The sequence below is a fragment of the Bradyrhizobium sp. Leo114 genome, assembly GCF_055229415.2.
This window is the reverse complement of record NZ_JBUYEN020000013.1, coordinates 115062-171692: the sequence shown is the minus strand read 5'-3', so window position 1 is coordinate 171692 and position 56631 is coordinate 115062. Positions and strand designations below refer to the sequence as shown.

At 63.5% G+C, this 56631-nt stretch carries 51 protein-coding genes, 1 other RNA gene and 1 pseudogene (1 of these 53 cut by a window edge); 17 read left to right on the top strand and 36 right to left on the bottom strand.

The genetic code is table 11. The annotated features are described in order from the left end of the window. The 3 genes in view from ACZIRK_RS18190 to rsmH are tightly spaced (at most 3 nt apart) and all read right to left on the bottom strand, a layout consistent with a single transcriptional unit that may run on beyond the window. Positions 1-570, bottom strand: the start of a protein-coding gene (locus ACZIRK_RS18190; RefSeq protein ID WP_130227673.1) for a peptidoglycan D,D-transpeptidase FtsI family protein. Its footprint begins 1176 nt before the window's first position; the window shows 570 of its 1746 coding nt (coding positions 1-570); the start codon lies at positions 568-570; the stop codon falls past the left edge of the window. Continuing rightward, positions 567-968: a cell division protein FtsL gene (gene ftsL, locus ACZIRK_RS18185; protein WP_130227674.1), complete on the bottom strand. Its 402-nt coding sequence runs from the start codon at positions 966-968 to the stop codon at positions 567-569. Before ftsL ends, ACZIRK_RS18190 begins: the two co-directional genes overlap by 4 nt. A gap of 3 nt (positions 969-971) precedes the next feature. Continuing rightward, on the bottom strand, positions 972-2147 hold the full coding sequence (rsmH, locus tag ACZIRK_RS18180) for a 16S rRNA (cytosine(1402)-N(4))-methyltransferase RsmH (RefSeq protein ID WP_463327861.1): 1176 nt from the start codon (positions 2145-2147) through the stop codon (positions 972-974). Between the two features lie 281 nt (positions 2148-2428). Here rsmH and ACZIRK_RS18175 point away from each other — a divergent pair, with 281 nt between their 5' ends. Further along, a complete protein-coding gene (locus ACZIRK_RS18175) occupies positions 2429-3286 on the top strand; it encodes an N-acetylmuramoyl-L-alanine amidase (RefSeq protein ID WP_463327860.1) in 858 nt (285 codons plus the stop codon). Between the two features lie 101 nt (positions 3287-3387). Here ACZIRK_RS18175 and ACZIRK_RS18170 read toward each other — a convergent pair whose 3' ends face one another. Together ACZIRK_RS18170 and ACZIRK_RS18165 are read right to left on the bottom strand one after the other, a co-directional pair. Further along, on the bottom strand, positions 3388-4623 hold the full coding sequence (locus ACZIRK_RS18170; RefSeq protein WP_463327859.1) for an RNA polymerase sigma factor: 1236 nt from the start codon (positions 4621-4623) through the stop codon (positions 3388-3390). Positions 4624-4662: 39 nt separating this feature from the next. Further along, entirely contained in the window at positions 4663-5016 is a 354-nt protein-coding gene (locus ACZIRK_RS18165) for a YciI family protein (RefSeq protein ID WP_463327858.1), read from the bottom strand. A 151-nt stretch (positions 5017-5167) separates the two neighbouring features. Between ACZIRK_RS18165 and rnpB the strand changes: the two genes are divergently transcribed. The 3 genes from rnpB to ACZIRK_RS18150 all read left to right on the top strand — a co-directional run bounded on the left by rnpB (position 5168) and on the right by ACZIRK_RS18150 (position 7548). Beyond that, an RNA gene (rnpB, locus tag ACZIRK_RS18160) (RNase P RNA component class A) lies at positions 5168-5593 on the top strand. A 202-nt stretch (positions 5594-5795) separates the two neighbouring features. Then, complete coding sequence (locus tag ACZIRK_RS18155) at positions 5796-6539, top strand: sulfite exporter TauE/SafE family protein (protein ID WP_463327878.1); 744 nt, start codon at positions 5796-5798, stop codon at positions 6537-6539. A gap of 73 nt (positions 6540-6612) precedes the next feature. Beyond that, entirely contained in the window at positions 6613-7548 is a 936-nt protein-coding gene (locus ACZIRK_RS18150; RefSeq protein ID WP_463327857.1) for a DMT family transporter, read from the top strand. A 72-nt stretch (positions 7549-7620) separates the two neighbouring features. Here ACZIRK_RS18150 and ACZIRK_RS18145 read toward each other — a convergent pair whose 3' ends face one another. The 3 genes from ACZIRK_RS18145 to ACZIRK_RS18135 form a co-directional block, all read right to left on the bottom strand. Continuing rightward, complete coding sequence (locus tag ACZIRK_RS18145; RefSeq protein WP_463327856.1) at positions 7621-9423, bottom strand: ABC transporter ATP-binding protein; 1803 nt, start codon at positions 9421-9423, stop codon at positions 7621-7623. A 305-nt stretch (positions 9424-9728) separates the two neighbouring features. After that, entirely contained in the window at positions 9729-11315 is a 1587-nt protein-coding gene (locus ACZIRK_RS18140; RefSeq protein ID WP_463327855.1) for a DHA2 family efflux MFS transporter permease subunit, read from the bottom strand. Positions 11316-11357: 42 nt separating this feature from the next. Further along, positions 11358-12656 (bottom strand): HlyD family secretion protein, encoded by a 1299-nt coding sequence (locus ACZIRK_RS18135; protein ID WP_130227679.1) that lies wholly within the window; start codon positions 12654-12656, stop codon positions 11358-11360. A gap of 185 nt (positions 12657-12841) precedes the next feature. Here ACZIRK_RS18135 and ACZIRK_RS18130 point away from each other — a divergent pair, with 185 nt between their 5' ends. Beyond that, entirely contained in the window at positions 12842-13483 is a 642-nt protein-coding gene (locus ACZIRK_RS18130) for a TetR/AcrR family transcriptional regulator (protein ID WP_028167516.1), read from the top strand. A 288-nt stretch (positions 13484-13771) separates the two neighbouring features. Here ACZIRK_RS18130 and ACZIRK_RS18125 read toward each other — a convergent pair whose 3' ends face one another. The 7 genes from ACZIRK_RS18125 to ACZIRK_RS18095 all read right to left on the bottom strand — a co-directional run bounded on the left by ACZIRK_RS18125 (position 13772) and on the right by ACZIRK_RS18095 (position 22888). Continuing rightward, entirely contained in the window at positions 13772-14827 is a 1056-nt protein-coding gene (locus tag ACZIRK_RS18125) for an ABC transporter substrate-binding protein (RefSeq protein ID WP_463327854.1), read from the bottom strand. Between the two features lie 4 nt (positions 14828-14831). Next, entirely contained in the window at positions 14832-15164 is a 333-nt protein-coding gene (locus tag ACZIRK_RS18120; RefSeq protein ID WP_463327853.1) for a hypothetical protein, read from the bottom strand. Next, complete coding sequence (locus ACZIRK_RS18115; RefSeq protein ID WP_463327852.1) at positions 15161-15919, bottom strand: ABC transporter ATP-binding protein; 759 nt, start codon at positions 15917-15919, stop codon at positions 15161-15163. Before ACZIRK_RS18115 ends, ACZIRK_RS18120 begins: the two co-directional genes overlap by 4 nt. Next, entirely contained in the window at positions 15916-16722 is an 807-nt protein-coding gene (locus ACZIRK_RS18110) for an ABC transporter permease (protein WP_463327851.1), read from the bottom strand. The genes ACZIRK_RS18115 and ACZIRK_RS18110 overlap by 4 nt, the downstream gene beginning before the upstream one ends. Then, a complete protein-coding gene (locus ACZIRK_RS18105) occupies positions 16719-17540 on the bottom strand; it encodes an ABC transporter permease (protein WP_463327850.1) in 822 nt (273 codons plus the stop codon). The genes ACZIRK_RS18110 and ACZIRK_RS18105 overlap by 4 nt, the downstream gene beginning before the upstream one ends. A gap of 248 nt (positions 17541-17788) precedes the next feature. Next, positions 17789-19012, bottom strand: a complete 1224-nt coding sequence (locus tag ACZIRK_RS18100) for an extensin-like domain-containing protein (protein ID WP_463327849.1) — start codon at positions 19010-19012, stop codon at positions 17789-17791. A 348-nt stretch (positions 19013-19360) separates the two neighbouring features. Then, a complete protein-coding gene (locus ACZIRK_RS18095; RefSeq protein WP_463327848.1) occupies positions 19361-22888 on the bottom strand; it encodes an autotransporter domain-containing protein in 3528 nt (1175 codons plus the stop codon). Between the two features lie 224 nt (positions 22889-23112). Here ACZIRK_RS18095 and ACZIRK_RS18090 point away from each other — a divergent pair, with 224 nt between their 5' ends. Further along, positions 23113-23943 carry a tetratricopeptide repeat protein gene (locus ACZIRK_RS18090; RefSeq protein WP_463327847.1) on the top strand — a complete coding sequence of 277 codons (831 nt, stop codon included), beginning with the start codon at positions 23113-23115 and terminating at the stop codon, positions 23941-23943. Between the two features lie 252 nt (positions 23944-24195). After that, positions 24196-25161 (top strand): amidohydrolase family protein, encoded by a 966-nt coding sequence (locus ACZIRK_RS18085; RefSeq protein ID WP_463327846.1) that lies wholly within the window; start codon positions 24196-24198, stop codon positions 25159-25161. Positions 25162-25367: 206 nt separating this feature from the next. On the opposite strand, the gene ACZIRK_RS18080 is transcribed toward ACZIRK_RS18085, so the two are convergent. The 3 genes from ACZIRK_RS18080 to ACZIRK_RS18070 all read right to left on the bottom strand — a co-directional run bounded on the left by ACZIRK_RS18080 (position 25368) and on the right by ACZIRK_RS18070 (position 28089). Continuing rightward, positions 25368-25784 (bottom strand): ester cyclase, encoded by a 417-nt coding sequence (locus ACZIRK_RS18080; protein ID WP_456642424.1) that lies wholly within the window; start codon positions 25782-25784, stop codon positions 25368-25370. An 81-nt stretch (positions 25785-25865) separates the two neighbouring features. Further along, entirely contained in the window at positions 25866-26447 is a 582-nt protein-coding gene (locus ACZIRK_RS18075; RefSeq protein WP_456642423.1) for a tetratricopeptide repeat protein, read from the bottom strand. A gap of 46 nt (positions 26448-26493) precedes the next feature. Then, positions 26494-28089: a hypothetical protein gene (locus ACZIRK_RS18070; RefSeq protein ID WP_130226439.1), complete on the bottom strand. Its 1596-nt coding sequence runs from the start codon at positions 28087-28089 to the stop codon at positions 26494-26496. Between the two features lie 521 nt (positions 28090-28610). On the opposite strand from ACZIRK_RS18070, the gene ACZIRK_RS18065 reads away from it, so the two are divergent. The 4 genes from ACZIRK_RS18065 to ACZIRK_RS18050 all read left to right on the top strand — a co-directional run bounded on the left by ACZIRK_RS18065 (position 28611) and on the right by ACZIRK_RS18050 (position 33251). Beyond that, positions 28611-29597, top strand: a complete 987-nt coding sequence (locus tag ACZIRK_RS18065; protein ID WP_130226440.1) for an MBL fold metallo-hydrolase — start codon at positions 28611-28613, stop codon at positions 29595-29597. A 700-nt stretch (positions 29598-30297) separates the two neighbouring features. Beyond that, complete coding sequence (locus tag ACZIRK_RS18060) at positions 30298-32256, top strand: TonB-dependent receptor (RefSeq protein ID WP_463327845.1); 1959 nt, start codon at positions 30298-30300, stop codon at positions 32254-32256. Positions 32257-32420: 164 nt separating this feature from the next. Further along, entirely contained in the window at positions 32421-32681 is a 261-nt protein-coding gene (locus ACZIRK_RS18055; protein WP_028168090.1) for a GlsB/YeaQ/YmgE family stress response membrane protein, read from the top strand. A 285-nt stretch (positions 32682-32966) separates the two neighbouring features. Then, positions 32967-33251, top strand: coding sequence for a hypothetical protein (locus ACZIRK_RS18050; protein WP_130226462.1), 285 nt, complete (start codon positions 32967-32969; stop codon positions 33249-33251). Positions 33252-33277: 26 nt separating this feature from the next. Here the strand turns inward: ACZIRK_RS18050 and ACZIRK_RS18045 are convergent, their stop codons facing one another. Together ACZIRK_RS18045 and ACZIRK_RS18040 are read right to left on the bottom strand one after the other, a co-directional pair. Continuing rightward, positions 33278-33940, bottom strand: a complete 663-nt coding sequence (locus tag ACZIRK_RS18045) for a hypothetical protein (protein WP_035692188.1) — start codon at positions 33938-33940, stop codon at positions 33278-33280. 53 nt (positions 33941-33993) lie between these two features. Then, positions 33994-34182 carry a hypothetical protein gene (locus ACZIRK_RS18040; RefSeq protein ID WP_028168093.1) on the bottom strand — a complete coding sequence of 63 codons (189 nt, stop codon included), beginning with the start codon at positions 34180-34182 and terminating at the stop codon, positions 33994-33996. Between the two features lie 250 nt (positions 34183-34432). Here ACZIRK_RS18040 and ACZIRK_RS18035 point away from each other — a divergent pair, with 250 nt between their 5' ends. Further along, complete coding sequence (locus ACZIRK_RS18035) at positions 34433-34765, top strand: SMR family transporter (protein ID WP_463327844.1); 333 nt, start codon at positions 34433-34435, stop codon at positions 34763-34765. Between the two features lie 14 nt (positions 34766-34779). Here ACZIRK_RS18035 and ACZIRK_RS18030 read toward each other — a convergent pair whose 3' ends face one another. The 6 genes from ACZIRK_RS18030 to ACZIRK_RS18005 all read right to left on the bottom strand — a co-directional run bounded on the left by ACZIRK_RS18030 (position 34780) and on the right by ACZIRK_RS18005 (position 40816). Then, positions 34780-35475 (bottom strand): ABC transporter ATP-binding protein, encoded by a 696-nt coding sequence (locus tag ACZIRK_RS18030; protein ID WP_028168095.1) that lies wholly within the window; start codon positions 35473-35475, stop codon positions 34780-34782. Continuing rightward, positions 35475-36224, bottom strand: a complete 750-nt coding sequence (locus tag ACZIRK_RS18025; protein WP_028168096.1) for an ABC transporter ATP-binding protein — start codon at positions 36222-36224, stop codon at positions 35475-35477. Before ACZIRK_RS18025 ends, ACZIRK_RS18030 begins: the two co-directional genes overlap by 1 nt. Continuing rightward, positions 36221-37525, bottom strand: coding sequence for a branched-chain amino acid ABC transporter permease (locus ACZIRK_RS18020; protein ID WP_463327843.1), 1305 nt, complete (start codon positions 37523-37525; stop codon positions 36221-36223). Before ACZIRK_RS18020 ends, ACZIRK_RS18025 begins: the two co-directional genes overlap by 4 nt. Further along, positions 37522-38469, bottom strand: coding sequence for a branched-chain amino acid ABC transporter permease (locus ACZIRK_RS18015; protein ID WP_130226444.1), 948 nt, complete (start codon positions 38467-38469; stop codon positions 37522-37524). Before ACZIRK_RS18015 ends, ACZIRK_RS18020 begins: the two co-directional genes overlap by 4 nt. Before the next feature lie 131 nt (positions 38470-38600). Beyond that, positions 38601-39833, bottom strand: coding sequence for a branched-chain amino acid ABC transporter substrate-binding protein (locus ACZIRK_RS18010; RefSeq protein WP_463327842.1), 1233 nt, complete (start codon positions 39831-39833; stop codon positions 38601-38603). A gap of 269 nt (positions 39834-40102) precedes the next feature. Continuing rightward, the gene (locus ACZIRK_RS18005) at positions 40103-40816 is read right to left on the bottom strand and encodes a hypothetical protein (protein ID WP_463327841.1); all 714 of its coding nucleotides are present in this window, start codon (positions 40814-40816) and stop codon (positions 40103-40105) included. Between the two features lie 239 nt (positions 40817-41055). Between ACZIRK_RS18005 and ACZIRK_RS18000 the strand changes: the two are divergent. Beyond that, positions 41056-41190: pseudogene (locus tag ACZIRK_RS18000) on the top strand (DUF2147 domain-containing protein); the annotation flags it as partial. 180 nt (positions 41191-41370) lie between these two features. Beyond that, the gene (locus ACZIRK_RS17995; RefSeq protein WP_463327840.1) at positions 41371-42642 is read left to right on the top strand and encodes a FecR family protein; all 1272 of its coding nucleotides are present in this window, start codon (positions 41371-41373) and stop codon (positions 42640-42642) included. A 138-nt stretch (positions 42643-42780) separates the two neighbouring features. Here the strand turns inward: ACZIRK_RS17995 and ACZIRK_RS17990 are convergent, their stop codons facing one another. Both ACZIRK_RS17990 and asd read right to left on the bottom strand, forming a co-directional pair. Continuing rightward, positions 42781-43497, bottom strand: a complete 717-nt coding sequence (locus tag ACZIRK_RS17990) for an NUDIX hydrolase (protein ID WP_463327839.1) — start codon at positions 43495-43497, stop codon at positions 42781-42783. A 189-nt stretch (positions 43498-43686) separates the two neighbouring features. Beyond that, on the bottom strand, positions 43687-44556 hold the full coding sequence (gene asd, locus ACZIRK_RS17985; RefSeq protein ID WP_463327838.1) for an archaetidylserine decarboxylase: 870 nt from the start codon (positions 44554-44556) through the stop codon (positions 43687-43689). A 34-nt stretch (positions 44557-44590) separates the two neighbouring features. On the opposite strand from asd, the gene ACZIRK_RS17980 reads away from it, so the two are divergent. Further along, positions 44591-46255, top strand: coding sequence for an aminotransferase class III-fold pyridoxal phosphate-dependent enzyme (locus ACZIRK_RS17980; RefSeq protein ID WP_463327837.1), 1665 nt, complete (start codon positions 44591-44593; stop codon positions 46253-46255). 227 nt (positions 46256-46482) lie between these two features. Here ACZIRK_RS17980 and ACZIRK_RS17975 read toward each other — a convergent pair whose 3' ends face one another. From ACZIRK_RS17975 to ACZIRK_RS17965, 3 genes are all read right to left on the bottom strand, one after another. Continuing rightward, on the bottom strand, positions 46483-47112 hold the full coding sequence (locus ACZIRK_RS17975) for a membrane protein (RefSeq protein WP_028168105.1): 630 nt from the start codon (positions 47110-47112) through the stop codon (positions 46483-46485). 283 nt (positions 47113-47395) lie between these two features. Continuing rightward, a complete protein-coding gene (locus ACZIRK_RS17970; RefSeq protein ID WP_028168106.1) occupies positions 47396-48088 on the bottom strand; it encodes a class I SAM-dependent methyltransferase in 693 nt (230 codons plus the stop codon). A gap of 126 nt (positions 48089-48214) precedes the next feature. After that, positions 48215-49270: a glycosyltransferase family 4 protein gene (locus ACZIRK_RS17965; RefSeq protein WP_456642410.1), complete on the bottom strand. Its 1056-nt coding sequence runs from the start codon at positions 49268-49270 to the stop codon at positions 48215-48217. 135 nt (positions 49271-49405) lie between these two features. Here ACZIRK_RS17965 and ACZIRK_RS17960 point away from each other — a divergent pair, with 135 nt between their 5' ends. Beyond that, positions 49406-50839, top strand: coding sequence for a TAXI family TRAP transporter solute-binding subunit (locus tag ACZIRK_RS17960; protein ID WP_456642409.1), 1434 nt, complete (start codon positions 49406-49408; stop codon positions 50837-50839). 134 nt (positions 50840-50973) lie between these two features. On the opposite strand, the gene ACZIRK_RS17955 is transcribed toward ACZIRK_RS17960, so the two are convergent. The 5 genes from ACZIRK_RS17955 to ACZIRK_RS17935 form a co-directional block, all read right to left on the bottom strand. Next, complete coding sequence (locus tag ACZIRK_RS17955; RefSeq protein WP_028168965.1) at positions 50974-51681, bottom strand: ABC transporter ATP-binding protein; 708 nt, start codon at positions 51679-51681, stop codon at positions 50974-50976. After that, positions 51668-52411, bottom strand: a complete 744-nt coding sequence (locus tag ACZIRK_RS17950) for an ABC transporter ATP-binding protein (RefSeq protein WP_130226454.1) — start codon at positions 52409-52411, stop codon at positions 51668-51670. The genes ACZIRK_RS17955 and ACZIRK_RS17950 overlap by 14 nt, the downstream gene beginning before the upstream one ends. Then, on the bottom strand, positions 52408-53337 hold the full coding sequence (locus ACZIRK_RS17945) for a branched-chain amino acid ABC transporter permease (protein ID WP_028168963.1): 930 nt from the start codon (positions 53335-53337) through the stop codon (positions 52408-52410). The genes ACZIRK_RS17950 and ACZIRK_RS17945 overlap by 4 nt, the downstream gene beginning before the upstream one ends. After that, a complete protein-coding gene (locus tag ACZIRK_RS17940; protein WP_028168962.1) occupies positions 53337-54191 on the bottom strand; it encodes a branched-chain amino acid ABC transporter permease in 855 nt (284 codons plus the stop codon). Before ACZIRK_RS17940 ends, ACZIRK_RS17945 begins: the two co-directional genes overlap by 1 nt. Before the next feature lie 81 nt (positions 54192-54272). Continuing rightward, positions 54273-55487, bottom strand: a complete 1215-nt coding sequence (locus ACZIRK_RS17935; protein WP_130226455.1) for an ABC transporter substrate-binding protein — start codon at positions 55485-55487, stop codon at positions 54273-54275. Between the two features lie 279 nt (positions 55488-55766). Between ACZIRK_RS17935 and ACZIRK_RS17930 the strand changes: the two genes are divergently transcribed. Then, entirely contained in the window at positions 55767-56453 is a 687-nt protein-coding gene (locus ACZIRK_RS17930; RefSeq protein WP_463327836.1) for a L,D-transpeptidase, read from the top strand. The last annotated feature ends 178 nt before the right edge of the window (positions 56454-56631 follow it).

Genomic DNA, 56631 nt, shown 5'->3' with positions numbered 1-56631 from the left:
GTTGTCGATGTTCACGAGGCCGATCAAATGGGCAACGGTGGGGCCGGTCGGATAGATGCGCCTGTTCTCGCGCAGGAAGCCGATGCCGGGAACGCCGAGGCGATGGATATCCTGCTGCTGTTGCGGCGTGATCTCCCGCTTCAGCCAGACGAAACCTTTTCGCGACGACAGACGGTCGCGCACTTCGGCGGTGTCGAGATCAGGCAGCGTCGCGGTCAGAAGCTCGATCGCCTCGTCCTTGTCGATGATGCGGCGCGGCTCGCCAAACAGGCTCGGCGCTTTGACGTCGGTCGCGAGGATTGCGCCATTGCGGTCGATGATATCAGGGCGCGCGGTGGCGATCGCATCCTGCGAGGCGGTGCGGCGCGCGCCGTGGCTGTCGGCGCCCATCGCGAACATCACGAGGCGCCCGGCAATGATGGCGTAGACGGCGGCAAACGCGATGATCGCGAGACCGACCCGGGCGCGCGCCTTCGCGCTGCGGTCGACATTCCGCCCGTAGAGCAGGCCGCGGATCAGCCGCTGCCGCCACGGCTCGGCCGGCTTTGTGCTTGGCGCGCGGTCGGTCATTGCTGATCTCCCTGCTGCGCGGGGTCTGGTACCGACCCGGTCACGCTCTCCTGGTCGGCGGCGGCCTCGATGGTGTTGATCATCGCGCCGATCGGGTCAGGCGCGCCCGGCCGCGCGAAGTTCGGCGGACGTTCGGGCAAGTTCTTCAACGAGTCATATTGATTGGCGATGAGCGGCTTCAACGCGAGATGACGCTCGGCCAATCCCTGCAGCCGAAGCGGCGAGTCGAGCTTGGCCCATTCGGCGCGCAGGGTCGCGATCGCATCGCGCTGCTCGCGGATTTCCGCATTCAGCCGCAGCACGCGCTCGGTACGGGCCGTCGATTCCATTTTGATGCGGTAGACATAGGCCGCACAGGCCACGAGGAAACCGATCACGAGGAAATGGAGGATGCGCATGCGCTAGCCTCCCCTCATCACGCGTTCGAGCGTCGGCCATGACGGCGGCTCACCCTCGGCATGCACTGGCGCTTCGGTGCGCTCGGCGGCGCGCAGTTTGGCCGACCGCGCGCGAGGATTGGCCGCGATCTCGTCCTCGGACGGCGTCAGCGGGCGCTTGGTCAAAATCTTCAAGCTCGGCGCCATCTGCGCCACTTCGGGCAGATGCCGCGAACCGCTGGAAACCTTGCCACGCTCGCCGAAGAAATTCTTGACGATGCGGTCTTCCAGCGAATGGAACGAAACAACCACGAGCCGTCCGCCCGGCTTCAGCACACGCTCGGCGGCGGTGAGCCCACGCAGCAACTCATCGAGCTCTTCGTTGACGAAGATGCGCAGCGCCTGGAACGTCCGCGTCGCCGGATGGATCTCGTTCGGCTTGGAGCGGACGACCCTGGCGACGATGTCGGCCAGCGCTTGCGTCGTCTCGATCGGCGCTTCCTTGCGCGCGGCCACGATGGCGCGCGCCACGCCGCGCGAGTGCCGCTCCTCGCCGAAGAGATAGATTATGTCGGCAAGATCGCGCTCCGACGCGGTTGCGATCACGTCCGCCGCGGTCGGCCCCGCATGCCCCATCCGCATGTCGAGCGGGCCCGCCAGACGGAACGAGAAGCCGCGCGCAGCCTGGTCGAGCTGCATCGAGGAGACGCCGATGTCCATCACCACGCCGTCGACGGCCTCCACACCTTGGGCGGCACAGATGTCGGCGAGATTGGAGAAGCGGTCCTCGACCAGCGTCAGCCGGCCTTCGGAGCGATCAACCAGATCGAAGCCGCCCGCGATCGCCGACCGGTCGCGATCGAGGCCGATGACGCGGGTTCCAGCCACGTCGAGAATCAGGCGGCTGTAGCCACCGGCGCCGAAGGTGGCATCGATATAGATGCCGCCGGTGCGCGGATTCAGCATGTCGACCGCCTCGCGGCCGAGCACGGAAATGTGCGGCGCAGCAGGCGTCATGCGCCGGCTCCGAATGGTGTCCGGCGTAAGGGATCGAAACTGGACACGGACCAGCCCATGGCGCCTCGAATAGTTACGCGTCACGCCGCGGTTCCGTCCGAGCAGCCGCGGCACGGAGCACGCGCCGGTTCCCATATCAGGCCGCAAATCCTGATTCCCGACCGGAGTTTGCTGGGCTGCCATGGGATTTCGCGCGCAAGCGGGCCTCGGCCGCCCCTCAAAAACCGGTTCGGCTATTCACCACTTAGTAACGGCACTTAGCGTTAAGAAAGCGTTGCCGAATCCTTCACGGTTTATTTTGCTTTTTAGTCACACGTGGAACTCGCTGATGCGCACCATCCACAGGCGGACCTAAAATTCGCGGGATGGCGCCGATGTGATTGCACCCGCGGCAGGGTAAAGGAATAGTAAATTGAAGGCTGTCCGGAAATTGCAGGACTGCCGTTTTGAATTTGAGATTTGGGATGTCGTCTGGTTCGTTCGCGTCTGCTGATTCGAAGCGTCAACGCGCCCTTCCCGTTCCGAGGGCCATCGCCGACATGAAGACCTTTACTCCGGACTCCTCGATCGTCTCCGACGTCATCCCTTCGGTGAATTTCGGCGAACGCGCCAACGTCCGGCAGCCCGACATGATCTTGCTGCATTACACCGGCATGCCCGACGTCGAGGGCGCCATCGCCCAGCTCTGCACCGCCGGCACCGAGGTCTCCGCACATTACATCGTGCTGGAGGATGGACGCATCGTGCAATGCGTGCCGGAGAGCAAGCGCGCCTGGCATGCCGGCGTCTCCTGCTGGGCCGGCGAAGAGGACATCAATTCCTGCTCGATTGGCATCGAGATCATCAACCGCGGCCATGACTGGGGCTATCCGGATTATCCGCTGCGCCAGATCGCAGCGGTGATCGCGCTGTGCCGCGGCATCATGCTCCGCCGCAACGTGCCTTCGTATCGCGTGCTCGCTCATTCCGACGTGGCGCCGGCGCGCAAGAAGGACCCCGGCGAAAAGTTCCCGTGGCATTCGCTGGCCAATTCCGGCGTCGGACATTGGGTTCAGCCGGCGCCGATCGTACGCGGGGAGACGCTCCAGCTCGGCGCGATCAACGATAACGTCACCAACATGCAGCAGGCATTCGCCCGGTACGGCTACAACATCCCGACCAACGGCAAGTTCGACGGCCCCACCATGGAAGTCGTCACCGCCTTCCAGCGCCATTTCCGCCAGGAGCGCGTCGACGGCATCGTCGATCGCTCGACCATGACCACGTTGCATGCGCTGCTGGAGAGCCTGCCGCCGGAAGCGACGGTGGTTGCGGCCAAATAGGCAAGTCTCTCGTCATTGCGAGCGAAGCGAAGCAATCCATCTCGCCACTTGTTGAAGCATGGATTGCTTCGTCGCTACGCTCCTCGCAATGACGGAGGCCATCACCCCATCTCCGCGATGCGCCGCGCATAGAGCCGGCGCAGTGGCTCCAGTTGCGTCGCGGCGGTTGCCGCCCGATACGCTTGGCCCGCGGCGTCGGTGCGGCCGAGGCGGCGCAGCAGATCGGCGCGGACAGCCGGCAGCAATTCGTAACCCTTGAGGCTGCCGCGCGCTTCCAGCGCGTCGATCAAATCGAGCGCACGCGCCGGGCCGTCGACCATCGACACCGCCGCGGCATGGTTCAGCTCGATCACCGGTGAGGGGCTGATGCGGAGCAGCACTTCATAGAGGCCGGCGATCTGCGGCCAGTCGGTGTCATTATAACTCGGCGCGCGGGCATGCAGCGCCGCGATTGCGGCCTGCACCGTGTAGGATTGCGGCCGGCCGGGCATGCGCAGCGCTTCCTCCACCAATCGCAGGCCTTCGGCGATCTGGCTGATGTCCCACAGCGAGCGATCCTGCTCCTCCAACAGCACGATGTCGCCGCCTGCGGTTTCGCGGCCGGCGCGGCGCGCGTCGTGCAGCAGCATCAATGCTAGCAGTCCCTTGATCTCGCCGCGGCCGGGGATCAGTGCATCGATCAGCCGCGCTAGCCGGATCGCCTCGCGCGCCAGATCCGGGCGCATCAGGTCCTCGCCGGAGGTCGCCACATAGCCTTCGGTGAAGACGAGATAGATCACCGCCAACACGCCGCGCAGCCTCGGCTCCAGCGCCTCCCGCTCCGGCACCTCATAGGGAATGCCGGCGAGGCGAATCTTCTGCTTCGCGCGCAAGAGCCGCTGCGCCATTGCGTCCTCGCTGACGAGGAAGGCGCGCGCGACCTGGGCCGTCGAGAGGCCGCAAACCGTGCGCAGCGTCAGCGCGACCTGCACCTCGTCGGCAAATGACGGATGACAGCAGGTGAAGATCAACCGCAGCATGTCGTCGTCGAGCGTGGCATCGGCAAGCTCGGAAGGCGCGGACGCATTGAGCAGAAGTTCGTGCGTCAGCTCCTGCTGCTTGCCGCGGAAGACGGCATTGCGGCGGATGCGATCGATCGCCTTGTTGCGGCCGACATTGACCAGCCACGCCCGTGGATTCTCCGGCAACTCGCCCGCATGCCAGCGCTCAAGCGCCGCCGCGAATGCCTCCTGCAGCGCGTCCTCCGCAAGATCGAAATCGCCGACGAGGCGGATCAGCGTCGCCAGCGCCCGGCTCGCCTCGTCGCGGAAGATCTTTTCGATCTGGGTCGGAGTCATACGGTGACGCCATTACCCCGGAGTGGCGGCGCTAGGCCATCACTTATCATACACCCAGATCGGCCTCACCTCGATCGCGCCGAGCCTCGCACTCGGGATGCGCGCGGCGATCGCGAGCGCCGTGTCGAGGTCCTTGGCTTCGATCAGATAGTAGCCGCCGAGTTGCTCGCGCGTCTCCGCGAACGGGCCATCCGTCGTCAGCGCCTTGCCGTCGCGCACGCGCACCGTGGTCGCGGTCGTCGTCGGCCGCAGCCGGTCGCCGGCCTTGAAATTGCCGCTCTGGACGATGGACTGGGTGAACTTGCCGTATTCCTCCATCATCTTCTGACTCGTTGCCGCGTCGAGTTTCGCGTACTCGACCTCATTCTGGTAGATCATCAACAGATACTGCATCGCGAAGTCTCCTTTTCATCGGCTGGATCGCCGACATCCAGTCGAGCGGGGCGGACGCAAAACGACATCTTCAGGATAGTTTATTTTAGTGAGGTTCCGCAGGCCGCTTTCGCCTTGACCTTGCGGCCACAAACCCCCATGCCTACTGGCGTCAGTCGGCCGGACGGCCGCTCCCGCAAGCGCCGAAAGGCCGCGGGGGAGGAAAGTCCGGGCTCCATCGACATGCGGTGCCGGATAACGTCCGGCGGGGGCAACCCCAGGGAAAGTGCCACAGAGAACGAACCGCCCGCCTTCGCCCTTCGGGGCTCCGGCGCGGCAAGGGTGAAAAGGTGCGGTAAGAGCGCACCGCGTTTCCGGCAACGGAGACGGCATGGCAAACCCCACCGGGAGCAAAACCGAATAGGGACGGCACCGCAGGCTGTTCGCGCAAGCGATAACGCTGCAGGGCGATGTCAGGCCCGCCGTCCGGGTAGGTTGCTCGAGGCCGTCTGCAAAGGCGGTCCCAGAGGAATGGCCGTCACGTACCATTCGCGAGAATGGTGCCCTACAGAACCCGGCTTACAGGCCGGCTGATGTTCTAAAGCGTTTTCAAGCGAAGTGGGTTTCCGGTTCGCGTGAAGAAAACGCCTCTTGGTGGACCAAATGAGGGGTTCGGCGCAACACGCCGGACCCCTCGCCATTTTTGGGGCGCCGTGAAATGACGTCGCGAGTCACGGCCATGGTACCTACCGGGCACGTCGTGTAAACGTCGGGCCAATGACAATGAGAACAAGACGATGATGGGCGGATTCGCGCTGGCGGTGCTGTTTGTCGGCGCGTTGGCCGGGGGCTTCGTATCCGGCCTTGCCGGCTTCGGCACCGCGCTGATGGCGCTGGGGATCTGGCTCTACGTTGCGCTGCCTGCGCTTGCCGTGCCTTTGGTCCTGATCTGCTCGGTCGTCGGCCAGCTCACGACCCTGCCCTCGATCTGGCGCTCGATCGATTTCAGGCTGGTCTGGCCATTTGTGGTCGGCGGGCTGGCCGGCGTGCCGCTCGGCACGCTGCTGATTGCCCATGCCGATCCCAGCACCTTCAAGCTGACCATCGGCGTGTTTCTGCTGGTCTTTCCCACCGCGCTCTATTTTCAGCGCAGGCCAATGGCGATCAAGTTTGGCAGCAAGCCGTTCGACGGCGCCATCGGATTTGCCGGCGGCATCCTTGGCGGCCTCGCCGGCCTGTCCGGCCCACTTCCGATTCTTTGGGCCAGCGTGCGCGGCTGGACCAAGGAGCAACGGCGCGGGATTTTCCAGACCTTCAACTTCACGGTGCTGGCGACGGCGCTGGTGCTTCAGGCATTCGCCGGCTTCGTCACAAAGCAAGTTCTCACGCTGGCTGTCGTGACCTTTCCGGCGACGGTGGCCGGCGCCTGGCTCGGCGCGCGAATCTATCATGCGCTGAGCGACCGGAATTTCACAAACATCGTGCTCGGGCTTTTGTTTCTCTCCGGCATCGGGCTGGTGTGGAGCGGAATTGCTCCGAGGTAGCGCGCGCATGGCTGCCATATGCACCGAGTAGATTGCTGTACGCGGGGCAGTGAACCCGCTATCCACGCCTATCATGTCCTCGTCCTCCCCGCGCGAACGTTTCGGCCTGTTGCTGGGCTTCATCGGCATGGCGATCTTCGGCGGCACGCTGCCGGCGACGCGGCTTGCCGTCGCGGAAATTGATCCGATTGCCCTGACCGCGATCCGCACCGCAGTCGCCGGTCTATGCTCGCTCGCGCTCCTGCTCGTGTTGCGGCGGCCGCTGCCGCGGCGGGCGCTATGGCCGCAGCTTGCGCTGGTGATGCCGTGCGTCGCCATCCTGTTTCCACTCCTGATGGCCGAGGGCATGCAGCGGGTTGACGCCTCCCATGGCGGCGTCGTGCTCGGCGTGCTGCCGATCGCGACCGCGCTGGTGGCGGTCGCCATCACCCACGAGCGGCCGCGGCCCTTGTTCTGGGTCGCTGCTGTCGTCGGCGCCGCGCTCGTGATCGCCTTTGCGCTGCGTGACGGCGGCGGCACGCTGTCGACGGGCGACCTCTTCCTGTTCGCCTCCGTTGCGGTTTCCGCCGTTGGCTATGCCTTCTCCGGACGGCTCACCGCGGAGATGCCGGGCTGGGAAGTCATCAGTTGGGTGCTGGTGATTGCGTTGCCGTTCGCGCTGCCGGCGGCGGCGCTGACGATGCCGGCCGATCCGATGCACATCTCGCTTAAACCCTGGCTTGGTCTGCTCTACGTCGCGCTGTTCTCGCAATGGATCGGCTTCTTCGCCTGGAATGCCGGCATGGCGATGGGCGGGATCGCGCGGGTGTCGCAGGTGCAATTGTTGCAGCCCTTCGTCACCTTCGTGCTCGCCTCGCTGTTCAATGGCGAGACGATCACTTGGCAAGTCGTGCTGTTCGCCGCCGCCGTGGTGGCGACGGTCGCGATCAGCGCGCGCACGCGGGGGCGAAAGGCTGTCGTTCCGGGGCGGCGCAAAGCGCCGAACTATGGTGCGCACTTGCGCACCTGAGAACCTCGAGATCCTCAGATGCGCAATTGCGCATCGTAGTTCGCGCTCACGCGCGCCCCGGAATGACGGCGACTACTCCGCCGCGGAGACCTCGTCGAACTCCATCGCCTGCCGCTCGAACAGGCTGCGATAGATGCCGCCCGGCCGCGCGGTCAGCGTGGCATGGGTGCCCTGCTCGACGATCTCGCCGCGATCGAACACCAGGATGCGGTCGAGGCCGCGCACCGTCGACAGCCGGTGCGCGATCACGATCGAGGTGCGGCCCTTCATCAGCCGCTCCATCGCCTCCTGGATCAGCGCCTCCGATTCCGAATCCAGGCTCGAGGTCGCCTCGTCCAGGATCAGGATCGGCGCATCGGCGAGGAACGCACGCGCCAGCGCGACGCGCTGCCGCTCGCCACCGGACAGTTTGACGCCGCGCTCGCCGACCAGCGTGCCGTAGCCCTTCGGCAATCGCATGATGAAATCGTGCGCATTGGCAAGCCGCGCCGCGTGCTCGATCGCCGCCATGCTGGCGCCCGGCCGGCCATAGGCGATGTTCTCGGCCAACGAACGGTGGAACAGGATCGGCTCCTGCTGCACGATCGCGATCTGGCTGCGCAGCGATTGTTGCGTCGCGTGAGCGATATCCTGGCCGTCGATCAGGATCCGTCCGCCCGAGACGTCGTAGAGCCGCTGCACCAGTTTCACGAACGTGGTCTTGCCGGAGCCGGATCTGCCGACCAGCCCGACACGCTCGCCGGCGCGAATATCGATCGACAGCGCATCATAGAGCGGCGTGCGATGCCCGCCATAGAGGAAGGTGACGTTGTCGAACGTGATCCTTCCGCCCTGAACATCGATCGGCTTTGCGTCAGGCGCATCGACGATGCCGAGCGGCTCGCCATGGATGGTGACGAGTTCCTCCATGTCATTGACCGAACGCTGCAGATTGTTGATGTGCATGCCGACGTCGCGCAAGTATGCGTGGATGACGTAATAGCTCGTCAGCACATAGGTGACGTCGCCCGGCGAGGCGCGGCCGGCAAGCCACAGCAGGATGGCGCCGCCGATCACCGATGCGCGAAAGCACAAGAGCACCGCGAGCTGCGCCATGTTGGTCGCATTGTAGCGCAGCCAGGTGCGCAGCACCCGCCTGCGCCAGCGGGCGATGACGCCAGCGAGCCGCGTATCTTCGCGCGCTTCCGCGCCGAACGATTTCACCACCGCGTTGCAGGTGAGCGCGTCCGCCAGCGTGCCGCCGACCTTGGTGTCCCAGGCATTGGAGACGCGCGCGGCCGGTGCGATATAGTTCACCGAGAGCACGACGGTCATCACGACATAAATCACCGCGCCGACGCCGATCACGGCGCCGAGCACGGGCCAGTGCAATCCGAGCAGGATCATCGAGCCGACCAGCACCATCAGCGACGGCAACAACGCCATCAGAACGGTGTCGTTGAGCAGATCGATCGCCCACATGCCGCGGGTGACCTTGCGCACGGTCGAGCCGGCAAACGAATTGGCGTGCCAGTCGGTCGAGAACCGCTGCACCCGCGCGAACGCCTCGCGTGCCACGTCCGACATCGTCGTCAACGTGAACGGCACGATCGCCTGCAGTCCGACAAATCGCAGGATGATCGACAACAGGCCAAGCGCGACGATACCGCCGAACGCAACCATCGCCGCATGTCGCGCCGCCTGATCCGAAGTGCCGAGCGTCAGCGCGTCGACCAGATGGCCGGAGTAGACCGGCATGAAAAGGTCGGCGACGGTGGCACCAAGAAAGCCGACCATTACGGTGGTGGCGCGGATGGGCTGCCTCAGCCAGTGGCGGAATATGAACGGGATCACGACGCGGATCGCGGCGGGACGTTTGTCAGTTTGAATAGTCATGGCGCAATCCGGCCGCGCTCGCGCGCAGGCCGGCTCCATCTGAATTGACGCGCGACGGCGCAAAAGCGCGCGACAGTGGCGTCGTTGAAAGATCGATAAGTTGTTGGGAGGCTTGAAGGACCGGGACGTCAGTCCCGGTCAGAACTGGTGGTCAACGGCGCGACCGAATACCCAGTACGAACATCGAACGGGAGCGCGCGATCTGCGAATAAGCCGAAATCATGCAATCCTCCCCGGTTCGAGCGACAACGCGTTGCTTATAAATGCGTCACGCGCGATTTGCAAGATGACAAAGCCGTGAGCGGCTAATGTCCTCCGCCCGCAGGTGCGGCCGCCGACGGCTTGTTCAGCAGGAGGACGAGAAGACTGAGCCCGACATAGAACACGGTCAACATGAAGAAGGCGTCGCCATAACCCATGACCGCGGCCTGCCGGTGCACGATCTGCGACAATTGCTTCAGCGCCATCATCGCGGAATCGCCCATGCCCTGCATGCGCTGGGTGAGCATGTTGAGCGCCTCGACCGCCGTCGCATTGCCCCAATGCACCCGATCGTGCAGACGCGAGATGTGCAGATCGGTGCGGTCGTTCAGCACCTGGTTGATGACAGCCAATCCCACCGCGCCACCGAGGTTCCGCATCAGGTTGAACAGGCCGGAGGCGTTCTTGACCAGATGCGGCGCCAGCGTGCCCAGCGCGATGTTGTTGGTCGGCACCATCGCGCACATCATGCCGATGCCGCGCAGGATCTGCGGCACCAAGAGTTCGTAGAAGTCATGATCGCGCGTGATCCAGGTCATCTGCCAGGAGCCGAGCGCGAAGGTGACGAGGCCGAAGGCGATGATGTAGCGCAGGTCGACCTTCTGCATCAGCTTCCCGACGACCGGCGCCATCAGGAACATCGTGATGCCGGAGACGAACATGGTCTCGCCGATCATCAGCGCGCTGTAGCCGCGGACCTCCGCGAGATAGCGCGGATAGATGTAGGTCAGGCCGTAGAGGCCGATGCCGATGCAGAACTGCAGCACGCAGCCGATCGCGAAATTGCGGTTGCCGAACGTCCTGAGATCGACGATCGGCTCTTCCACCGCGAATACGCGCCAGAAGAAGGCAATCGCGGAGATAAGGCAGACCGCGGCGAAGAACGCGACCGAGGTGTCCTGCAGCCACTCATATTGCGGCCCCTCCTCCAGCACATATTCCAGCGAGCCGAGGAAGCCCGCCATGAACAAGAGGCCCCACCAGTCGAAGCGCTCGAGCAGCGCGAAATTCGGCTGGTCGAAATCGATCAGCGCGAGCACGCCAAGGGTGATGCCGATGCCGGGCACGATGTTGATAAAGAACAGCCAGTGCCACGACATCAGGTCCGTGATGTAGCCGCCCACCGTGGGGCCTACGGTCGGCGCCAGCGTCGCCACCAGTCCGATGATCGGCGCGACGATGTGGAACTTCGAGCGCGGAAAGATCGTGTAAGCCGAAGCGAACACCGTCGGGATCATGCCGGCGCCCAGGAATCCCTGCAGCGCGCGCCAGAGGATCATCTGCTCGATCGAGGTGGCAAAGCCGCACAGGAAGCTCGATACGGTGAAGCCGAAGGCGGAGATCGCGAACAGCAGCCGCGTGCCGAGCGCGCGCGACAGGAAGCCGGACAACGGAATGGCGATGACCTCGGCGATCAGATAGGCGGTCTGCACCCAGGAGACTTCGCTCGAGCTCGCCGAGAGGCCGGCCTGGATGTCCGACAGCGATGCAGAGACGATCTGGATGTCCAGGATCGACATGAACATCCCGAACACCATGATGATGAAGGCGACCACCCGCTTCGGCTCGATGCGCTCGCTGGCGGCCGCGGCATTCATCATGTTCGGCGAAGCGGTGGTGGCGTCGGCCATATCTGCTCACCTGCGCGCGGAGCGTTCTCCGGGCTCAAACTATCACTGCGGATGAATCATCATCGGTGCATCGAGATCGGCATCATTGTCGGCGTCGTGTGCACCCTCGCTTGTATCCACGGTGGTGTAGACCGACATGCCTGCGCGCAGCAGGTTCTGTCGCGCGACGCTCTTCGGCACGCGGATGCGGACCGGCAATCGCTGCACGATCTTGGTGAAATTGCCGGTGGCGTTGTCCGGCGGCAGCAGAGTGAACACCGAACCTGCGGCCGGTGAAATGCTGTCGACCACGCCCTTGAACTTGCGGTGGCCGTAGGCGTCGACCGAGATCGTCACCGGCTGGCCCGGGCGGACACGCTTGAGCTGCGTCTCCTTATAATTGGCGTCGATGAAGACATCGTCGAGCGGCACCACATTGCCGAGCCGCTGGCCGACCTGGATGAAGTCGCCGACATTGACGAGACGGTTGGAGAAGGTGCCGTCGACCGGCGCGCGCACCGTGGCGAAATCGAGATCGCGCTCGGCCTTGGCGAGCTGGGTCTGCAGTTCGGCGAGCGTGGCGCGGGCCTCGTTCTGCTGCGCCTTGGTCACCTCGACATTGTCACGCGCAGCGTCATAGGCGGCCTGCGCCGACTTCACCGCGGCAACGCCCTGGTCACGGTTTGCCTCCGAGACTTCGAAGGTGGCGCGCGAGGCAAAGCCCTTGGTGCTCAGCGCCTGCTGGCGGTCGAAATCGAGGCCGAAGCGCTTCAGGTTCGCTTCGGCGGAGGCGAGTTGTGCCTGCGCCTGCTCGACTGCGCTTTCCAACGCGGTGACCTGGCGGCCGATGCGCTCGATGGTCGCCTGCTGGGTGGCGATCCTGCTGCGCGCCGCGTCGACCGCGATCCGGTAGTCGCCGTCGTCGATCCGGAAGATCACTTCGCCGGCGCGAACGATCGCGTTGTCGGCAGGCAGGATCGCCGCCAGATGGCCGGAGACACGCGCGCCGAGCATGGAGTTGTTGGCGCGCACATAGGCGTCGTCGGTCGAGATGTAGAAGCGTCCGGCAACGAACCAGTAGACGCCGTAGCCGACGGCGGCGAGTGCCAGCAGGCCGAGCACACCCATCATGACGAATCTGCGCTTGGCGGGTTTTGGCGCGGCGGCGGCCTGTGCTGGTGGCGCTGCCGGCTGCTCCGGTGCTGGCGCGACCGGCGTTTCGGCAGGCCGGCGCTTGGCTTCTTCGGGAGCGGGGCCACGAAGCTGCTCTGCCGGCTGAGCTGATGTGTTGCGCACGGACTCGCCCTCGACCTCCGGCTCGGAGCGAACGACGCGTGCAGCCTGATCTCTCGCCGCGGCCATAGCCGGACTCCTCATTTACCCCGTCACGACGCAAGCGAGGCCCGGCGGCCGCTGCGGCATCGTGTCTTAACATCTATCATTGACCGAACGGTTCGGTCAAGTTACATTACTTTGGAGGAACCCTAAGGAGAAAATCGCTTCCGGACAGTAGCCCGGACGGAAATGTTCTCCGAGAGACTAAACCAATGGTTGCAGGCCGGACATCCCCGCTTCAGATCGTTGCCGAGGAGGACTCCTCCAAGCGGCGACAGATTCTCGACGGTGCCCGCAAGGTGTTTCTGGAATTGGGTTTCGACGGCGCCAGTATGGGCGAGATCGCCCGCGCCGCCGGGGTCTCCAAGGGCACGCTTTATGTCTACTTCGACGACAAGTGCCGGCTGTTCGAGGCGATCGTCGAGGAAGAGAAGATCGAGCAGAGCAAGGCGGCTTTTAATTTCGATCCGCAGCGCGACGTCGATACCACCCTGCCCGAATTCGGGCGGGCCTACATCGCCCTACTGTGCCGGCCGGGCGGCGGCTCGGCGATCCGCACGGTGATGGCGATCGCCGAGCGGATGCCGGAGGTCGGCAGCCGATTTTACGAACAGGTGATCGCGAGCAACGTCAAACGCTTCGCGACCTATCTCGAAGCTCGCGCCGCGCACGGCGAGCTTGCGATCGACAATTTCGAGCTCGCTGCCTGGCAATTCATGCAGATGTGCCAGGCGACGCTGTTCCAGGCTTTCATCTTCCAGGCCAAGCCCTCGCCATCGCCCGAGCAGATCGCCACCGTCGTCGACAGCGCAACGCGCGTGTTCCTGGCGGCGTATCGGCCGAAGCCGGCGTAGCGGCGACGCCGGTTTTGCCCCTCATGGTGAGGAGCGCGTAGCGCGTCTCGAACCATGAGGCCCCGCTAGTGGCCTCGCCCTTCGAGACGGCCGCTGCGCGGCCTCCTCAGGGTGAGGAGATAGACTGGGATCACAACTCTCTCCATCGTCCCTGTTCGCAATCACCGAGAGCCGTCGTTCCGGGGCGATGCAAAGCATCGAGCCCGGAATCCATTTCGTCGCTTGCGCCTGTGGCCTGATGGATTCCGGGCTCGCGCTACGCGCGCCCCGGAATGACATCGGAGGTGCTCACGGCTTGAAGACGTAGCCCGGACCGATCGCCGCGGCCTCCGGGATTGGCGGCAGGTCGGAGAACAGTTCGGGGTGATCCTTCATCACCTTCAGGATGTATTTCGGCTCGATATGCTTGTTGACGTCGAACGTCGCCTTGATGATGCCGAGCCGCGACAGACGGTCTTCGGCGCCAAAGAGCGCGCGGTAATTGTTCGCTGACAGACGGCGGTCAGCCTGCTGGATGTTGAACTGCATCGCGGCTTCGGCGATTTCCTGCTTGAGGCCAGGGATCCAGCGGGTTGCGACCTGTGCGGCCTGCTTCGGGTTCTTGCGCATCCACTGGTCGGCCTCGGAGACCGCAGCCAGGAATTTCTCGATGGTGTCGCCGTTGGCCTGCACCCATGGACGCAAGGCGACGTTGAAGCCGAGATAGGAGATGACGTCGCCGCCGCGGATGATCTCGACTGCACCCGGCACATCCTTGCCCGCCACGATCGGCCACGGATCCCAGCCGGAGAAGGCATCGATGCCTTTGGCGAGCAGCGCGACCGTCATGTCCGGCGGCGGCGTGTTCACCAAGGTGACCTCCTCCGGCTTCAGCCCGGCCTTCTCCAGGATGCCGAGGATATAGAGGTGGTTGATGGTGCCGAAGGATGCCGCGATCTTCTTGCCCTTCAGGCTGGCAAGGTCGCCCTTGACGATCCCTGAGCCTTCGCGCGCAACAATCGCCATGGTCGCATCGGAGCCTGCCTTGGTGGCGTTGCCACTGTAGTTGCCGAGCGCGACGAGATCCATGCCGCGCAGCACCGCACCGATCATGGGCACGCCGACCTGCACGATCTCGCTCTCGCCGGCCTGCAGCGCGTTGAGGGCATCGACGCCGGTGGCATAGGGCCGCGCGATGGTGACGTCGAGGCCGTATTTCTCGAAGAAGCCGCGCTCGAGCGCGATCGGCAATCCGATCTGGTCGATGCCGGTGACCATGCCGGCCTTCAGCTTGGTCAGCGTCTGCGCGCCCGACGGCGTGCAGAGCAGCGCGAACGCCATCGCGAGCAGCAATAGTCGTTTCATTCTCCTACCCTCCCGGTTTTATCGGCCCCACCGCCGTCACCCAGTACGGCCGGGCGACGGCGTTGAGGTCCGTTCGTTTGACGCCACGCAATTCAATGGAATGCTCATCAGTGCCCGAGACACGTCCATATTGCTGGAATGCGAGCACGTGGAAACGCTCGGGCGTGAATGGCAGCTCGATCTGCACATTGACCTTCTCGGACGTGCCGGCGAGCTCCGGCGAAATCTTGCCGGGCGCGGCCAGGGTCAGCCAAAGCTGAAACCCGGCCCAGGCGGCGATGACGCCGAGCACGATGCGGCCCTTGGTCGAGCGGAAGGCTCGCGCGACGAGGCTCATGCGGCGCGCACCATCTGCAGCACGCGCGCGGAGAGCTGTTTGAACTTGTCGTCCTTGACCAGATCATCCCACACCCGCGGCCGCGGCAAATCGATCTCGATCTGGTCGAGGACGCGCCCCTTCGAAAGCACGACGACGCGGTTGGCAAGGAACACCGCCTCCGGCACGTCATGGGTGATGAAGAGCACCGTCGGCTTGCGCTCCTGCCAGATTCGCGTCAGCTCTTCCTGCAGCGTCATGCGCGTCTGCGCGTCGACGCTGGCGAAGGGCTCGTCCATCAGCAGCACATCCGGATTGTTGGCGAGCGCGCGCACCACGCCGACGCGCTGCTGCATGCCGCCGGACAATTCATTGGGGTAGCGATGCGCCGCATGCGAGAGGCCGGCGAGCGCGAGATATTCGCGCGCGATGCGGTCACGCTCGGACTTCGGCACGCCGCGCATCTTCGGGCCGAAGCCGACATTGTCGAGCACGGTCTTCCAGGGAAACAGCGCAAACGACTGGAACACGACGCCGCGCTCCGGGCCCGGTCCCTTGACCGGCTTGCCGTCGAGCAGGATCTCGCCGCCGGTATAGGGAATGAAGCCGGCGATCATGTTGAGGATGGTGGTCTTGCCGCAACCGGACGGGCCAACGACGGAGACGAACTCTCCCTGCTCGACGTCGATCGAGACGTCGTGGACCGCGTTGACATGCGAGCCGGCATAGGGATCGAAATAGGTCTTTGCGAGGTTCTTGAGCGAAAGCGTCTTCATGATGTCACCAATCCCCAGCGCTGGCCGGTCGCGCGCTCGAGCGGCGCGAGGATCCAGGCGTCCACGATGTACCAGAGCAGTCCGAGAATGATCATGCCAAGCAGGATCTCGACGGTGGAGCCGGAACGGCGCGCATCGAACATCATGAAGCCGATACCGCTGGTGCCGACGATCATCTCGACCGCGATCAGCGCGCGCCAGCCATAGCCGAGGCCGTTGCGGAGGCCCGTGATGATGTTGGGCAGCGCGCCGGGCAGCGTCACCTCCCAGAGCACGCGCGCCGGCGAGGCGCCGAGACTGCGTGCGGCGCGCGCGAGATCGCGCGGCACCGATTCGACGCCGAGCACGGTGTTGAGCACGACCGGGAACAGCACGGTGTAGACAATGACGAAGGTCATCGTCGTGAGCCCGAAACCGAACCAGATCAGGAGGATCGGCAGCCAGGCGATGTCGCCGATCGCTTGGAAGAACAACAGGATCGGCCAGCAGATGCGATGCGCCCAGCGGCTGGTGCCGATCAATACGCCCAAGGGAATCCCGAGCGCCATGCCGACGGCGGCGCCGGTGAACAGGCGGATCACGCTGTCGCCGAGATAATCCGGCAGGATGCCTTTGTAGGTCAGCGTGACGAAGGAGTTCACGACATCGACCGGGCCGGGGAAGAACGCACGCGGAAAGATGCCGGCTCCGGCAACCGCGCTCCAGAGCGCCACCACCGGAATGAAGGGGATGATGGCCGCGAGCGCGGGCCAGCGCCGCGTCATCCGTGCGTAGCCGCTCCAGAATTGCAAGAGAACATTCATGCGCGCCTCACCATGCCCCAGCGCTCGATGGTCGCCCGCTCCAGCGGGACCAGCAGCAGACGGTCGATCAAGAGCCACAGCACGCCGATCACGATCATGCCGAACACGATGACCTCGGTGCGGTAGAAATCGCGAGCGACGAACAGCATGTAGCCGAGCCCGACATTGGTCGCGATCATCTCGGCCGCGATCAGGCCGCGCCAGGCAAAGCCGAGCCCGGTGCGGACGCCGGTGACGATGTTCGGCAGCGCGCCCGGTAGCAGCACTTCCGTCAGCAAGGCCCAGCGGCCGGCGCCGAGCGAGCTTGCGGCGTTGCGCAGCGTGTGCGGGATGGTCTTGACGCCGAGCAGCGTGTTGTAGGCGACGACGAAGAACACGGCGTTGAAGATCACGAAGACGATGGCGCCGAAGCCATAGCCGAACCAGAGCGTGGCGATCGGAATCCAGGCGATGCCGGCGAGCACGGAGAAGAAGCGGAACAGCGGCGTCAGGAACGCGGCAACCGTCGGGCTCACGCCCATCGCGATCCCGAGCGGTACGGCGGTGACGACGCCGATCAGCGTGCCGAGGCCGACGCGCAGCAGGCTCGCGCCGACATGGGCAAGCAGCGTGCCGTCGCGGATCGAATCCATCGCGGCCGTGCCGAGCGCGCCAACAGAGGGGAAGACCCGCGGATTGATATCGAACAGCGGAACGACGATGGCCCAGATCGCAACCAGCGCAAGTAGCGGGGCAACGAACATCGCAGCCCCCGCGAGCGAATTGACGCTGCGCGCAAGCCACGGCGATCGCCGCTTCAGACTGCGCGTCACCTCCATGCCGCCTCCCCTGATATGATGCAGCCTTTGCCGGCCTTTATTGTCGTTTATCGCGTCCGTGCCGCCTTAGACACGCGACGCCATGCCTCATGTTGCGCAAATTGTGATGTCGCGCAATCGCCTATCCTGCGTAGATCACCCAGGCGGGAGCCGGACGCCCGGTAAACAACCAAAGGATGTGCGCAGCATCGGATCTCGGCGATCCCTGCACTGCCTCAGCGCGCTACCCTCACACAAGCGAGCAAAGGCTATTCGTCGGTGAATTCATCTTCTTCGTTGACCTTGGCCTTGCGGCTGAACCAGGAGGACTTCTTGCCGCCGAGCGAGCCCGTGACATTGGGGTCGCGCGAGGCATAGGGGTTGCGCGAATTGGCGCGCGCGGCGATCTGCTCGCCGGAGACGGCGGCGGGCTCGCAGATGACGCGGCGGCTGGCGCGGCGCATCAGGTCAACGTGAATGTGATCGTAGTGGAAGCGGTTGGAGCCCGGCGCCAGCACGGTGTTGAACTGCTGGCAGGCCCCGCCCTGGACGTCGCGCAGGAATCCCTGCTCTTCCGGCAGGCCGCGCCAGCCATCCTTCACCGAGATGCGGCGGCCGTCGGCGAGCGTGAAGCCGGCGATGTCGAGCGCATTGCCGAAGGCGTGCTCGGAAATATGCGCACTCGGATTGCCGTTCATGCCGCGGCAGGAATAGGCGGAAATCTGCTTGATCTCGACCACGCGCGCGCCGAACCAGCGCGTCGCCGCGGGCTGCACGGAATCGGCAAGCCAGCGGTCGAGCGCGGAGACGATCGGACAGGCGAGCGTCGCGGTCGGCTTCAGCGTGACCGGGCCGACCGCAGTGACGGGATTGCCGCGCTCCGGCCCGAGCCGCGGCAACGGCGCGGCGGCGCCTTGCGACGGCGAATAAGGCCCGGGGGAATAAGGTGCGGAAGCGCGATCGCGCGGCGGATAGCCTTGCGGTGTGCCATAGGCCGGACCGCCCGGCGGCTCCGGGGAGCCCTCCGCCGGCAAATCGATGTCGTCCTGCTGCGGCGCGACGCCGGGAGCGCTCAGCGAGATCGGCCCGTTCGACGGCGCGCCGTAGCTCGGCTGGCTTGGCGTCGAGTTTGAATAATAAGGCGCCTGCTGCGGCCGCGGGGCCGGTTGCGGCGCGATCGGCCAGCGCGGCTGGCTCCGGCTCGAGCCAATATCGGCCGGCGGACGCAGATCGTCGGCAAAGCCAAAGCTCTGGCTGCCCTCACCGAGCGCAGCGACCTTAAGCGGGAATTGCGCACCGCACGCGCCGGGACCCGAGATCGGGTCGATGCGCACGAGGTCCGGCCCTTCCTTCACCGCTCCGGATTTCAGGCAAGCGACTTCGGCCTCGGCCCGCCAGGGTTCGCGCTCGGCCTGGAAGAAACCGCGACCGCAACCTACCAGCGAAACAAGGACGACGGAGCCGACGAGATACAAACGAACTCCACGCGTCATGCGCGGCAGATTCGGCGAATTTATTTAAGGACTCTTCAACGCGTTGTTTTTACACATCTTTAACCATACGGCCGCCGGCCCGAGACGCCTCAGGCAGGACGGACAGCATCGCTGGCTTTTTCGGCCGGGAACGGTTTGGTAAATTTCTGCGTTCTATGCGGGCAGGCGCAAACGCTGGGAGCGTTCTCGATGGCTATGAGTCTTCTCGTCAGCCGGCTGAGTGTCGTCGCCGCCTATGTTGCGCTCGCCTTTGTCGGCGCGATCGTGCTTGGCCTGCTGTAGGCTTTCCCTGGAAACCTGGATTGGACTTGCGCCCGGCGGCTCTCCCGCCGGGCGCCAGCTTGATTGCTACCAGCTATAACGCACGACGCCCTTGCCGGCGTATGAGCGCGTAACGTCGGAGAACTCGCCCTCGAAGGTCGCGGCTGCCGACCAGCCGTTCATCCAGTTCAATTCGGCAGACGCGGTGGTGAGCGCGGCATCATGCGCCAGCGCCGCGCCGCCTACGACAAAGGACGCGCCGGGCAGCGTCTGGAAGGTCGCTGCGACATTGCGATCGGTGTTGAAATCATGCGCCCAGGCAAGGCGGCCACGCAAGGTGAGGACCGCATCCGGTATCGCGAAGGACTTGTCGGTTCGCACGCCCAATTCGCTGCGCGGCGCCGTGACGGTCTTGGCGCTGTAGGCCAACGCGAACGCGCCCATGCCGGCCACGACCTGCTCCGCATAGGCCGGCAGATCGAACGTCGTGAACTGTGCGGCGGCATAGGGCGTGACCGCTCCGATCCACGGCGTCAGCAGCCGATAGCCGCCCTCGACGCGGCCCGAATAGGCATTGACATTGAACTCAGCGTGCAATCGATCGAGGCCGGCGCCGATCACGGTGCGATCGGTCGTGATGTCCTGCCAGCCATAGGCGAGCGCGCCCAGGACATAGGCCGCACCGACATCGTGGCGCGCGAAGACGCCAGCCTGAAACAGGTCGGAGCGACCGCTGCCGAGCGAATTGGCGACCGAGAAATTGGTGCCACCGCCGGCGAGCGTGAAGCCTACAAGCGTGTTCGGCGCGATCCGGTAGTCGGCGCCGACAGCCGCGCCGTAGATGCGGCTGGACGTGTTGTTCGATCCAAGCGCGGCGTTTCCGTCGGTCGTCTGCGAGCCGCCGAAGCCGGACGCCCAGACACTCCAGCGTTGCAGGGCCTGCACCGGCGGCGGCGCCTTCCGATACACGGCGGTATAGGCATCGCGTTCGGCGCGCGATCGCGGCTTCCGCGCCGGCGCATAGGCGTTGGCGCTCTCGGAATCATCATCGGCGAACTGCGCAGCGCCGGGCGATGGAGATACCTTGTCGCCACGTCCGGCGATGGTGGGATCTGTCATGATCCCCATGAACATGTTCATCGCGTTGAAGGTGGTCTGCTGCGAGCCGGTCGACGTCTCGCCCGAGGCCTGCGTCAACCCAGCCGGCGTCAGGCCGCCGAAAGCGACGGGGATGCTGCCGCCGGCGTTGAAGAAGCCGGTCAGCACGTTCGCCAGCCTGGCCTGATTGATGTTGAGGCCGGAGTTGGGCGCAAAGTCGAGCGCCAGGTCCAGATAGACGTTGTTGGCGTCATAGTTCAGGCCGCCGCTGACCGAAGGCAGGTTCGTTGTGACTGATGAAGCAAAGGTGCCGCTGACGCCGCCGCTCGCGTTCAGGATGGTGTAGTGCTTCTGCAGGGACGCACCGAGCAAGGACACGTTCACAGCCGCGCCGCCCGGCGTTGCGGTGCCGGTGACGTTGGTTCGACTGGCGCCTGTGCCGTCGACCTGCACCAGATAGGTCGAGGCCGCCGTGAAGCTGAGATTGCCCTGCACCGTGAGCGTGCCTGACGTCGTGGTCCCGGGGGCGAGGACGCCGCCGCTGACCGCGGTGTTTCCGACACTGCCGATGCCGCCGAGCGTACCACCATTATTGACCGTCACGTCGCTGGCCAGCGCGCCGTTCACGAGCAAGGTGGCGCCGGCGAACACGCCGGTGCCGTTCTGATAGGTCTGTGCGTCGGTGATGGTCCACCTGCCGCCCTGCACGTTCAACGCCTGGAAGTTGATGACGTTCGACAGCGTGCCCGAGCCCGGGCCGAACAGGTTGATGGTGTTGGTGCCAACGCCGCCGTCGATCCGGCCGACGATGCTGGAACCGCCATACAGATTGAGCGTGTCGTTGCCGCCTTCCATGCTGATGGCACGGCCGGAATTGCCGATGATCACGCCGTAGTTGGAGAGAACGTCATCGCCCTCGCCGGTCTGGATCGCCGCGCCGTCGCCGCGAATGAAGCGGGTCGAGCCGGTGCCGGTATAGGTCACGCCATTGAGCGTGCCGACCGAACCGGGATCGGGATTGCCGTTCTGCAGCAGCGTCGTTCCGTTCGGGTCCGGGATCGTGCTATTGCCGATGATGGTGCCGTAGTTGACGATGGTGTCCTTGTCGGCGGCGGTACCGGTCTTGTTCTCGGAACGGATTGCATAGCTGTTGTTGCCGACAATTATGCCGCCGGCATAGTTGATCAGATCAAGTGCGGCCGATCCGCTGCGCGAACCACCGGGATTGGAATCATTGTTGACGACGATACCCGCAGCGGCCCCCGAAATGGTGCCATAGTTGCGAATCGTGCCGCCGCCGATCGCAAGGCCTTCGCTGTTGTTGAAGCGGAGGCCATCATCCGCGCCTTTCGCGCCCGTGCCCTGGATGGTGCCGTAGTTCGTCAACGTGAGCGCGAAGTCGACATCGATGCCGTCGCCGTCGCCGCGCGCCGACGTGGTATCGATCGCGCCCGTGATGGTACCGTAGTTGGTGACGACAGCATTGCCGCCGGACCCGACGCCCGAGCCGTCGCGGCCGATGATGGTGGCTCCGGCCTCGTTGTAGACTGTGATGTTACTGCCGACGTCGCCAGCGGTGCCACTCTTGGCGCCCGAGATCAGGCCGCCCGCGTAGTTGTAGACGGTGCCGCTATGCCCGAGCTGCAGGTCGATGCCGTCGGCGCCGGGACGGTCCGTCGGCTCTGGCGCCGAATTGGCGACGATCTGGCCGTAATTATAGACCGTGAAGTTCTGGCCCGGCCGCATCGCGTCGGCATTATCGGAAGTGATAAGGCCGCTGGCACGGTTGGTGATGGTGACCGTCGCAGCGCTCGAGGTCAGGTTGTCGAAGTCGAGCGCCTGGCCGGTCGCCGACTTGATGATGCCGGCGTTGTCGATCGAGAACGATGCCCTCGTGCTCGAATTGGTGCTGCCGGAGCCGTTGATCTGGATTGCATCGTCAACCGACTGGATGGTAGCACCGGCATTGTTGACGATCGCGAGCGAGGCGACGTTGTCGAGGTTGGTATTCGCGCGAATCGCGCGGGCGGAGCCGTCGATCAATCCGGAATTGGTGATGGTGGTGGTGCCCGCACCGATCCGCATCACGTCATTGCCGAGCGCTTTGAGCGTGCCGCCGGCTTCGTTCGTGATCGAGAACACCGCCGTATTCGAGGTGACCGAGTTGAAGTCGAACACGCGACCGTTGTTCGTCGACTGGATGGTCCCGAAATTGTCGACCTTGACCGTTCCGCTGGTCAGACCGCTCTGGATCCGGAACGCATCGTTGGACGATGTGAACAGCGCATCCTTGTTGTTGATCAGCGTGAAGTTGCCACTGATCGCGCTGTTGGAGGTATCGATGCCGCGGGACGTCGCGGAAATCGTGCCGTCGTTGGTGATGACCACGCCGGGCGAAGCAAGCCCGGTGGTCCATGTGATCGCCGTCCCGATGACCGAGAGCGTGCTTCCATCCGCGACAAAACCGGTATCGTTATTCGAGACCGTCTTCGCAGTCGCCGGATCGTCCGGTGGCACACTGAAGCTTGCAGCTAAGGCAGAACCAAACGCGATAGACGACGCAGCAACAACCAATGCGAGCTTGCTCGCATGGCTCAACAATTCAACTTTCACCACCAGTCCCCTGAAACCTGCAGTGCGCGGCAATCTGGAGTCCGCATGTAACAGTTTGATAACAACGCATTTGCGTGTAAGACATGCGTGGGCACTTGTGATATAATTACAACGAGCGAAGATCTGACTTGTCTTCAAAGCCTGAACGACCCGGCGTCGCCGACCAGACGTTGCAGCGCGCCGCGTTGGCGCTGCAGATGCAGCGGCCCGACGAGGCCGAGAGATTGGCGGCAGCGGTGTTCAAGGCGAACCGCGGCAACGTGGCGGCCGCGGCGCTGCTTGGCCGCGCGCTGATGCTGCAGAACCGCTTCGATGAGGCGATCACTCCGCTGCAGAAGGCCTCGCGTCGCGGCGACGACCCCGCAGCCGAGACCCTGCTTGCGGCGGCGTTTGCGGCCACCGGCCGGCGCGACGACGCGCTTGCTCTCCTGCGCAAAGCGATCACGCGACGGCCTGCCTTCCCGCCGGCTTTCCTTGAATATGCCGGCCAGCTCGCATCGGGCGGAAAGATCGACGAGGCGATCGCCGCGCTCGAACAGGGTCTTGCGCTCGCGCCTGGAATCGTCGAGCTGCAACTTCGTTTGGCAACCCTTTACATCGGCCGCAACAAGCGTGCCGAGGCGCGCGCGTTGCTGCAGCAGTCGGCAGCTGCCGCGCCTGCGCGCCCCGACGTGCTGGCTGAACTCGCGCGCGTGATGGTGCTGGACGGTGACTACGCCGCGGCCGTCGATGTCTTCCACCGCGCGCTCGCGCTGCGCCCGGATGATGCGCCAACGCGCGCCAATCTAGGCATCTGCCTGATGGAGATGGGTGAGCGCGCCGCCGGCGAGACAAGCCTGCGCGAAGCCGCACGCGGCAGGCCGGACATGACCGGTCGGGCGATCATGTCGCTCGCCGCTTCCTCGCACGGCCGCTTCTTCCTGCGCCCCAGCGCCGCGGCGAAATTCTTGACCGGCTAGCGCCTGTACGGACAAATCCGGTTCTGCGCGTCAGAACTCACCAATCGCACCATCGCTTGCTTGCGGCGTATGACCGATGAAACGATTGGTCCGAGCAAATGAAATACTTCAGCAACAGCATTTGTGCAAAAAGCAATACAATCGGGAGCTCGGCGACAACTGCGGATATGCCGAGACGCTTTACGATGTGACGGCAGCGTTGGGGCGATATCTCGTCCAGATAGCCGCAATCAGCGATGAGGCAGTTTTTCGGTGAGCAGCTTACGAAACATCATCGACGTTCATTCGCATCCCATTCTGCCCATTGGCAAAAAATTACCCGTCGGCTCGCCAGAAAAGATGCCTCAGTGGTCGGTCGAATACGCGCTATCTTTTATGCAGGAACACGGCATAGCCGCTTGCATTCTCTCAGTCCCGGATGCGGCCAACTACGCAACGGGCAAAGATGGGCGTGATATCTCGAGACGAATAAACGAAACCTTGGCAGACATTGTCTCGCGACATCCAAGCAGATTCGGAGCGCTCGCCACCATACCCGGCTTGGATGCTGAAGCAGCGTTGGCCGAGATTGAGTATGCGCTAGATGCACTGAAAATGGACGGTGTCGCGACGTCAACGAGCATCAATGACGTGTATCTCGGCGACCGGCTATTTGATCCTTGGTTCGCAGAGTTGGATCGGCGGGGCGCAACCCTGTTTGCGCACCCCACGTTCACGAAGGCGTCACAGCCGGTGCTGAATGGCTTGAACCCTAGCGTGCTTGAATTTGTGTTTGATACCACGCGCATGGTCACGAACTTGGTCGTTACCGGCACCAAGAAACGCTTCTCAGACGTCAAAATCATTGCGACACACGGCGGCGGCACAATTCCATTTCTCGCATCAAGGATTCAGGTACTTGAACACACGTTTGGAGTAGGACCCGGACTGCTTGAACTTTCCCCACAGGATGTGAACGACGGTCTTGCCTCATTCTACTATGACTTAACGGGCGCTACGTCCGAGGCTCAATTATCAGCGATTCTAAAGCTCGTTCCGGTCTCTCAATTGTTAATTGGCCTTGATTTTCCTCTGATGCCGCGGTCCAGCTTTGCGCCGGCGCTCGATGACATAGCCGGATATCCACAGTTCGACGCAGATGATTTGCAGAGTCTTTGTTTCGGCAATGCCGGACGATTGTATCCAGCCTTAAGGGCGCGGGTGGAGCGACAACGTTAGCGCGAAGCGAGCCTGCGAAGCATGCGCGGCAGGCCGGAGATGACAGACCGCGCGATCATGTCGCTCGCCGCCCCCTCGCGCGGCCGCTTGTTCCTGCGCCCCAGCGCCGCGGCGAAGTTTTTGACCGGCTAATCCGGGAAGCCTGCTGAGCCGAACCAGACCTGTTGCGTGCTCAGTGCAGCGGCGCGATCACACGAACGGGGCGCTCAAACCCAGCCCAGTTCCTTCAGCGCCAAGCCTGAATGCCATATCTTCGTCATATGGCTGATCTTGTCGCCAGTAAATTGCATCACGTAGACGTAGTCCGAATTCGTCTTTTTGCCGGTCGGCTCACATGGACCACCGGGACCGGTATGGGTGCCCGAAAAGACGGCATAGGCTGCGACGTTGTTCCGTTCGGTGTCGGTGGCGAAGGATTTCACCTGATAGCTGCCGTCCGGCAAGGTGGTCATTACCCCCTTCATCCAGTCAGTATATTCCGCAAGAGTCTTGATACCGGCAAGCGGTTCGGCCTGAGCGGCGAAAGTCGCATCTGGAGCACAGTAGATCTTGCAGATCTCCCAACCCTTTCCAGTTTCGCAAGCGGCAAAGAAATCCTTGGCAATTGCCGTGATGGACACCATGACTGCTTCCCCTGTGTGCTTGGATGGATGTCTCTTGTTTGGCACTTCGGCCGTTGCTGGCCGCGAACGAATCGAAGTCGATCAGCGTTTCGCGACTTTGTCGTACGTTGCAATGATGCGCTTTAAATCGTCATATTCGTTGCATTGTATCAGGCAGATTCGTTCCAGAGCCGCGAGATGCTCCTTGGCTTTGGCAGCATCGCCTTGGGTCAGGTAGGCTTCACCCAAATGTTCATGTGCGCTGCGGTGCCGGGGATTTAACGCCAGAGCCTGCTGATAATGCCGGATTGCCGGATCGAACTGCCGCAGGCGCCGATAGGCGTAACCAAGGTAGTTCTGAATGTCGGCATTGCGGTCATCACGGAGCGCAGCGGATGTAAGCGCCTTGATTGCTTCATCCCATTCGCCCGCGACGATCGCTCGTTTCCCCGCCGCGAAATCCGGATCGAGCACCGCCCAATCCGCGGTCTCCACCATCGATCCCATCGTCGAGCAGATCGGCCAGGCGTCGACTGCAATCGCCGCGTCGGAACGGACCGCGTCTCCGCGGACGGCCGCGACCTGATCGTGGCGACCGGATGCGGTCAGGATGTACGCCGCCGCCACTGCGGTCATCACGCCCATCACGGCGGCGATTAGGATTGATCGCATCATGGTCATCATGCCGGTTAGCCGGTTGCCGCACATCTGTGCGCGGCAACCGTCCCATTCACTGCTGCATCAACGATGCCTTGGCCTCGCTGATCTCCAGCCGATCCGTGTCCGCGTCTTTCGTCATCTCGGCAAGCTTGCGGTAATACCGCGCGGCTTTCTCCGGCTGATTTATGGCCTTCGCCGCGGTGGCTGCACCGTACAAGCCGCGCAGCCGATTGGGCGCCGACACCAGCGACGTCTCGTACTCCGTCAGCGCTGCTCCCGGTTGCTGCTGTTGAAGCAGCAGGTCGCCCAACAATTCCCGCATCGGATACAGTCGGTTCTCCATCGCGATGTGCTTCTCGCTGTCATCCTCCAGGTCCGCCGCCGTTCGCATCAGCTTCACCGACGTCTCCCTCTCCCCCTTGGATTGCGCAATCCAGGCCGACGCCGCCAACATCTGGATTTCGACTTGGTTCGCCCAATAAGACTGGCTTGCGTTGTCCAACGCAGCGTGAAGCTCCTTAAGTTTGGCGACATCGCGCTCGGCTGCGGCGAGGTCGCCGCTGCGGGCCGATCCCATGGCGCGGGCAAAATAGGTGATGGCCTCGGCCTGTGGAAATTGGCTGCCTCTCGGCTCGAGCACTGCCGCTTCCGTCCATGCCTGACGTTCCAACGCAAAGCGCGCCGGCACCGCCGCAAGAGCGGTATAGCTGGCGAGATAGTCAAACCCGAGCTTCTTTATCGCATTACTCTCGTCGCGTAGCTGCTTCGCTGGTCCCTCCTGTCCCATCTGCAGCAGGGCGTACTCCATGAAATCCAGATGGTGCGGCTGACCTGGATGTGCCGCCCCAGGCCAGAGCTTGGCGGCTTGCGCTTCGGCGAGCGCGAGCGATTTCGTGTTCGATGCGACCGATTGCGTCCACATCCCGAGCATGGAATAGGTGTGCGAAGGCATGTGCTGGGCATGCTGAGACGCGGGGGCGACCTCGGCATATCTGTTGGCGGCATCAAGACCGCGCTGCGCAAGCGTCGGATAATCGTAGGTGTGGATCAGGTAGTGCAGCACGCCCGGATGCTCCGGCAGCTTCGCCTCGACCTTTTCGAGGATCGTGCCGGCCTTGAGCTGATTGGCAAAGGTCTTGTCGCTGTGCAGGGCCGTCTCGTTGAGGGCGAGCGCATAAAAAACGGCCGCCTCCGGATCATCCGGATATTTCTGCATCAGCGCTTCCATCGCCTTTTCGTAGGCAAGCCCGCGCTTGGTTTGATCGACTTTGTCAAAGTCCTTGTAGTAAACCTCGATCGCGTTGAGCCAGTCGCGCTCGCGCTCGGTCTTGGCACCGATCGCCTTGCCCTTCTCCACCGCCTCCCATCCATTCTTCAAAGCGGCGGCGGTGAGCGGCAGGATCAATGGGTTGGGACGGCTGCTTATGGCGATGCCCCAGTACGCAATGGCACATTGCGTATCGGCGGTCGCCGCTTCGGTGAAAACCTGGATGCTGTCCGGATAAAAGAATGAATGCACCATCGCCAGGCCGCGATCGAATTTCTCTTGCGCCTGCGGCGTACACGAGGTCTCGAAGTGCACGCGGCCAAGTCCTTGCGCCCAGGCCGCGGTGGCGAAGGTGCTTGCCAACAGCGCTGTGACGAACGTTCCCAAATTCGGTCTCATGGCGCTCTCTCCTTTGGGTCGAAATGGCAGTTTCAGCGCAATCACCGCCGCGCGGTCGTGCGCAGTGCAAATGCTCAGTGAGAGACCGGCATAAAAGGATTGTCGGTTTTAGGAGCGTGCGATGCCTGCCGACAGCATCTTTCGCTGCCCATTCGGCTCTAACGGAGACGTCGGCAAATCCCGTCTCGAAAGGCAGCTCTAGGAAAGGAGGGTACACGATCTCGCGCCCAGCCAAAAGAGGTTGCATGTCGTGCCGGGCGCGGCCTATTCGGCCGAACTGATAGCCGAAACGTCCATTGGGGCTCAAAAGGCGAAGCGGGCGGGCGCGTCTAACGAGCACAGTCTCTGATGTCGTGCATTCAGAAAATCGCAGCGTTCACTTTCGGAGTAAGCTTGATGATCCTGGCTGCCGGTCTGAGCGAGCTGGGCCTGTAGCACGACCGTCTGCCTGCGAGTGGCTCACGATCGGGCGACGAAGATGAGCTTCAAGACATCCATCGAGTTCAACCGAAGGAGTTAGCATGTCCCCGCTCACCTCGCAGATCCTCTCACGGCGCGGCTTCTGCGTATGCTGTGCCGTCGCCGCCGGCTTCGCCACCAGTCGTGGTTGGTTGAGGCCCGCCGAAGCCTTCGCGGAGGCGCGCAACATCGTCGATACGATCCGTGACGCAGCCGCGACGATGCCCATCGAGGTCCACAAGCTGCGCGGCAATGTGACGGTCATCGAAGGCTCCGGCGGCAATATCGCCGTTCTCACCGGCGAGGACGGCAAGCTGTTCGTCGATGCCGGCATTACCGCGACGCGACCGCGCATCCTGGAGGCTGTCAACAGCCTAAGCCGCGATCCGATCAAGCACCTGATCAACACCCACTGGCACTTCGACCACACCGACGGCAATCAGTGGCTCAACGAGGAAGGGGCCGCCATCCTGGCTCACGAGAACACACACAAACATCTGCTGTCCACTCAGAGGGTGGAGGATTGGGACTACACGTTTCCTTCTCCGCCCTTGGCCGCGGTGCCGACCGAGGTGTTCTCTTCGGAAAAGCGCATCAGCATCAACCGCTCCACGCTCAATCTGAAGCACTATGGCCCGGCGCATACGGACAGCGACATCTCGGTCAGCTTCGCCGAGGCTGACATCCTGCATTGTGGGGACACCTATTGGAACGGCATCTATCCGTTCATCGACTATTCGACCGGCGGCAATATCGACGGGATGATCAAGGCGGCCGAGCAGAACATAGCCGCCGCCGGAAGCAACACCATCGTCATCGCCGGCCACAACCTGCCCAACCGTGCCAGCGCCGTGAGCAACAAGGACGAGCTGATCGCCTATCGTGACATGCTCGTCGCCATCAGAGAGAAGGTCGCAACGCTCAAGCATTCGGGCCGCGCGCTCGATGAGACTATCGCAGCCAAGCCAACCGAGCAGTTCGACGCGAAATGGGGCCAGTTCCTGATCACGCCGGCCCTGTTCACCCGGCTGGTCTACGAGGGCGTCTGATACCCCTCAGCGCAGGAGCGTTGCTAGCACGCTCGGCTCGCTTTGAGGTGCAACGAGCTCAAGCTCGGCGCCTCCTCGATGCGGATGGTTTGGACCAGAAGGCGATTTCAGGCGCACAAACTGTGACGCGCAGCGCTCGGTTGTTATCTTAGAATAGTTCTTATTTCTTTTCGCACTCCTCGCCAAAGCAACTTCGAACGATTCAAAATTTCGGAGGTGGAATTGCACCGTTCGCCTCGTGTTTAAGTGTTGGTCGCCGCGCGCCATGAAGCTCGCGGCCAACAAGATTATTGGGGCGTAGAGAAACATGATCAGAGTATCGCAGGCGAGGCTTCGGCTATTCGCCTCGGCCAGCTATGTCGCGTTCTGTCTGTCCATCGGCGCAGCGGACGCACAGGCACAGACAGCACCGAGCCAAGGGGGAGCATCCTCGCTGCCTGCAGTTACAGTCGACCCGCCAGAGACGCGGCGACGTCCTGCGTCGCCGGCCGCGCGCAGTTCCACGAGCGCAGGACGGACGCGGCGGACCCAAGCTGCACGCCGGAACGAAACCGCGCCGGCCGCGAGCCCGCCCCCGGCGGCCAGTTTCGGCCCGAGCCAGGACGCTCGCACCGGCACGGTCGGCGTCTATGCCAACAGCACGTCGGTCGCCACGAAGACGAACACGCCTTTGATCGACATCCCGTAGTCCGTCAGCGTCGTGACCAAGGAGTTCATCCAGGACCAAGGATTTCAGACCCTGACCGATGTGACGCGCTACGTTCCCGGCGTGGCCATCCACCAGGGCGAGGGCAACCGCGACGAGCTTGTCATTCGCGGTGTGGACTCCAGCGCGAACTTTTATGTCAATGGCTTCCGCGACGATGTGCAGTATTTCCGCGACCTCTACAACGCCCAGAGCGTCGAGGTGCTGAAAGGGCCGAGCGCACTGACCTTCGGACGCGGCGCCGGCGGCGGTCTCGTGAACCGGACGCTGAAGGAGGCGGATGGCACGAGAATTTACCAGGCGGCGGCGCAGACCGGCTCCTACAACGACAGGCGCGTGTCGCTCGACGCGGGACAGGCCGTGAACGAGAACGTCGCCGTACGGCTGAACACCTTCTACGAGAACAGCGATACGTTCCGCGACTATGGTCACTTCGAGCGATATGGTTTCAATCCGACCGTGACGCTGAAGCCGACCGACGACACCAAGATCAAGCTGAGCTACGAATACTACCACGATGAGCGCCTTGCGGATCGCGGTAACCCGTCGCTCGGTATTCCAGGCGGTGCCACGCGCTTCAACCCGACGGTACCGTTCGCGCCCAATGGCGATTTGACGACGTTCTACGGCAGCCCAATCTACAACCAGGCAAGGGTCGACGTGCAGACCGGCATTGCCGTGATCGAGCATGATTTCGGCAACGGACTGACGGCAAAGAACTCCACGCTCTACGCCGACTACAACCGTGGCTATCGCAACGTCTATCCCGGTGGCACCGGCGGCGGTCCAGGCGGCGGCGCGGTGACGCCGGATCTTACGCAGGTGTCGCTCAACGCGTACCAGAACGACACCCCCCGCGAGAACGTCTTCAACCAAACCGACTTCATCTACAAGACGACGACGGGACCGGTCTTTCATACCGTCGCGTTCGGCACCGAATTCGGTCGAGAGACCGGCCTGTCCAGGCGCGACTCCGGCATCTTCCCGAACAACGGGAACAGGGCTTTCGATGTCGTCAATCCATTCAACCCGACCTATTTCGGACCGGTGCTGTTCACCCATCTTCCGAGCGACGCCAACAGCAAATACCGGCTGAATATCGCTTCAGGCTATGTGCAGGACCAGATCGAGGCGACCCGTTGGCTGCAATTCTTCCTCGGCGCACGCTACGACAGCTTTGACCTGTCAGCGTTCGATTTCAATACCAACATCAACCGCAGCAGGGTCGATGAGAAGGTCTCTCCGCGCGTTGCAGTTATCGTGAAGCCGATCGACAACCTTTCCGTCTATACCGCCTACAGCACCTCTTTCTTGCCTGCGTCCGGAGATCAGTTCAGCGCGCTGAGCCCGGGGACGCTAATCTTGCAGCCGCAGAAATTCGAGAACACCGAGGTCGGGGTCAAATGGAACATCCAGCCCAAGCTGCTGTTCACGGCGGCCCTGTATGAACTCAATCGTACGAATGTGCCGATTGCCGATCCCAACAACCCCGGGTTCTTCTTCGCCAACGGCGCCAACCAGATCCGCGGGTTCGAAACTGCGGTCACGGGTTACATAACGCCCGATTGGCAAACAGTTTTCGGCTACGCCTATACCGACGCGCGCGTCACCAGCGCGACCTCGCCAACGATCGTGCCCGGCAATCGCGTACAGCTCGTGCCCTTCAATCAGTTCGCCTGGTGGAACAAGTATCAGATCGATCAGCGATGGGCCGCTTCTCTCGGCATCATCTACTTCTCGGATTCATTTGCCTCGTCTGACGATACCGTGCGGCTGCCGGGCTTCTGGCGTTTTGATGCGGGCCTGTTCGCCAAGATCGACGAGACGTGGAGCGCCCAGCTCAATGTCGAGAACATCTTCAACACGGGCTACTGGGCGACCGCCGACGGCAACAACAACATCTCGCCGGGCCAGGGTCGCACGTTCCGCGTGCTGGCGCGGGCGAGGTTTTAGCTTCGCTGCCGGTCGCATCGTGTTCACAGCCTTAATCCCGGCCGGCCGCGCCGCATAGCGGTCGGCAGGAATGCGCATGACTCCTGTGCAACGCACACCGTTTGTACCAGCGAATCGGCGGGGCGTTGTGATAATATCGGCCCACAATCACGGGGAGTATCCAGATGCCCGAAGCAGAGATTGGCTGGATTGCAGCAATCATAATTGGTGGCTTGGCCGGTTGGTTCGCCGAGATGTTCATGAAGTCCGGCACCGGCATTCTGATGAACATCATCCTTGGTATCGTTGGCGCCGCGTTGGCAAACTGGCTGCTCGGCCTGTTTGGCATCGCGCTCGGCGGATGGATCGGCTATCTGATCGCCGGATTCATCGGCGCCTGCATTATCATCTTCCTGTGGCGGGCAATCAGGGGCCGCACCGTTTAGACGTGAGAGCGTGATGACTTTCTTCGAATCGTCATCCCGCTCTAGCTCTTTATTTGAGCATGATCTCCGCGCAAACGCTTCGCGTTTGTCGCGCGGGAAAACCGGTCTCCACTTTTCCGGATCATGCTCTAGGGCATCGGTTCTGGTTGAATCTGAACCGAGCTCTGGATTCGTCTTTTGACGCGTTTCCTTCACGCGAACGGCCATCCACTTCGCTCGAAAGCGCTCTAGCTCTGCATCTGAACAACTAAAAATCGTTCTGCGCAGCACTTAAGGGAGGATTTCGTGGAGCAGATTCTTATCAATCTGGTCGCGGGTGCGATCGGCGGAAACGCGGTGGGAAAGGCGTCCCCGAACTTCGATTTGGGCACGCTGGGCAACACGATCGCCGGCCTCGTCGGCGGCGGTGTTCTGGGTCAGATCATCACGCTCGTATGGCCGGCGATCGCCACATCGATCCAGAGCGGGAATTTCGACATTGGGTCAGTCATTGCCCAGCTAGTCGGTGGCGGCGCAGGTGGTGCGATCCTCACGGCCGTCGTCGGAGCCATCAAAAACCGATCCGCCTGAAAGCTGAGGCCAACGGCGAGCGCGCGCTATTCTTCTGGCGCCAGACGGACGATCTGGCGCCCGCCATTCATCGCCTTGAGATTGTTGACGTACTCCTCAGGACGCTGCCAGCGGTGAGGAACTTTCAATCCCATGAAACTGGCGATTTCACCGATAAACCCGGTGCAATTGAATGTTTCAGCGTTCCAGACCGGTGAATTGGCCTGCAATTTCTTGATGTATGCGAACACGCGTTGTGCGTCCGCCTCATTCAGGTAAACCCGGTAATTCGCGGTCAGATAGTCCGGATCAAGATCGCCATAGCTTGCCCCGGTCTCTGCTGGCACCAAGGTCAAATGACCGAGGACATAGGCAAAGGTCTCTCCCGCAGGGGTCAGGCCCGCAACCTCGACCGCCCGCTCGCTCGTCTTTCCATACCAGACGAAAGCGTGCCCCCAGCTCGCCGCCGTTCGGGCTCTGAAATCAACGTAGTATGGACCCTTTTCGGATCTCGACGCCGACTTACGTGTCGACCGCGGCGCCGGTTGCGATTCTGTGACCGCGTCATTGGAAACAAGCGCATTCGCGTTGGCGGTGCGCTTGTAGGCCTCCTCCTGAGCAGAAGCCGATTGGATCGTGGTTGGGAGCAAAACAGCGAGAGCTAATCCCGCAAGTAAGCATCGTCCTGATCTCGTCAGGCTGTTTACCACGCTTTGCCCCCTTAACCGTCGACGATAAAGCTCAGGATTCAACGAGAGCCGAATCAGTAGCGCGGCGCGACGATAGGCGTCTTGCCGACGGGGGTCTTCCCGACCGGGGTCTTGCCAATCGGCATCTTGCCGATCGGAGCCGCCGGATAGGCGGGCACGGGCTCACGGCGCGGAAGGTCGGCCGCGCTGGCGGCGGTCACCAGGGCGAAGGTCGCGCCCACTGCAATCATAATCTTCTTCACGGTACTTCTCCCCAACTTAGAACGAACCAGGCGGTAACCTGCGCTCCTCCCGACCATGCACGACGGAATGCGACGGCAGTGCGGCAGATCGGACCGGTTTGAGGAATAGCTTCACAGTGCGGCACATATGACACACCCGTCACGCCATCCTTGCGCGGGCAAGGCGCGGTAGCGACACTCACGCAACAGTGAACGTGACGATTGGAGGGATTTCTGATCATGGGTGCCTCCAGATGAATGGAGGTTTGGAATGCCCCCCTACGCGGTCCTCGCGCTCGCTATTGTCGTCGAGGTTGTCGCAACGAGCGCGATGAAAGCCTCCGCGGGATTCACCAGACTGGGCCCTTCTCTATTGGTGGTAATTGGCTACGCTCTCGCCTTCGTGTTACTCGCCAAGACCCTTGATCGCATACCGCTCGGCATCGCCTACGCTGTTTGGGCGGGCGGCGGTATCGTATTGGTCGCGCTCATTGCGTGGGCGATCTATGGACAGCGCCCCGATTTTGCGGGTTTTGTCGGGATGGGCCTGATCGTGGCTGGCGTCCTGGTTCTGAATCTTCTGTCGAAGACATCCGTCCACTGACCGGCCGGGAGCTACTACACCTCAAGCCATTCCTTGCGGACGGCTTCGTTGGCCCGGAGCTCGTCCGGCGTGCCTTCGAACACGATCCGGCCATGGCCCATGATGTAGACCCGGTGCGAAATCCTGAGCGCGATGGACAGCTTCTGCTCGACCAGCAGGATGGCAACGCCCGCCTTTGCGATATGCGCGATCAGGTCACCGACCTGCTGCACGATCAGCGGGGCCAGTCCTTCCGTCGGCTCATCGATCATGATGAGCTCGGGGTCTCCCATCAGCGTCCGGCAGGTCGTCAGCATCTGCTTCTCGCCGCCGGACAGCACACCGGCGGGCGTATCGGCGCGCGCCGCGAGGTTGGGGAACATGTCGAGCATGTCCTGCAATCGCCATTTACCGGGTCGACGCGTGTTCTTGATGCCGAGCAGCAGATTCTGGCGGACTGTCAGCCCGGGGAAGATGTCGCGATGTTCCGGCACATAGCCGAGGCCTAAGCGCGCGATCTTGTGGCTCGGCAGCCCGGCAATGTCCTGGCCCTTGAAACGGATGGTCCCCTGCGGCGCCACCTCGCCCATGATCGCCTTGACGGTGGTGGAACGGCCGACGCCGTTGCGGCCAAGCAGGCTCACCACCTCACCGGCTGCGATGTCGAGATCGACACCCTGCAGGATGTGGCTCTTGCCGTAATAGGCGTGCAGATCCCTGACCTCGAGCATCAATGCGCCTCTTCGCCGAGATAGGCTTCCTTGACCTTCGGGTTGGCCCGGATCTCCTCGGGCGTGCCGGAGGCGATGATATGGCCGTAGACCAGGACCGAGATGCGGTCGGCAAGGCCGAACACCACGCTCATGTCGTGCTCGACGATCACGAGCGTACGCCCCTCGGTGAGGCGGCGGATCAAGGCGACGGCGCGTTCGGTTTCCGCGTGGCTCATGCCCGCGGTCGGCTCGTCCAGCATGATGACATTGGCGCCGCCCGCGATGGTGATGCCGATCTCGAGTTCGCGCTGTTCGGCATAGGTGAGCAGTCCCGCCGGGACGTCGCGGCGGTGGCTTAAGTGAATGTCCTCCAGGATTTCGGCGGTGCGTCGCCGCACCTCCGGCAGGTCGTCCACATTCTTCCAGAATGCGTAACGATGGCCCGTGGCCCAGAGCACGGCGCAGCGGACATTCTCCCACACCGTCATGCGGGCGAACACGTTGGTCACCTGGAACGAACGCGACAGGCCGCGCCGATTGATCTCGAACGGCCGCAATCCTGAAATCACATTGCCATTCAGCCGGATCTCACCCGAACTCGGGCTGAGATAGCCGCTGATCAGGTTGAATGTCGTGGACTTGCCGGCGCCGTTCGGACCGATGATGGCGTGGCGCTCCCCCTGCGCGACGCTCAGATTGAGGTCCTTGATGATGCTCACATTGCCGAAGTGCTTTTCGACGGCACGAACTTCGATGGCTGGCGTCACGCGAGATACCCCCGGTCACGGGCGATGCTGGCGGCACGGTCCCAGGCCTCGGCGATGCGCCGCCAGGTGATGCGGGCGACGATGAAGCCGCCGACGACGAGGACGGCCGCTATGCCCCAGGTCGCAGGCGCAGTGGTGTTGAAGGGAATGCCGAGCAGCTTGACGATGTTGCCTTCGCCGCCGGTGACCGTGTAACGCGCCACGGTCTCGATCGACAGGATCACGCCGCAGGCCAGTGCCAGCGTCGGCAGCGCCGCGACCAGATAGGACGGGATCACCATGCCGAGCGTCCCCGCGCGGATCAGCGGCCGGTGCATCATCAGGAGGCCGGCGATGCCGCCCGGCGCGAACATCACGATGCCGATGAAGATGATGCCGAAATAGAGCTGCCACACGCTGGTCAGGCTGGTCAGCCCGAGTTGCAGATAGGTGACGAGGATCGCGCCCAGGATCGGACCGAAGAAATAGGAAGCGCCGCCGATGAAGGTCGCGAACAGCACCATGCCGGACTGCACCGCGCCGAGATAGGCGGAGTTCGCGATCTCGAAATTGATCGCGGCGAGACCACCGGCGATGCCGGCGAAGAAGCCAGCGAAGCAATAGGCGAGATAGCGGACGACGTGAGGATCGTAGCCGATGAACTCGACCCGCCCGGGATTATCGCGGACCGCGTTGCAGATCCGCCCGAGCGGCGTGCGGGTCAGCGCGTACATCGCCACCGCCGACACTAGCACCCAGAACGCGATCAGATAATAGACCTGGATTTGCGGCCCGAAGGTCCAGCCGAAGATATGCGGCAGCGCCGTGCGATCAGTGCTGATCCCGGATTCGCCCCCGAAGACGCTGCGCAGGATCAGCGACGAGGATGCGACCAGTTCGCCGATGCCGAGCGAGATCATCGCGAACACCGTGCCGGCGCGGCGGGTCATCACCCAGCCGATCAGGAGCGCGAAGGCGAATCCGCCGAGGCCGCCGACCAGCGGAATCAGGGGCAGCGGGATCGGCCATCCATGCGCGGTGACCGCATTCATGGCCTGGACGGCAGCAAAGCCGCCGAGGCCGTAATGAACCGCATGGCCGAACGACAACAGCCCGGTCTCGCCAAGGAGGATGTTGTAGGACAGCGCGAAGATGATCGCGATGCCGATCAGGCTGAACGAGGTGAGCGAACCGCCGGAGGAGAAGATCAACGGCAATACGACGAGCGCGATCGCGGCGATCACCCACAGGCCGTAGAAGCGCAGGTTTTGGCCGGATGGCTTCGGAGTGATATCAGACGCGGAGGTCACGGTGCTGGTCATGTTTCGCGCGTCCCGAGCAGGCCCATGGGACGGACGATCAGGATGACCACCAGCAGCACATAGGGCAGAACCGGCGCGATCTGGGCGATGGTGACATTCCAGATATCGGTGAGGACCGAAGGCCCGATGCTTGGATCCAGCGGCCCGAACGCGCTGGCGAGCGAGCCGTTCAGCGCAACCGCAAAGGTCTGCACCAGCCCGATGAAGAGCGAGGCGATGAATGCGCCCGGTAGCGAACCGAGCCCGCCGAATACGATCACGACGAACAGGATGGGGCCAAGAAGAGCGGCCATGTCGGATTGCGTCACCAGCGCCGGACCGGCGATGACGCCGGCAAGACCGGCAAGCGCGCTGCCGACGCCAAATACAAGCATGAAAATGCGCCCGACATTATGGCCGAGATGCCCGACCATGTGGGGATGCGTCAGCGCCGCCTGCACGATGAGGCCGACCCGGGTGCGCTTGAGCGCGATCAACAGCGCGACGAAGATCAGCACCGAAATCGCCAGCATGAAAATCTTGTAGGCGGGATAGTTGGTGGAGAAAATCGTGAAGGCCGGAAAGTCGAGCGCCGCCGGCACCCGATAGTCCACCGGGCTCTTGCCCCAGATCATCGAGACGATTTCCTCGATGGCGAAGGCGAGCCCGAACGTCAAAAGCAATTCGGCGACATGTCCGTGCTTGTGGGTGTTGCGCAGTCCGTAACGCTCGACTGCCATGCCGACCGCACCCACCAGTAACGGCGCCAGCACCAGCGCAGGCCAGAACCCGATCCACTTCGTGAGCTGATAGCCGAAGAACGCGCCCAGCATGTAGAAACTGGCGTGGGCGAAATTGAGCACGCCCATCATGCTGAAGATCACGGTCAGGCCGCTGGACAACAGGAACAACAGCATCCCGAACAGGACGCCATTGAGCGTGGAAATCACGATCAGCTCAAGCACGGTTCATCCATTAGCATCTGTCCCAGCGTGATCGCTGGACAGAGACTCGAAGGCCCCCATTCACTCCGGCAAACAGCCGGCGGCGCAAACGTCCGTCCCGCTCCGATATCGGAACGGGACGGATGCACCTATCACGGCCGCGTCATCTTGCAGGTGGTCGGCAGCATGGTCTGTGGCGTGTCGATCTTTGCCGCCAGCCGCCAGCCCCAGCCGGTGTTCTCCTCGTCGAACGGCTCCTTCTCGCTGCGGGTGCCGAATGAGGAGATGTAGATCGGCTGGAAGAACTGATGGTCGTCCTTGCGCATCACGCCGCTGCCGCCATCGAGAACCTCGAACTTCAGGTCCTCAAGCGCGGCGGCGACCTTCACCGGATCGATCGAGTTGGCTTTCTCGGCGGCGGCCTTGAACATGCGCATCTCGTTCACCGCGCGCGGATACCAGAGCGACAGGCCGACCTTGGCGCGGAACGCCTTCTCGAATTCCATCGCCGCCGGGTTGTCCGAGTTCGGGATGCCCTCGCTGATCTGGAACACCTGATGATCGAGACCGGTCTGCTTGATCGCAGTAGGGCCACCGGCGCCGCCGGCATAATAGGTGTACCAGTTGACCTTGAGCCCGGCATCGGCGGCCGCCTTGAGCAGCAGCGCGAAATCCTGTCCCCAATTGCCGGTCACCACGCTATCGGCGCCCGAGGCCTTGATCTTGGCGATGTAGGGCGAGAAGTCGGTGACCTTGAGCAGCGGGTGCAGCTCGTCGCCGACGACCTGGATGTCGGGCCGCTTCTCTCCCAGCATCTTGCGGGCCTGGGTCCGTACCGACTGGCCGAACGAATAGTCCTGGTTGATCAGGTAGACTTTCTTGATGGCCGCATTGCCCTTCATGTAGTTGGTCAGCGCTTCCATCTTGATGTCCGAGTTGGCATCCCAGCGGAAGTGCCAGAAGCTGCACTTCTCGTTGGTCATGCTCGGATCGACCGCGGCATAGTTGAAGTAGAGCACTTCCTTGCCGGGGTTGCGCGTGTTGTGCTTGGTCACGAAGTCCGCCAGCGCCGCGCCGACCGAGGAGCCGTTGCCCTGGGTGATGTAGTGGGCGCCTGCATCGATCGCCTTCTGGGCCTGGATGAGGCTTTCCTGCGGATTGGTCTTGTTGTCGAGCGGTATGATCTCGACCTTGTGGCCGAGAATACCGCCCTTGGCGTTCAGCTCATCGGCCAGATATTGGAACGTCTTCAACCCGCCTTCGCCGACACTGGCGCCGCCTCCGGAGAGAGGATCGATGTAACCGATCTTGACGGTCTCCTGCGCATAGGCGGCACCACCGAGCATCGGCAGGGCCAAGGCAATGACCCTCGTTATTTTGAGCATTTTTTGTTTCCTCGCTTGCGTCTACTCTAGCGCTAGCGCCTGTTGCGCAGCACAATTTCGGTCATACTGAGCAGAATGATCCTGCGTTGACAAGCCCGACGTCGGGCGGATTCCGCTACCGCGGGCAGAATGGCTCGCGCGGGATCTAAATGGCGTAGCTCTATCGGTAGTTCGCGTGCCGTGACCTCGCAATCGCGAGGTGCGAGCGCCGCCCGTCCCGAGTGGATGACGTCAGCGGCAGCGGTTCAGGCGCGTGCCCCCAGTCTGGCTCACGCGCGAAACTGGCGTCGGTAGAGGCCGGGTTCGCGATCGATGCGGGTGGTGAGGTCGTGCGCCCGCTGCGTCTCTTCTGATGTGAACGGCACGGTGCGCGCCGTCCAGTTCTCGCGCCTCACCGGAATGCATTGCGCGATCGGCGTGCCCTTCGGCAGCACGCCGCAGAAATTCACGTCGTGCCAGTAAGCGGGAAAGTGAATCCAGTTGTCGTGATAGCGATCGCAATCGACGAGGCCCGTCAGCGTGGTGAACGGCAGGTCGGGGCGATTGAACGGATGCGTAAAGAGCACCGCATAGCCTTCCGGCGCTTCGATCGTCCAGAGATTGTGGAATTTGATCAGGAAGCGATCGGCCTCGAACAAGGGCGAGCCAGTCACCTGGCTCGCATCATGAAATCCGATCGGCGAACGCACGAAGCTGACCGAGCCGCCCGGTGGCAGCTCGTTGTCCCAGGTGATCTCGCCGTTCTCGAATCTGAGATCGCACATCAGCGGGATCAGGAAGCCTGAGGTCATGGCATCGACAAAAGGCGGACAGCGCTTGACGGTGTTCTCTTCGCGCAGGTTGAGCGCGTTGAATGCCTGTGCAGGCATCGTCTTCAGCCAGTCCGGCAGCCCGAGCGCGGCCCGGATCGGCGGTGGCAGCACCCCCTCCAATTCCGCGGGGCAGCGGAAGGTCAGTGTCTGGGAGAGATCGGTATCGGGCACTTTTCTTGGTTATCGTTATGTGCGCTGTCGCTGGTTCGGCGCGCGACGAGGCTGCGCTGCTCCGGAAATCCGCGGCATACTGCCACACGCGGAACCGGACGGAAGATGGGGAGGCGTGAGGCCTGCCATGCGTGAGGCACGCCGAACATGAATTGTCGGTAATGAAATCCGCGGCAGCGGTCGCGCTTGCGGCTGGCGAGAGTCCGGTGAGAGGTAACGCAGGGTGGATGCGCATGGCCGCCGGCCGCATCCATGATCCCCACAGCGGCCGCAACTCGACGATCGCGATGAAGGGTGCAAACGCGCTGCGCGTCCAGGGCTGCGCCTTCGGCGGCATGTTCTGCGGCGGCCAGACCTGGAAGCGCGTGAGCTGATTGCTCCCACATCGTCATTGCGAGCGCAGCGAAGCAATCCATCTCTCCGCGCAAGTGCAAGCATGGATTGCTTCGCTGCGCTCGCAATGACGGCTGAGGGGTGGCGCGCCCATTCATCCGGCGTTCAGCCCCGCGCGGCTGATATCGCTGCCCTCGCCTGTGGTCTCTCGGGGATCTCTTGTGACGCCGCATCGGTTTTCTCTCGCACTCCTGTTTGCGATCGGCTTGTTGTTGGGCGGCACGGTGCACACGCCAGCCGCCGCGGCCGATTCGACGCAGCTCGCGCAGACGCAGCCCGTCCCTGCTCCAGCGCAGGCGCCGGCAACACAGGCACCGGACGCGCCGGCGGCAGATGCGCAGCAACCCACCGCCGAGCCGATCGGCAATGTCGCCGATCTCACCGGCAGCGCCAGCGTTATCAGAAACAACGCGACGACGGCGCTGCAGATCAGGGACGACATCTTCGCGGGCGACGTCGTGGAGACACGGGCCAAGTCGACGCTCGGCATCACCTTCAACGATGCCACGACGTTCAAGCTGTCGGCGAGCGCCAGGATCACGATCGACCGCTATGTCTATGACGAAGGCGGCAAGCAGAATGCCGGGATGTTCGACGTCGCCAAGGGCACGCTCGCCTTCGTTGCCGCAGGCGTCGCCAAGACCGGCGACATGCGGATATCGACGCCGACCGCGACGCTCGGCATTCGCGGCACCACCGGCCTGGTCGAGGTGCCCGAGGGCGCGACCGCGACGTCCAACAACGTTGCCATCAAACTCTATCCGGACGCCGACGGCCGCGTTGGCCGGATCGAGATCAATGACCGCGGCGGTGCGCAACTCGGCACGCTGACGCGCGGCGCCAGCGGTTTCACGATCCGGCCCGACGGAGTTGGTGGTGCGCGTTTCGCCGCGGTGCCGCTGACGATGTCGGCGCTGCAGATCCAGCGCGACCGCGGCTTCGTCCGCCAGCTCTACACCACGCAGAATTTCGGGCGGCAGCTCGTCAACGAGCAGCGCGCGTTCCGCCGTGCCAATCCCGGCGTGCCCTATCCGAACCGCGGCCAGCCGTTCCGGCCGGGTCCCCAGCGGCAGAACATGTTGCCGGGCCGGCAGCAACCCGGCGGGCCCGGCCGGCAGGGCCTGCAGCAGCGACCGGGCTCGCCGCAGCAGGCGCGGCCGTCGCGCGGCGACCAGCACGGACTGCCCGGTCAGCCCGGCGGCGCCGCCTTGCCGCGTAGCGGACAGCAAGGAGCTCCGCAGCAGGGTGGACAGCCACGCGCGCCGCAGCGCGTTGGTCAACCGCCATCGATCCGCCAAGGACAACCGCAACGCGGCGGATTCAGGCAGGGAGCACCCGGCGTGCAACGCCCCGGATTGCTGAACCGCCCCACGGTGCAACCACGACGGCAATTTCCATTGAGAGACGGCAGGAGAGAACGGCGCGGCGATTGAAATTCCGCTCGGAACTCAGCCCGGGTGCAGCGAACGCGTAACCTGGGACATCTGCGGCAACGTTTACGAGCGGTCCCGGGTTACGCTGACGCTCCACCCGGGCTACGGCGCAGTTCGTGTGGAGAGAGTTTGGCGCGCTCAGGCTGCGCGGCGGAGCCAGTCCCTGACGCGATCGATGAAATTCCTGCGCGGACGGTGGGCATCGATGACAACAGGCTCGATGTCAGGCGCAAACGACGGCTCGAGCTCGGCCTCGGGCGCTGGAGCCGACATCGCGGGCTCCACCGCCTCGGTGGCAGAGAGCGGCTCCTCCTGCGCGATGGGCGCATCGAGCTGCGCGGGCTCGGGCACAGTTGTCGGTTCGCTGACCGAAGGCGGCGTGACTGTGCGACGGGGCCGCCGCGTTGCCGGCTTGGCCGCCTTGCGTCGCGTGGCTTCGCTGAGGGCCGCGGCCTGCAGCGCGATCGGACCGACATTCTCGAGGAACGCACGCTCATGATCGCGCGACAGCCGCTCGAGAGCTTCGTCGAGCGGCAGCCAGTCGACCGCCTTGATGTCATACATCAATTCGTAAGCCTGCTCGTCGCCCGCTTCCATACGCCAGTAATGCACGACCTTGTAGCGACCGCCGGAATCGTAGACCAGCGTGCCCAGGAATTCGTGCACGGACACCGCATGCCCGGTCTCTTCCAGCACCTCGCGCTCGGCGGCCGCGCGCGGCGTCTCGCCGTCGTCGAGCTTGCCTTTGGGCAGCACCCATTCGTTCCGCTTGCGCAGGCGCACGACCGCGATCAGCGGCGTCGCTTGCCGCCGCAGCACAATGCCTCCCGCCGCCAGAACAGGCGCCCGTGCCATCCTTGCTCCCGAATTGCCCGAATGCCGAATCGTGTCGGGAGCATATAGGAGCTTCCAGCAGCAAAATCGAGATTGGATTCTCCGTCATTGCGAGGAGCGACAGCGACGAAGCAATCCACGTTTCCGCAAGTGGCGGCGTGGATTGCTTCGCTTCGCTCGCAACGACGGGAGAGAGTGAGTGCCGCGGCTCTACGCCAAAGGCTTTCGTAGCAGCGGCTCGCCCGCGCGGATGCGGGCGCCGTCGGTAACGTTATCGCAAAATTCGAAATGATCGGGGGCGAGCACGATGATGGTGGAGCCGTGCTCGAACCAGCCGAGCTCGTCGCCCTTGTGCGCACTGGCGTCGCACGGGAACGTGACCGGGCCCTTGGTCTGCGCATTCAGCGTGCGATCCAGGAAATGCAGGCGGATGCTCGCGACCAGGATCGCGGCGACCGGCACCAAGGTCAGCGGCTCGCCGGTGGAGAGGCGGGCCTCAAGCACCGCGCGCTCGTTCTTGCAGAACAGACGCTCGACCCGCTTCAGCGCGATCGGATTGACGTTCCAGACGTCGCCATGGATGAAGGTGACCTTCTCGATCCGGCAGTCCGCGGGCGCATGGAACCTGTGATACATGCTCGAGGTCAGCCGCAAGGTGATGAAGCGGCCGTTGCGGTGCTGCTCGACCAGAGCGGGATCGCCGAGCAGGTCGAGAAGCGCATAGGGCGCGCCCTTGATCTGAAATAGTTTGGAGTCCTCGATCCGGCCATGGGCGCCGACGATGGCGTCCGACGGGCTGGCGATGACCGCGGGGTCGGGGTCGAACGGCCGCAGCCCGGGCCGCAACTCCCGCGTGAAACAGTCGTGCAGGCTCTTGAATTCGGTCTTCTTGGCCTCCGACAGGTCGAGGTCGGAGAACAGCCGCCAGCAGGCGATCGAGAGGTCACGCACCACCGGGTTTTCGATCTTGGAGAACCAGCCCATGAAACGGGTCACGGCCGCCCGGGGGATGCGGTTGGTCAGCAGGAAATTCAGGTCCTCCTGCTGGGTTATCGACGAAATCAGGCCTCTGACTGTCATGAATCTGTTAGCTGCCGACGTTAGCGCTTCTGGCATGGAAACATCCCTTCCGATTCTCTCGCTGTCCGCCGCCGCGATTGCCGGCGCCGCTGCAGCTTTCCCCAAAATTCAGGCCCGCCTGGCGCTGTCGCGCGCCAAGCATCGCTCGCTGACCGGACATTCCAAGATGTCCAAGATGGTCGCGCGGCTGGTGCCTCATTACGAATTCGACATCGACAAATTCTTCGCGGTCGATGGCGCGCCGCGCGAGATCGCGATGCAGCGGCAGGACGGCTTCTTCCGCCTCGCCGGCCTCTACGCCCAGCGCTATGCCAAGGGCCGGCAGATGACGGCGGAGGCCGCGCAGCACATCTCCGACCTGCAGTTCACCGAGAGCTACCGCGTGCCGTTCCAGTTCAGCCGGCTGGTGCGCGAGCATCTGAGCACCAGCTCCTTCATGCAATCGTCCTCGGGCCTCACCGTTACCGATGTCGACGGCAACGTGTTCTACGATCTCACCGGCTCCTACGGCGTCAACATCTTCGGCAATGACTTCTACAAGGAGTGCATCGCCGAGGGTGAGAAGCGCGCCCACGCGCTCGGGCCGGTGCTCGGCCCCTACCACCCTGTTATCCTCGACAACGTCAAACGGCTCTGCGCGATCTCGGGCCTCGACGAAGTCTCGTTCCACATGTCCGGAACGGAAGCCGTGATGCAGGCGGTGCGGTTGGCGCGCTACCACACCCGCCGCACGCATCTTGTCCGCTTCGCCGGCGCCTATCACGGCTGGTGGGGCGACGTGCAGCCCGGCGTCGGCAACCCGGTCTCGCCGCACGAGACCTATACGCTCGCCGACATGTCGGAAAAGACGCTGCATGTGCTCCGCACGCGGCGCGACATCGCCTGCGTCCTGGTCAATCCGCTGCAGGCGCTGCATCCGAATTCCAACGCGCCCGGCGATTCCGCCCTGGTCGACAGTTCCCGCAGCGGCAGGTACGACCGCGACGCCTATACCGAATGGCTGAAGAAGCTGCGCGAGGTCTGCACCGAGCGCGGCATCGTCTTGATCTTCGACGAAGTATTCGTCGGCTTCCGTATCGCCGCCGGCGGCGCTCAGGAATATTTCGGCGTCCGCGCCGACATGGTGACCTACGGCAAGAGCCTCGCCGGCGGCCTGCCGGTCGGCGTGGTCTGCGGCCGCAAGGATTTGATGCGGCGCTTCCGCGACGACAGGCCCGCCGACGTCTGCTTCGCCCGCGGCACCTTCAATTCGCACCCCTACGTGATGACGGCGATGGATGAATTCCTGAGCCGGCTCGCCAGCCCGAATTTCCGTTCGGTCTATAACGGGCTGGACGAGACCTGGAACGGCCGCGCCAAGCAGCTCAACGACCGGCTGACCGCAGCGGAACTCCCGGTCCGCGTCTCCAATCTCTCGTCGATCTGGATGGTCCATTACACCGAGCCGTCCCGCTACAATTGGATGCTGCAGTACTACCTGCGGGCCGAAGGGCTGGCGCTGAGCTGGGTCGGCACCGGGCGCCTGATCTTCGGCCTGAACACCAGCGACGCCGATTTCACCGAAGTCGCCGACCGCTTCGTCGCCGCCGGCGAGAAGATGAAGCGCGACGGCTGGTGGTGGCAGAAGCCCGGCGTCACCAACAAGGACATCAAGCGGCAGATCCTGCGCGAGATGGTCGCCGGGAAGTTCGGGCGCTAGGCGCCTTTCTCTCCCCCTTCGCTTGTCATTCCGGGGCGATGCGAAAGCATCGAGCCCGGAATCCATTGCGCCGTCCGCGCCTGCCGCCAGATGGATTCCGGGTTCGCGCTGCGCGCGCCCTGGAATGACGGTGCCAGTGACAGGGCCTGAGACAAGCATGCCCGGGACTGGCCCGGGCATGACGCGAGTGAACACAGCGAAGTCAATTTGTTATCGGCAGTAGGCGCTCAGGCGTGCTTCTCTTCCAGCTCGCCAGCGAGGTGCAGGCCGGGATCGATCAGCTCGCCCTTCAGCAGCGCCAGCGGCGCCTTGTGATAGAGCATCAGGTCGTGGAATGGGTCGGTGATGATCTTGGTCATCCAGACCAGGCCGGTCTCGATGTCGCGGATGAAGAACAGGTGCACGGTGCGGAAGAGGAGACCGCCGATGCCGACCGCGAGCCAGATCTTGGCGACCTGACGGGTGAAGTCGAACACCGTTTCCCAGGGCGCGAACAGGCCGAACAGGGTCGGATCGGCGAACAGCACCAGCGGCGACAGCGCCCAGATCGCCATCAGCACGACCTTGCGCTGCAGGTTGTAGCCGACCTTGATCTCTTCCTTGTGCTCATGGGTGGCCTGGTTGATGTGGTCGTAGCCCCGCGGCTCGAAGAAGAAATGACCGGCCTGGCGCGAGGTCATCGAGACCAGCCAGCCGACCAGCGCCGAGATCGCCGGATCGAAGAACAGCATCACATAGGCAAACAGGAAGCTCAGGGCGCTGACGAAGTGCAGGCTCTGATTGATCCGGCTGTGATGATAATAGCGGTGGTCGTCCCAGCGCTGGGTACGCAGTTCCTGCAGAAAATTCTTGATCATTCTTTCCCCCAAGAGGATTTCGGGACGTGCTTACAGAGATTCGATGTACGCCGTGTGACATCATCATAATGACATATGACACGACGCAGCGACGCGGTGACGCAATGAGGCGATGGACTCCCCTCATCAAGGACTGACTCTCTCCCCTCATCCTGAGGAGCGCGGAACGCGCGTCTCGAAGGATGAGGCCACCAGCCGAGCCTCATGGTTCTCTAGGCGAAGCGAAGCTTCGTCCGGAGACGGCGCCCAAAGGGCGCCTCCTCACCATGAGGGTCAGGCAAAGTCAGGCGGCCTTCGCGACTTCAGCCTTGCGGAAGCGGACCAGCGAGAAATGGCCGAGCGGCGGGATCAGGCGGCGCTCCGCCAGCTCCACGCCCTTGGCGCCGGCAAGCCACTTGGTGTAGCGCGACCAGGCGAACTCGGCGGTGCGGAAGCCGAGCGGACGCACGACCGGCTGCAGCTTCTGCTCGATGAAGCGGCGCACGCCGGCATCGGCGCTGACGCGGGTCAGGATGATGAGCTCACCGCCCGGGCGCAGCACGCGCGCGAATTCGTCGAGCGCGGCTTCCGGATTCGGCACGGCAGTGACGACATATTGCGCCATCACCACGTCGAACGAGTTGTCGGGGAATTCGAGCTTCTCGGCGTCCATCACCGCGAGCCCCTCGATATTCTTCAGGCCGAGCTCAGCAACGCGCTTCTTCGCCTTGTCGAGCATCGCTTCCGAAATGTCGGTGCCGAAGATGCGGACATGCGGCGCGTAAAGCGGCAGCGAGATGCCGGTGCCGACACCGACCTCGAGCACACGGCCGCCGATCTTGTTGGTCGCCTGGATCGCCGCGGCCCGGCCCTTCTTGAACACGCCGCCGAACACGAGATCGTAGACCGGAGCCCAGCGGTCATAAGCCTGCTCGACCGTCTCGCGATCAAAATCCAACTGGCTGCTTCCGTCGAGTTTGATGATGTTGTCTGCCATCGAAGATACGCCTTCTAGTTCGAGAGCGGGGGTGACTCTTCTGCGAAACGTCGTCCCACTCTCTCCTCTTGTTTAAGCATGATCTCTTCGGAAAACCGGTTCCCGCTTTTCCGGATCATGCTTGAATTAACCTTGCACCGCACTCCGGCCGGCGACGCGCCGGGTCGAACGCAACACCCTGCTCGGCTGCAACGCCGAGAGATTGCCGATGAATTGCCGCGCGCTGTTCTCCCAGGAACGTTGCAGCGCGAAGTTCCTGCACGCCGCTCGCGACATCGTGAGCGCGCGCAGGCACGCGCTGCGCAGATCGTCATCGATCGCGCCGATCGGATGATCCGAGATCACGTCCTTCGGGCCGGTGACCGGAAACGCCGCCACCGGCGTGCCGCAAGCCAGCGCTTCGAGCTGAACCACGCCGAAGGTGTCGGTGAGACTCGGGAAAACGAACACGTCAGCCGCGGCGAGGTGCGAGGTGAGGTCCTGCCCGGTCTTCTCGCCGAGGAAGACGACGTTCGGATATTTGCGCGCGAGTTCCGCTCTCTGCGGGCCGTCGCCGACCACGACCTTGGTGCCCGGCAGATCCAGCGACAGGAACGCTTCGAGATTCTTCTCCACCGCCACGCGGCCCATGGCCATGAAGATCGGCCGCGGCAGATCGAGCTCGGCCGGACGATCGGGATTGAACAATTCGGTATTGACGCCGCGCGTCCAGAAGCCGAGCTTGCGAAAACCGCGTTCGGCCAGTTCCTGGCGGAGCGAGACCGTCGCCACCATCGTCATGGCGCCAGCCGCATGGAAGCGGCGCAGTATCCAGTAGCCGACGCTGGCCGGAAGCCCCGTACGGACCGACACATATTCCGGAAAGCGCGTCGTGTAGGAGGTCGTGAAAGCAAGCTTGTGGCGCAGGCAATAGCCGCGCACCGCCCAGCCGATCGGGCCTTCGGTCGCGATATGGATCGCCTCCGGCTCGGCCGCCTCGATCCGCCGCGCTATTTCGCGCCGGTTCGGCAGCGCCATGCGCAGCCCGGGATAGGTCGGCACGCCCAGGGACGGAAACCCTTCCGGTGTCAGGAAAGTGATCTCGGCGCCGAGGCCTGCCGCGCTACGCTGCAGCGACGTCAGCGTGCGCACCACGCCATTGACCTGCGGATGCCAGGCGTCGGTTGCAACTAATATCCGCATCTCGAAAACCCGAAGTGTTAATGATTCTTCGGGGCAGAAGTTCTGACATTGATATTTCAGGCGTATGACGTCATCGATATGTAAGGAAGGTTTTTCGGGCGGCTCACACGCTTTTTCGGCCAACATGACAGAACGATGTCAGAGACAAGCGAAGATCTGGCTCCAAAGCGCCCGCGGCGGAAGCGAAAAAACTATTCGCTGCTGATCCTCGCGGCCGGCCTCTTCCTGTTCGGCGTTGCCGCCAGCACGCTGTATTATTTTCTGCGGCCCGTGACGCTGACGATCGCGGTCGCCCCTCCCGGCAGCGACGACCAGAAGCTGATCCAGGCGCTGGCGCAGACCTTCGCCCGCGATCAGAGCCCGGTGCGCCTGTCGACGGTCGTGACCGAGAACGCCGCAGAAAGCATTGCGGCGTTGACCAGATCGAAGGTGGACATGGCGGTGGCGCGCGCCGACCTCAACCTGCCCGCCAACGCCGATGCAGTCGCGATCCTGCGCAAGAATGTCGTGGTGCTGTGGGCGCCTTCCGGCCTGCGCGCGAAGGGATCGAGGCGACCGCCGACGCCAAAGGTCAAGAGCCTCGACGATCTCGACGGCCATCGCATCGGCGTGATCGGACAGACGGACGCCAATGTCACGCTGCTGCGCGTGATCCTGAAGGAGTCCGGCGTCAATCCCGACAAGGTCGCGGTGACGCAATTCGCCGTCAACCAGACCACCGAAATGGCGCGCGATATGACGCTCGATGCCTACATGGCGGTCGGCCCGCTCGACAGCAAGATCACCGCGGGCGCGATCGCCGCGACGGCCGCCGCACGGGGCGCGCCGAAATTCCTGCCGATCGACGTTTCCGAGGCAATCGCCGCGAAGCATCCGCTCTATGAATCGGCGGAGATCGCGGGCAGCATCTTTTCATCCTCGCCGGCCTGGCCCGACGACAAGGTCGAGACCGTCAGCGTCGATCATCTCATCATCGCGCTGCACTCGTTCTCGGACACCTCGATCGGCGCTTTCGTCCGCCAGCTCTTCAACGTGCGCCAGCAGCTCGCGCGCGACGTGCCGGCGGCCGCGAACATCGAGAAGCCCGACACCGACAAGGACGCAGCACTGCCGGCACATCCGGGTGCAGCCGCCTATATCGACGGCACCGAGCGCACCTTCCTGGACAAATACAGCGACTACATCTGGTTCGCGATCCTGGGCCTGTCGGGCCTCGGATCGGTCGGCGCCTGGCTGCGGCATGCCTGGCGCCGCAACGAGCGCGACCGCTATCTCGATCATCGCGACAGCCTGCTGGCATTGATCACCAAGGCACGGCAGGCAGAGACGCCGGACGCGCTCGAGAAGATGCAGAGCGAGGCCGATGGCGTGCTGCGCGAGGCGCTCGACTGCTACGACGACGGCGCCATCGAGGAAGGCGACCTTTCCGCGATCGGGCTCGCGCTCGACCAGCTCCACCATGCCGTCGCCGACCGCCGCGCCATGCTCGGCATCGCTCCGCCGGACGCGCCGCGCATGCGCGACGCACTTCCCCCTCTCCCCGTTCTTACGGGGAGAGGGTCGGGGTGAGGGGCTCTCTCCGCGAACGCGGTTGGCGAATGGATTCGCGGAGGCCCCCCTCACCCGAAATTCAAGCTGCGCTTGATTTTCGACCTCTCCCCGCAAGCGGGGCGAGGTGAAGCCGAGCTCGCCCCTCGGCCTGCTCAAACACCCAGATACACCTGCCGGATATATTCGTCGCCGGCGAGTTCCTTGGCGCGGCCTTCGCGGACGGTGCGGCCGTGCTCGAGCACGTAGACGCGGTCGGCGATGCGCAAGGTCGCGGTGGCGTCCTGCTCGACGATCAGGATCGCGGTGCCGTCCTTCCTGATCTTCTCGATGGCGTCGAAGATCAGGCCCTTCAGCCGCGGCGCGATACCGACCGAGGGTTCGTCGAGCAGCAGCAATTCCGGGCGGCCCATCATGGCGCGACCGATCGCCACCATCTGCTGCTCGCCGCCCGACAGCGTGCTCGATTGCTGCTGCTGGCGTTCCTTCAACACCGGGAACAGCGCGAAGACGCGTTCGAGGTCTTCGGCGATCTCGGCCTTGTTGCTCCTGAGATAGGCACCGAGCTGCAGGTTCTTCAGGACAGATAGTTCCGGGAACAGCCGCCGCCCCTCGGGGCAGTGGCAGATACCGCGGGCGACGACGTCATAGGGCGGCAGACGCTCCAGCGTCTCGCCCTTGAATTTCAGCGTGCCGGTCGAGCCGATCGCCCGCGAGATCGCTTTCAACAGCGTGGTCTTGCCGGCGCCATTCGGGCCGAGCACGCCGACCAATTCGCCCTTGTCGACGGTGACGCTGACCTGCTCGACGGCCAGCGCCTTGCCGTAGCGCACGCTGAGATCTCTGACTTCAAGCAGAGGCATGCGCGGCCTCCGTCTTCCCGATATAGGCCTCGATCACGCGCGGGTTCCGCACGATCTCGGCCGGCGGCGCGATCGCGATGATCTCGCCGAAATCGATCGCGATGACGCGAGAGACCAGCGCCATGAACTCGCGCAGCTTGTGCTCGATCAAAAGGATCGTCAGCTTCTGCTCGCGGTGCAGCCGCTTGATCAATTGCGCCAGCGGCTCGATCTCGCTGCTGCCGAGCCCCGCGAAGGGTTCGTCAAGCAGCAACAGGTTCGGCTTGGTCGCAAGCGCACGCGCGATCTCCAGCCGCCGCAGATCGCCATAAGGCAGCGTCTCGACCGGCTCGCGCGCTTTGGCGCCGAGCCCGACCTGGTCGAGCAGCTCCTGCGCACGCGCCTCCTTGTCATGCGCATCGCGCGCCCGCGGCGACAGGCAGGCGACGACGACGTTCTCAAGCACCGTCATACCGAGGAAGGGACGCGTAAGCTGGAAGGTGCGGGCGACGCCGCGGTTGACGATCTTGTGCGGCGCCAGCCCGCGGAGTTCCTGCCCCTCGAACAGGACGCTGCCGGTATCAGCGGCGATGAAGCCGGTGAGCAGGTTGAACAGCGTGGTCTTGCCGGCGCCGTTCGGCCCGAGAATGCCGGTGAGTTCGCCGGGCTCCAGCGAGAAGCTGACGTTCTTGGTGGCAGTGAGACCGCCGAAGCGCTTGGAGAGTTCTTTGACCTCAAGAATGGCGCTCATCGGAAGCGCTCCGTCAGCCGCCGCCACAGCGGTGCGATCAGCCCGTTGGGGAGGAAGAACAGGATCAGCATCAAGGTCAGCGTATAGACCCAGAGCCGGTATTCGCCGAACGTGCGCAGCAGTTCGGTCAAAAGCGTCAGCATGATCGCGCCAAGCGCCGGCCCATAGATCGAGCCGATGCCGCCGACATAGACCATGATGATCACCGTGATCGACACCACGACCGAGAACAGCGGCGGGCTCACCTGCAACTGGTAATGCGCGTAGAGCGCGCCGCCGAGGCCGGCGAAGGCCGCGCTGATGGTCAGCGAAGCGATCTTGTAGAAGGTGACGTTGATGCCGGCGGCCTGACAGGTCGCTTCGTCGCCGCGGATCGCGCGCAGCAACAGTCCCCAATGCGACTGCGCAAGCGCGGTGAGGATCGCCACTGCCGCGACGAGGATCGCGAGCACAAACCAGTAGTAGTGCAGCGGCGATTGGATCAGCGGATCGAGGCCGTAAAGTCCTTCCTCGCCACCGCTATACTCCCAGAAGATCAGGCAGAGCCGCTGCATGATGGCGGAGGCCGACAGCATGGCAAGCGCAAAATACGGCCCGCGCAGCCGCAGCGTCGGGAAGCCGACGATCAGGCTGAAGGCGACCGCGACCACCACCGCCGTCGGCAGGCTGTACCAGGGATTGGCGTACCAGGCGGTGGCGAGGAAGCCCGCGGTATAGGCGCCGGCGCCGATGAACAGCGAGTGTCCGAAATTCTCGCGGCCGGTGAGGCCGGACATGAAGTCCCAGCTCGCCGCCCAGATCGCGTAGATCACGCAGACGGTGAGGACGCCGGTGAAATAGCTGCTGTTGAGCAGCACCGGCGCGAGCGCCAATAGCGCCACGACGACGATGGCGCCGGAAAGGTCGACGATAGAAAGCTGCTTCATCAGAACGCCGCCCGCCGACCGAGCAATCCGGACGGCTTGATCATCAATGTCGTGACGACCGCGACCAGCGACACCAGTTCGGTCCATGAGGACGAAATGAGGTAGGCGACGATGGTCTCGGAATAGCCGAGCAGGAGCGCGGCCAGGATGCTGCCCGGGATCGATCCGAGCCCGCCGACGATGACGATGGCGAAGGCCTTCACCATCGGCAATAAGCCCATGGTCGGCTGCACCGTGAGGAACGGCGAGACCAGGACGCCCGCGAGCGCCGCGGTCCCGGCCGAGATCGCCATCACCACCGAGAAGATGCGGTTGGTGGGAATGCCCATATATTGCGCGGCCTCCGGATCCTGCGACACCGCGAGGATCGCAGCCCCAAGCCGCGTGCGCTGGATGAACAACCACAGCAGGAGGAGCACCAGCACGCCGGCGATCAAGGCAAGCAGCCGCTGCCCGCCGATGTCGACGCCGCCGATGGAAATCTTGTCCGCCACGAAGGACGGCACGTTGCGGTATTCGGAACCGAAGGTGATGAACAACCCCTGCTCGACCGCGAGCGACACCGAGAGCGTGATCATGAGGACCGCGAGCTGCGAATAGCGCAGCGGACGGACCAGGAAACGCTCCATCAACACGCCGAACAGTGCAACCACCAGCACCGCGAGCGGTGCCGCGATGAGCAATGGCCAATGCAACAGGCCGGTGAAGACATAGGCCGCATAGGCGCCGAGCGCGTAGAACGCGCCATGGGCGAGGTTGAGAATCCGCGCCACACCGAAGATCAGCGTGAAGCCGACCGCGAGCATGGCATAGATCGCGCTCGACACCGCGCCATAGATCAGAATTTCAAGCATGTTATCCCTGTCGAACGTCGCGAGTCGGGGCGACCGGCCACACCACTAGGTGAGCCGATCGACCAACGAGAACAGACGCGATCAGTTGCTCATCCAGGGCGGAGCGATCATCTTGCCGGTGGCCGCTTCCTTTGGCCAGACCACGACGCGCTCGCCGTTCGGCTGCCACTGCACGAACAAGAGGTTCTGCAGGCCGGGGCCGGTCTTGACATCATGCAACTCGTCGAACACCAGCTTGCCGGCGATGCCGACATGGTCGGTCTTCTCAAGTTCCTTGATGACGGCGTCGGCTTCGGTCGACTTGGCGCGGGCAACCGCGTCGGCATAGACGTAGACCGCATCATAGGCGCCGATGCCGGTGTAGACAGGCGCGGTGCCGTAGCGTTTGACGAATTCATCCCAGAACGGAATGGTCTTCGGCGTCAGCGGCGCGCGGATCGCGAACATGCCAACCGTTTCGCTGTTGGCCTTGCCGCCGACGCGGCTGAAGAAGTCGGCGTCCTGGCTCTTGACGTCGATACCGCCGATCGGGATCGGCACCTGCGCGTCATGCCACTGCTTGACGAACACGTCCGACGAGGCGTGCGAGAGGATCACGATCAGGTATTGCGCGCCGCTGTCCTTGACCTTGGCAAACAGCGGCGAGAAGTCCGCGGTCGAGGTGTCGAAGAATTCGGCGAGCTTCACCTCGGTGCCACCGTCGATCGCGCCCTTCTTGAGGATCGGCACCAGATCCTGCACCCATTTCGCGTTCTCACCGACGATCGCGATCTTGGTGTACTTCATGTCGTCCTTGAGCTTGCCATTGATGAAGTCGACAAGCGCGCGGGCCTGGTGCGCCGCGTTGATCGGGAAGGCGCGGAAAATATACTTGTAATTGTCGTAGTCGGCCTTCACCTTCGCGGTGATTGCGGGCGAAGCGGCACCGACGCCGATATAGATGGTCTTGGCGCGGGAGATGTGCGGCAATTGCGCCAGCGTGACGCCGGAGGTGTAGCCGCCGATCAGCACGTCGACCTTGTCGTCGGCGGTGAGCTTCTTTATCGCGGCAATCCCCTGCTCGGGGTTCTCGGTTTCGTCGGCGACGACGATCTCGAGCTTGCGGCCGAGCACGCCGCCCTTGGCGTTAATCTCGTCGGCCGCCAGCTTCGCTGCATTCTGGGTGTCGCGCCCGACCTGGAGCTGGATGGAGGTCGGCACACCGATACGGATGGGCTGCTGGGCTAAAGCGGTTTGGGCGGAAAAACCGAGACCGAGAATGCTCGCGGCTGCGAGCCATTTCAAGAATGGCTTCATTTCTAAACTCCCTGCCGCAACAGGTCTTTTTGCCTGATGCGTTTGTTTTTCTTTTAATTGGACCAACAGTTTGCCCGCGACGCAAACGGCAAGTCAAGAACGTAGGTTGGGCAGCCGGCGCGCAGCGACGAAATCTTAACGAAACAATTCCTTACCCCCACGAAACCATTTTGGCGATTTCGTGCAAATGTCCCGAAACGCTTGACCTGTATTGGATCACATCAACGAGGCGCTAAACCGCAAGCGGCGCCACAGGGTGTAGTCAGACAGGGGTCGATAATGTTTAATTCCATTAAGCGAAACTCGCGTCTCGCCGCCGCCGCATTTGGCGCGCTGGCGATTGGCACCATTGGTTTTTCTACATCGAGCGCGGCCGCACCGCTGCCGTTCTTCCCGTTCCTCATGACGCCGCCGACCGAAGCCGCGCCGCCGCCATCCGTCGAGGCTACGCCGCCGCAGGGTGAGGGCCGGTTCGAACTGCCCGCGCGCCTGCGCCGCCAGGTGGTCAATTACGCGACGCGTGAAGCGCCCGGCACGATCATCATCGATACCCCGCACACCTATCTCTATTATGTGCTCGGCAACGGCCAGGCGCTCCGCTATGGCATCGGTGTTGGCCGCGACGGCTTCACCTGGTCCGGCGTCCAGACCATCACCAAGAAGGCGGAATGGCCGGATTGGACCCCGCCGCCGGAAATGATCGCCCGCCAGCCCTACCTGCCGCGCTACATGGCCGGCGGCCCCGGCAACCCGCTCGGCGCCCGCGCCATGTATCTCGGCGGCACCGTCTATCGCATCCATGGCACCAATGCGCCGGAGACGATCGGCACCCACGTTTCCTCCGGCTGCCTGCGGCTGATCAACGAGGACGTGATCGACCTCTATTCTCGGGTCAACGTCGGAACCAAGGTGATCGTGCTGCCGATGACCGACCGCCGCGCCGATCTCGGTACGACGGTGCGATAAGCGCTGAAAGACTGGATTCAAGAGCGGCTCCGGCATTGGCCGGGGCCGTTTTCATTTCGCGGGCTCTCGTAGCCGGGGTGGAGCGCAGCGCAACCCGGGACGTCTGCATCCGCGCCGCAGGTCCCGGGTTACGCTGACGCTTCACCCGGGCTACGGACGGCCATGTTCAACCAAACGG

Bases quoted from the DNA above. Each gene is read 5' to 3' on its own strand.
- ftsL (WP_130227674.1), bottom strand. From the start codon at position 968: ATGCGCATCCTCCATTTCCTCGTGATCGGTTTCCTCGTGGCCTGTGCG.
- rsmH (WP_463327861.1), bottom strand. From the start codon at position 2,147: ATGGCAGCCCAGCAAACTCCGGTCGGGAATCAGGATTTGCGGCCTGAT.
- ACZIRK_RS18175 (WP_463327860.1), top strand. From the start codon at position 2,429: ATGTCGTCTGGTTCGTTCGCGTCTGCTGATTCGAAGCGTCAACGCGCC.
- ACZIRK_RS18170 (WP_463327859.1), bottom strand. From the start codon at position 4,623: ATGACTCCGACCCAGATCGAAAAGATCTTCCGCGACGAGGCGAGCCGG.
- ACZIRK_RS18165 (WP_463327858.1), bottom strand. From the start codon at position 5,016: ATGCAGTATCTGTTGATGATCTACCAGAATGAGGTCGAGTACGCGAAA.
- ACZIRK_RS18155 (WP_463327878.1), top strand. From the start codon at position 5,796: ATGGGCGGATTCGCGCTGGCGGTGCTGTTTGTCGGCGCGTTGGCCGGG.
- ACZIRK_RS18150 (WP_463327857.1), top strand. From the start codon at position 6,613: ATGTCCTCGTCCTCCCCGCGCGAACGTTTCGGCCTGTTGCTGGGCTTC.
- ACZIRK_RS18145 (WP_463327856.1), bottom strand. From the start codon at position 9,423: ATGACTATTCAAACTGACAAACGTCCCGCCGCGATCCGCGTCGTGATC.
- ACZIRK_RS18140 (WP_463327855.1), bottom strand. From the start codon at position 11,315: ATGGCCGACGCCACCACCGCTTCGCCGAACATGATGAATGCCGCGGCC.
- ACZIRK_RS18135 (WP_130227679.1), bottom strand. From the start codon at position 12,656: ATGGCCGCGGCGAGAGATCAGGCTGCACGCGTCGTTCGCTCCGAGCCG.
- ACZIRK_RS18130 (WP_028167516.1), top strand. From the start codon at position 12,842: ATGGTTGCAGGCCGGACATCCCCGCTTCAGATCGTTGCCGAGGAGGAC.
- ACZIRK_RS18125 (WP_463327854.1), bottom strand. From the start codon at position 14,827: ATGAAACGACTATTGCTGCTCGCGATGGCGTTCGCGCTGCTCTGCACG.
- ACZIRK_RS18120 (WP_463327853.1), bottom strand. From the start codon at position 15,164: ATGAGCCTCGTCGCGCGAGCCTTCCGCTCGACCAAGGGCCGCATCGTG.
- ACZIRK_RS18115 (WP_463327852.1), bottom strand. From the start codon at position 15,919: ATGAAGACGCTTTCGCTCAAGAACCTCGCAAAGACCTATTTCGATCCC.
- ACZIRK_RS18110 (WP_463327851.1), bottom strand. From the start codon at position 16,722: ATGAATGTTCTCTTGCAATTCTGGAGCGGCTACGCACGGATGACGCGG.
- ACZIRK_RS18105 (WP_463327850.1), bottom strand. From the start codon at position 17,540: ATGGAGGTGACGCGCAGTCTGAAGCGGCGATCGCCGTGGCTTGCGCGC.
- ACZIRK_RS18100 (WP_463327849.1), bottom strand. From the start codon at position 19,012: ATGACGCGTGGAGTTCGTTTGTATCTCGTCGGCTCCGTCGTCCTTGTT.
- ACZIRK_RS18080 (WP_456642424.1), bottom strand. From the start codon at position 25,784: ATGGTGTCCATCACGGCAATTGCCAAGGATTTCTTTGCCGCTTGCGAA.
- ACZIRK_RS18075 (WP_456642423.1), bottom strand. From the start codon at position 26,447: ATGATGACCATGATGCGATCAATCCTAATCGCCGCCGTGATGGGCGTG.
- ACZIRK_RS18070 (WP_130226439.1), bottom strand. From the start codon at position 28,089: ATGAGACCGAATTTGGGAACGTTCGTCACAGCGCTGTTGGCAAGCACC.
- ACZIRK_RS18065 (WP_130226440.1), top strand. From the start codon at position 28,611: ATGTCCCCGCTCACCTCGCAGATCCTCTCACGGCGCGGCTTCTGCGTA.
- ACZIRK_RS18055 (WP_028168090.1), top strand. From the start codon at position 32,421: ATGCCCGAAGCAGAGATTGGCTGGATTGCAGCAATCATAATTGGTGGC.
- ACZIRK_RS18035 (WP_463327844.1), top strand. From the start codon at position 34,433: ATGCCCCCCTACGCGGTCCTCGCGCTCGCTATTGTCGTCGAGGTTGTC.
- ACZIRK_RS18030 (WP_028168095.1), bottom strand. From the start codon at position 35,475: ATGCTCGAGGTCAGGGATCTGCACGCCTATTACGGCAAGAGCCACATC.
- ACZIRK_RS18020 (WP_463327843.1), bottom strand. From the start codon at position 37,525: ATGACCAGCACCGTGACCTCCGCGTCTGATATCACTCCGAAGCCATCC.
- ACZIRK_RS18010 (WP_463327842.1), bottom strand. From the start codon at position 39,833: ATGCTCAAAATAACGAGGGTCATTGCCTTGGCCCTGCCGATGCTCGGT.
- ACZIRK_RS17990 (WP_463327839.1), bottom strand. From the start codon at position 43,497: ATGGCACGGGCGCCTGTTCTGGCGGCGGGAGGCATTGTGCTGCGGCGG.
- asd (WP_463327838.1), bottom strand. From the start codon at position 44,556: ATGACAGTCAGAGGCCTGATTTCGTCGATAACCCAGCAGGAGGACCTG.
- ACZIRK_RS17980 (WP_463327837.1), top strand. From the start codon at position 44,591: ATGGAAACATCCCTTCCGATTCTCTCGCTGTCCGCCGCCGCGATTGCC.
- ACZIRK_RS17975 (WP_028168105.1), bottom strand. From the start codon at position 47,112: ATGATCAAGAATTTTCTGCAGGAACTGCGTACCCAGCGCTGGGACGAC.
- ACZIRK_RS17970 (WP_028168106.1), bottom strand. From the start codon at position 48,088: ATGGCAGACAACATCATCAAACTCGACGGAAGCAGCCAGTTGGATTTT.
- ACZIRK_RS17965 (WP_456642410.1), bottom strand. From the start codon at position 49,270: ATGCGGATATTAGTTGCAACCGACGCCTGGCATCCGCAGGTCAATGGC.
- ACZIRK_RS17960 (WP_456642409.1), top strand. From the start codon at position 49,406: ATGTCAGAGACAAGCGAAGATCTGGCTCCAAAGCGCCCGCGGCGGAAG.
- ACZIRK_RS17955 (WP_028168965.1), bottom strand. From the start codon at position 51,681: ATGCCTCTGCTTGAAGTCAGAGATCTCAGCGTGCGCTACGGCAAGGCG.
- ACZIRK_RS17950 (WP_130226454.1), bottom strand. From the start codon at position 52,411: ATGAGCGCCATTCTTGAGGTCAAAGAACTCTCCAAGCGCTTCGGCGGT.
- ACZIRK_RS17945 (WP_028168963.1), bottom strand. From the start codon at position 53,337: ATGAAGCAGCTTTCTATCGTCGACCTTTCCGGCGCCATCGTCGTCGTG.
- ACZIRK_RS17940 (WP_028168962.1), bottom strand. From the start codon at position 54,191: ATGCTTGAAATTCTGATCTATGGCGCGGTGTCGAGCGCGATCTATGCC.
- ACZIRK_RS17935 (WP_130226455.1), bottom strand. From the start codon at position 55,487: ATGAAGCCATTCTTGAAATGGCTCGCAGCCGCGAGCATTCTCGGTCTC.
- ACZIRK_RS17930 (WP_463327836.1), top strand. From the start codon at position 55,767: ATGTTTAATTCCATTAAGCGAAACTCGCGTCTCGCCGCCGCCGCATTT.